This window comes from Streptomyces sp. NPDC001717 (genome assembly GCF_042892775.1).
In the GTDB taxonomy this organism is placed as follows: Bacteria; Actinomycetota; Actinomycetes; order Streptomycetales; family Streptomycetaceae; genus Streptomyces.
Window position 1 is genome coordinate 166,040 of record NZ_JBIAUK010000009.1, and the last position, 57,671, is coordinate 223,710.

46 protein-coding genes, 2 tRNA genes and 1 pseudogene (1 of these 49 cut by a window edge) are annotated in these 57,671 nt (G+C 71.8%); 6 read left to right on the plus strand and 43 right to left on the minus strand.

The genetic code is table 11. From position 1 onward, the window contains the following. From hemW to lepA, 3 genes are all read right to left on the minus strand, one after another. Positions 1-67, minus strand: partial view of a radical SAM family heme chaperone HemW gene (gene hemW / locus ACFYZL_RS18045; RefSeq protein ID WP_384755375.1) — the start only. Its footprint begins 1,166 nt before the window's first position; 67 of the gene's 1,233 nt are visible here — the first part of the coding sequence; it begins with the start codon at positions 65-67; its stop codon lies beyond the left edge, outside the window. Between the two features lie 539 nt (positions 68-606). Next, entirely contained in the window at positions 607-2,496 is a 1,890-nt protein-coding gene (locus ACFYZL_RS18050) for an AMP-dependent synthetase/ligase (RefSeq protein ID WP_388679927.1), read from the minus strand. 202 nt (positions 2,497-2,698) lie between these two features. After that, positions 2,699-4,564, minus strand: a complete 1,866-nt coding sequence (lepA, locus tag ACFYZL_RS18055; RefSeq protein ID WP_384758779.1) for a translation elongation factor 4 — start codon at positions 4,562-4,564, stop codon at positions 2,699-2,701. A gap of 198 nt (positions 4,565-4,762) precedes the next feature. Here lepA and rpsT point away from each other — a divergent pair, with 198 nt between their 5' ends. Continuing rightward, positions 4,763-5,029 carry a 30S ribosomal protein S20 gene (rpsT, locus tag ACFYZL_RS18060; protein WP_266788134.1) on the plus strand — a complete coding sequence of 89 codons (267 nt, stop codon included), beginning with the start codon at positions 4,763-4,765 and terminating at the stop codon, positions 5,027-5,029. A gap of 218 nt (positions 5,030-5,247) precedes the next feature. On the opposite strand, the gene ACFYZL_RS18065 is transcribed toward rpsT, so the two are convergent. Then, positions 5,248-5,808 (minus strand): TetR family transcriptional regulator, encoded by a 561-nt coding sequence (locus ACFYZL_RS18065; protein ID WP_388679932.1) that lies wholly within the window; start codon positions 5,806-5,808, stop codon positions 5,248-5,250. Positions 5,809-5,900: 92 nt separating this feature from the next. Here ACFYZL_RS18065 and ACFYZL_RS18070 point away from each other — a divergent pair, with 92 nt between their 5' ends. After that, positions 5,901-7,298: an MFS transporter gene (locus ACFYZL_RS18070; protein WP_388679935.1), complete on the plus strand. Its 1,398-nt coding sequence runs from the start codon at positions 5,901-5,903 to the stop codon at positions 7,296-7,298. A 36-nt stretch (positions 7,299-7,334) separates the two neighbouring features. Here the strand turns inward: ACFYZL_RS18070 and holA are convergent, their stop codons facing one another. Then, entirely contained in the window at positions 7,335-8,330 is a 996-nt protein-coding gene (gene holA / locus ACFYZL_RS18075) for a DNA polymerase III subunit delta (protein ID WP_384756017.1), read from the minus strand. Positions 8,331-8,406: 76 nt separating this feature from the next. Here holA and ACFYZL_RS18080 point away from each other — a divergent pair, with 76 nt between their 5' ends. After that, positions 8,407-8,649, plus strand: coding sequence for a hypothetical protein (locus ACFYZL_RS18080; RefSeq protein ID WP_384756014.1), 243 nt, complete (start codon positions 8,407-8,409; stop codon positions 8,647-8,649). A 23-nt stretch (positions 8,650-8,672) separates the two neighbouring features. Here the strand turns inward: ACFYZL_RS18080 and ACFYZL_RS18085 are convergent, their stop codons facing one another. The 14 genes and pseudogenes from ACFYZL_RS18085 to ACFYZL_RS18150 form a co-directional block, all read right to left on the minus strand. Then, positions 8,673-9,554 carry a YceI family protein gene (locus ACFYZL_RS18085; RefSeq protein WP_384756013.1) on the minus strand — a complete coding sequence of 294 codons (882 nt, stop codon included), beginning with the start codon at positions 9,552-9,554 and terminating at the stop codon, positions 8,673-8,675. 136 nt (positions 9,555-9,690) lie between these two features. Then, positions 9,691-12,069, minus strand: a pseudogene (locus tag ACFYZL_RS18090) (ComEC/Rec2 family competence protein); the annotation flags it as partial. An 80-nt stretch (positions 12,070-12,149) separates the two neighbouring features. Continuing rightward, positions 12,150-13,094 (minus strand): helix-hairpin-helix domain-containing protein, encoded by a 945-nt coding sequence (locus ACFYZL_RS18095; RefSeq protein ID WP_388679940.1) that lies wholly within the window; start codon positions 13,092-13,094, stop codon positions 12,150-12,152. A gap of 98 nt (positions 13,095-13,192) precedes the next feature. Beyond that, positions 13,193-14,038 carry a DegV family protein gene (locus ACFYZL_RS18100; RefSeq protein WP_388679943.1) on the minus strand — a complete coding sequence of 282 codons (846 nt, stop codon included), beginning with the start codon at positions 14,036-14,038 and terminating at the stop codon, positions 13,193-13,195. 417 nt (positions 14,039-14,455) lie between these two features. After that, positions 14,456-15,175 (minus strand): hypothetical protein, encoded by a 720-nt coding sequence (locus ACFYZL_RS18105; RefSeq protein ID WP_388679946.1) that lies wholly within the window; start codon positions 15,173-15,175, stop codon positions 14,456-14,458. 129 nt (positions 15,176-15,304) lie between these two features. Next, positions 15,305-18,169, minus strand: coding sequence for a leucine--tRNA ligase (leuS, locus tag ACFYZL_RS18110; RefSeq protein ID WP_388679949.1), 2,865 nt, complete (start codon positions 18,167-18,169; stop codon positions 15,305-15,307). Positions 18,170-18,432: 263 nt separating this feature from the next. After that, a tRNA-Ala gene (locus ACFYZL_RS18115) sits at positions 18,433-18,505 on the minus strand. Between the two features lie 131 nt (positions 18,506-18,636). Next, positions 18,637-18,870, minus strand: coding sequence for a hypothetical protein (locus ACFYZL_RS18120; protein WP_384588474.1), 234 nt, complete (start codon positions 18,868-18,870; stop codon positions 18,637-18,639). A 143-nt stretch (positions 18,871-19,013) separates the two neighbouring features. After that, positions 19,014-19,086, minus strand: a tRNA-Ala gene (locus ACFYZL_RS18125). Between the two features lie 126 nt (positions 19,087-19,212). Further along, complete coding sequence (locus ACFYZL_RS18130) at positions 19,213-19,869, minus strand: histidine phosphatase family protein (protein ID WP_384757638.1); 657 nt, start codon at positions 19,867-19,869, stop codon at positions 19,213-19,215. Next, complete coding sequence (gene rsfS / locus ACFYZL_RS18135) at positions 19,866-20,312, minus strand: ribosome silencing factor (RefSeq protein WP_327413983.1); 447 nt, start codon at positions 20,310-20,312, stop codon at positions 19,866-19,868. Before rsfS ends, ACFYZL_RS18130 begins: the two co-directional genes overlap by 4 nt. Positions 20,313-20,421: 109 nt before the next feature. Beyond that, positions 20,422-22,128, minus strand: a complete 1,707-nt coding sequence (locus ACFYZL_RS18140; protein WP_388679954.1) for a LytR C-terminal domain-containing protein — start codon at positions 22,126-22,128, stop codon at positions 20,422-20,424. 24 nt (positions 22,129-22,152) lie between these two features. Beyond that, a complete protein-coding gene (gene nadD, locus ACFYZL_RS18145; protein WP_384757632.1) occupies positions 22,153-22,770 on the minus strand; it encodes a nicotinate-nucleotide adenylyltransferase in 618 nt (205 codons plus the stop codon). 41 nt (positions 22,771-22,811) lie between these two features. Continuing rightward, complete coding sequence (locus tag ACFYZL_RS18150) at positions 22,812-22,979, minus strand: hypothetical protein (protein ID WP_384757629.1); 168 nt, start codon at positions 22,977-22,979, stop codon at positions 22,812-22,814. A 140-nt stretch (positions 22,980-23,119) separates the two neighbouring features. On the opposite strand from ACFYZL_RS18150, the gene ACFYZL_RS18155 reads away from it, so the two are divergent. Continuing rightward, positions 23,120-24,253: a M48 family metallopeptidase gene (locus tag ACFYZL_RS18155; RefSeq protein ID WP_388679959.1), complete on the plus strand. Its 1,134-nt coding sequence runs from the start codon at positions 23,120-23,122 to the stop codon at positions 24,251-24,253. Here the strand turns inward: ACFYZL_RS18155 and ACFYZL_RS18160 are convergent. From ACFYZL_RS18160 to ACFYZL_RS18190, 7 genes are all read right to left on the minus strand, one after another. After that, the gene (locus tag ACFYZL_RS18160) at positions 24,237-25,382 is read right to left on the minus strand and encodes a hypothetical protein (protein ID WP_388679962.1); all 1,146 of its coding nucleotides are present in this window, start codon (positions 25,380-25,382) and stop codon (positions 24,237-24,239) included. The two genes, ACFYZL_RS18155 and ACFYZL_RS18160, sit on opposite strands and share 17 nt — an antisense overlap. 67 nt (positions 25,383-25,449) lie before the next feature. Next, positions 25,450-26,004 (minus strand): hypothetical protein, encoded by a 555-nt coding sequence (locus ACFYZL_RS18165; protein WP_384757620.1) that lies wholly within the window; start codon positions 26,002-26,004, stop codon positions 25,450-25,452. A 77-nt stretch (positions 26,005-26,081) separates the two neighbouring features. Continuing rightward, positions 26,082-27,365 (minus strand): glutamate-5-semialdehyde dehydrogenase, encoded by a 1,284-nt coding sequence (locus tag ACFYZL_RS18170; RefSeq protein WP_384757617.1) that lies wholly within the window; start codon positions 27,363-27,365, stop codon positions 26,082-26,084. A 121-nt stretch (positions 27,366-27,486) separates the two neighbouring features. Continuing rightward, positions 27,487-27,939: a hypothetical protein gene (locus ACFYZL_RS18175; protein WP_384754996.1), complete on the minus strand. Its 453-nt coding sequence runs from the start codon at positions 27,937-27,939 to the stop codon at positions 27,487-27,489. 96 nt (positions 27,940-28,035) lie between these two features. After that, positions 28,036-29,163, minus strand: a complete 1,128-nt coding sequence (gene proB / locus ACFYZL_RS18180; RefSeq protein WP_384588496.1) for a glutamate 5-kinase — start codon at positions 29,161-29,163, stop codon at positions 28,036-28,038. A 77-nt stretch (positions 29,164-29,240) separates the two neighbouring features. Next, positions 29,241-29,669 carry a GtrA family protein gene (locus ACFYZL_RS18185; RefSeq protein WP_384754992.1) on the minus strand — a complete coding sequence of 143 codons (429 nt, stop codon included), beginning with the start codon at positions 29,667-29,669 and terminating at the stop codon, positions 29,241-29,243. Next, positions 29,666-30,670 (minus strand): glycosyltransferase family 2 protein, encoded by a 1,005-nt coding sequence (locus ACFYZL_RS18190; protein ID WP_388679968.1) that lies wholly within the window; start codon positions 30,668-30,670, stop codon positions 29,666-29,668. The genes ACFYZL_RS18185 and ACFYZL_RS18190 overlap by 4 nt, the downstream gene beginning before the upstream one ends. A 200-nt stretch (positions 30,671-30,870) precedes the next feature. On the opposite strand from ACFYZL_RS18190, the gene ACFYZL_RS18195 reads away from it, so the two are divergent. Together ACFYZL_RS18195 and ACFYZL_RS18200 are read left to right on the plus strand one after the other, a co-directional pair. Next, positions 30,871-33,750 (plus strand): CDP-glycerol glycerophosphotransferase family protein, encoded by a 2,880-nt coding sequence (locus ACFYZL_RS18195; RefSeq protein ID WP_384754986.1) that lies wholly within the window; start codon positions 30,871-30,873, stop codon positions 33,748-33,750. Further along, the gene (locus ACFYZL_RS18200; RefSeq protein ID WP_384754983.1) at positions 33,747-34,895 is read left to right on the plus strand and encodes a glycosyltransferase; all 1,149 of its coding nucleotides are present in this window, start codon (positions 33,747-33,749) and stop codon (positions 34,893-34,895) included. The genes ACFYZL_RS18195 and ACFYZL_RS18200 overlap by 4 nt, the downstream gene beginning before the upstream one ends. Before the next feature lie 81 nt (positions 34,896-34,976). Here ACFYZL_RS18200 and galE read toward each other — a convergent pair whose 3' ends face one another. From galE to ndk, 17 genes are all read right to left on the minus strand, one after another. Then, positions 34,977-36,002, minus strand: coding sequence for a UDP-glucose 4-epimerase GalE (galE, locus tag ACFYZL_RS18205; protein WP_384754980.1), 1,026 nt, complete (start codon positions 36,000-36,002; stop codon positions 34,977-34,979). Positions 36,003-36,039: 37 nt separating this feature from the next. After that, positions 36,040-37,656 carry a glycosyltransferase family 2 protein gene (locus ACFYZL_RS18210; RefSeq protein ID WP_388679972.1) on the minus strand — a complete coding sequence of 539 codons (1,617 nt, stop codon included), beginning with the start codon at positions 37,654-37,656 and terminating at the stop codon, positions 36,040-36,042. Positions 37,657-37,734: 78 nt separating this feature from the next. Beyond that, positions 37,735-39,180: a GTPase ObgE gene (gene obgE / locus ACFYZL_RS18215; RefSeq protein WP_384754974.1), complete on the minus strand. Its 1,446-nt coding sequence runs from the start codon at positions 39,178-39,180 to the stop codon at positions 37,735-37,737. 196 nt (positions 39,181-39,376) lie between these two features. Further along, on the minus strand, positions 39,377-39,631 hold the full coding sequence (gene rpmA / locus ACFYZL_RS18220) for a 50S ribosomal protein L27 (protein WP_030840805.1): 255 nt from the start codon (positions 39,629-39,631) through the stop codon (positions 39,377-39,379). 13 nt (positions 39,632-39,644) lie between these two features. Continuing rightward, complete coding sequence (rplU, locus tag ACFYZL_RS18225; protein WP_015033583.1) at positions 39,645-39,965, minus strand: 50S ribosomal protein L21; 321 nt, start codon at positions 39,963-39,965, stop codon at positions 39,645-39,647. Positions 39,966-40,147: 182 nt separating this feature from the next. Then, positions 40,148-40,312 carry a hypothetical protein gene (locus ACFYZL_RS18230; RefSeq protein WP_388679976.1) on the minus strand — a complete coding sequence of 55 codons (165 nt, stop codon included), beginning with the start codon at positions 40,310-40,312 and terminating at the stop codon, positions 40,148-40,150. Between the two features lie 113 nt (positions 40,313-40,425). After that, positions 40,426-44,451, minus strand: a complete 4,026-nt coding sequence (locus ACFYZL_RS18235) for a ribonuclease E/G (RefSeq protein WP_388679979.1) — start codon at positions 44,449-44,451, stop codon at positions 40,426-40,428. Between the two features lie 234 nt (positions 44,452-44,685). Beyond that, entirely contained in the window at positions 44,686-45,465 is a 780-nt protein-coding gene (locus tag ACFYZL_RS18240) for a TIGR03936 family radical SAM-associated protein (RefSeq protein ID WP_384595368.1), read from the minus strand. Between the two features lie 110 nt (positions 45,466-45,575). Further along, on the minus strand, positions 45,576-46,727 hold the full coding sequence (locus tag ACFYZL_RS18245) for a hypothetical protein (RefSeq protein WP_388679981.1): 1,152 nt from the start codon (positions 46,725-46,727) through the stop codon (positions 45,576-45,578). A gap of 63 nt (positions 46,728-46,790) precedes the next feature. Then, entirely contained in the window at positions 46,791-48,716 is a 1,926-nt protein-coding gene (locus tag ACFYZL_RS18250; protein ID WP_384745500.1) for a TIGR03960 family B12-binding radical SAM protein, read from the minus strand. A gap of 72 nt (positions 48,717-48,788) precedes the next feature. After that, positions 48,789-50,315: a CHAD domain-containing protein gene (locus ACFYZL_RS18255; protein ID WP_384745502.1), complete on the minus strand. Its 1,527-nt coding sequence runs from the start codon at positions 50,313-50,315 to the stop codon at positions 48,789-48,791. 131 nt (positions 50,316-50,446) lie between these two features. Next, positions 50,447-51,646, minus strand: a complete 1,200-nt coding sequence (gene rodA / locus ACFYZL_RS18260; RefSeq protein WP_384745503.1) for a rod shape-determining protein RodA — start codon at positions 51,644-51,646, stop codon at positions 50,447-50,449. 12 nt (positions 51,647-51,658) lie between these two features. Continuing rightward, complete coding sequence (gene mrdA, locus ACFYZL_RS18265; protein WP_384745505.1) at positions 51,659-53,839, minus strand: penicillin-binding protein 2; 2,181 nt, start codon at positions 53,837-53,839, stop codon at positions 51,659-51,661. Between the two features lie 12 nt (positions 53,840-53,851). Next, positions 53,852-54,559 (minus strand): rod shape-determining protein MreD, encoded by a 708-nt coding sequence (mreD, locus tag ACFYZL_RS18270; RefSeq protein WP_384745507.1) that lies wholly within the window; start codon positions 54,557-54,559, stop codon positions 53,852-53,854. A gap of 11 nt (positions 54,560-54,570) precedes the next feature. Then, on the minus strand, positions 54,571-55,512 hold the full coding sequence (mreC, locus tag ACFYZL_RS18275) for a rod shape-determining protein MreC (RefSeq protein ID WP_384745509.1): 942 nt from the start codon (positions 55,510-55,512) through the stop codon (positions 54,571-54,573). 146 nt (positions 55,513-55,658) lie between these two features. Continuing rightward, on the minus strand, positions 55,659-56,678 hold the full coding sequence (locus ACFYZL_RS18280) for a rod shape-determining protein (protein WP_008738981.1): 1,020 nt from the start codon (positions 56,676-56,678) through the stop codon (positions 55,659-55,661). A 296-nt stretch (positions 56,679-56,974) separates the two neighbouring features. Next, entirely contained in the window at positions 56,975-57,385 is a 411-nt protein-coding gene (ndk, locus tag ACFYZL_RS18285; protein ID WP_384588392.1) for a nucleoside-diphosphate kinase, read from the minus strand. Positions 57,386-57,671: the final 286 nt, after the last annotated feature.

Sequence of the window (57,671 nt, forward strand, 5' to 3'; positions counted from 1 at the left end):
CAAGGGCGTGCGACGGCAGCGAGCCGTCCTCGGGCATGGGTTCACCGTCGGGCAGTGCGGAAGGCATACCCCCATCATCCCGCACCCACCGAAGATCCATCCCCGCCGCCCTTCGGCTCCGCCGGCGTTCGAGCCGCGTGGTCCGGGGCGGAACCCCGACCTTCCAGCCCCGCCGGGCGCGTGGTCCGGAGCGGAACCCCGACCCTCCAGCCCCGCCGGGCGCGTGGTCCGGAGCGGAACCCCGACCCTCCAGCCCCGCCGGCGTTTGAGGCGCGGGGTCTGGGGCGGAGCCCCGAAGCCTTCAGCCCGTCCGGCGTTTGAGGACCGGGTCCGGGCAGAGCCCGGGGAACGGCGGAAGGGCGGGTAGGGGACCAGCCCCGCGCAGCGGCACCCCGGGGCGGCCCGCACGCGAAGGGCCGTCGGGGCCGGGCGCGCGCCGGGGCACCTCCTCGGGCGTCGAACGGGCAGGGGCAGCGGACACGTATGACGCGGTGCGTTCGACGCCCTGCGGGGGCGCGGGGACGCCCCGCAACACGCCGGCGCAGGAGGAGGCGAGCCGAGGCCCGGCCCCGGCGAGGCCGGCCGCCCGACCCCCGAGGCCAACCGCTACGCCTCGCGCGACCCCTCGTACATCTCCTCGATCAGGTGCTTGAACTCCCGCTCGACCACCGGCCGCTTCAGCTTCAGGCTCGGCGTGAGGTCCCCGTGCTCCACGTCCAGATCCCTCGGCAGGACCCGGAACTTCTTGATCGTCTGCCAGCGCTGCAGCCCCTCGTTCAGGGTCTGCACGTACGTCTCGATCAGCCGCGCGGTCTCCGGCGCGGCCAGCACCTGGCCGTACGTCTTGCCCTCCAGCCCGTTCTCGGCGGCCCAGCCCAGGATCGCCGGCTCGTCCAGCGCGATCAGCGCGGAGCAGAAGTTCCGGTCGGCGCCGTGCACGACGATGGTCGACACGTACGGGCAGATGGCCTTGAACTGGCCCTCGATCTCGGCCGGGGCGACGTACTTGCCGCCCGAGGTCTTGATCAGGTCCTTCTTGCGGTCGGTGATGCGCAGGTAGCCGTCGGCCGACAGTTCGCCGATGTCGCCCGTGTGCAGCCAGCCGTCGGACTCCAGGACCTCGGCGGTCTTCTCCGGCTGCCCGTGGTAGCCCTGCATGATGCCGGGGCCGCGCAGCAGGACCTCGCCGTCGTCGGCGATGCGGACCTCGGTGCCGGGGAGCGGCTTGCCGACGGTGCCGGTGCGGTAGGCCTCGCCCGGGTTGACGAAGGAGGCGGCGCTGGACTCGGTCAGGCCGTAGCCCTCCAGGATGTGGATGCCCGCGCCCGAGAAGAAGTAGCCGATCTCGGGTGCCAGGGCGGAGGCTCCGGAGACGGCGGCGCGCAGGTTGCCGCCGAAGGCCTCGCGGAGCTTGGAGTAGACGAGCACGTCGGCGATCTTGTGCTTGGCGGCGAGACCGAAGGGGGCGGTCTTGCTGCCGGTGCGCTTGAAGTTGTCCTGGGTGACCTTGGCGTATTCGCGGGCCACGCCGACCGACCACTGGAAGATCTTGTACTTGGCGCCGCCGCCGGCCCGGGCCTTGGCGGCCACGCCGTTGTAGACCTTCTCGAAGATGCGCGGGACGGCCGCCATGTACGTCGGCTGCACGATCGGCAGGTTCTCGATGATCTTGTCGATCCGGCCGTCGACGGCCGTCACGTGCCCGACCTCGATCTGGCCGGAGGTCAGCACCTTGCCGAAGACGTGGGCCAGCGGCAGCCACAGGTACTGGACGTCGTCCTTGCCGATCAGGCCGGTGGCGACCATGGCCTTGGCCATGTACGACCAGTTGTCGTGCGGGAGCCGTACGCCCTTGGGGCGGCCGGTGGTGCCCGAGGTGTAGATGAGGGTGGCGAGCTGGTCGGCGGTGATGGCCGCGATCCGCTCCTTGATCGCCCCGGGGTGCTTGGCGAGGTAGGCCGCGCCGCGCTTCTCCAGGTCGGCGAGGGAGAGCACCCAGCCCTCGGGGTCGCCGTCGACGGCGACCGCGTCGGCCGCTTCCAGGACCACCACGTGGGCGAGGTGCGGCAGGTCGGCGCGGCGCTCGCGGGCCTTCGCGAGCTGCTTGCCGTCCTCGGCGATGAGCACCCGGCTCTCGGAGTCCGAGAGGATGAACGCGGACTCGTCCGCGTTGGTGCTCGGGTAGATGGTGGTGACGGCGCCGCCCGCGCACATCACACCGAGGTCGGACAGGATCCACTCGACCCGGGTGTTGGAGGCGAGCGCGACCCGCTGCTCCGGCTGCACGCCGAGGTCGATCAGGCCCGCGGCGATGGAGAACACCCGCTCGGCCGCCTGGCCCCAGCTGAGCGACTTCCACTCGTCGGGGCCCTGGCCGCCGGCCGCGGGCACCGGGAACCGGTACGCCTCCGCATCGGGCGTCTTCGCGACGCGTTCCAGGAAGAGGGCCGCCACGGTGGGCGGACGGTTCTCGATCAAGGTCTGTGTGTCGCTCACGGATGTCCTCCGGACCACGCGGCAGGGCCTGTCATTCAGGGGCGGGACTCAGGGCTTGTAACTGGCGAGTAACCATCGAGCAGTGATCAGAGTAGGGGCCCTCCGGCCGGTGCGTAAGAGCCCCCGAGCGGCCGATTCATAACGAAACAGGCCCCCGGGCATCGCCTCGGGGGCCTGGCTCGTACTCAACGCTACTGCCCGACTACTTCTTCTTGCCGCCGGAGTCGTCGCTGGACAGCACCGCGATGAAGGCCTCCTGCGGGACCTCCACGGAGCCGACCATCTTCATCCGCTTCTTGCCTTCCTTCTGCTTCTCCAGCAGCTTCCGCTTGCGGGAGATGTCACCGCCGTAGCACTTGGCGAGGACGTCCTTGCGGATGGCGCGGATGGTCTCGCGGGCGATGACGCGGGAGCCGATCGCGGCCTGCACCGGAACCTCGAACGCCTGCCGCGGGATGAGCTCGCGCAGCTTGGCGACGAGGCGCACGCCGTAGGCGTAGGCGGCGTCCTTGTGGCAGACGGCGGAGAAGGCGTCGACCTTGTCACCGTGCAGCAGGATGTCGACCTTGACGAGGCTGCCGGACTGCTCGCCGGTGGGCTCGTAGTCGAGGGAGGCGTAACCACGCGTCTTGGACTTCAGCTGGTCGAAGAAGTCGAAGACGATCTCCGCGAGCGGGAGGGTGTAGCGGATCTCGACGCGGTCCTCGGAGAGGTAGTCCATGCCGAGGAGGGTGCCGCGACGGGTCTGGCAGAGCTCCATGATCGCGCCGATGAACTCGCTGGGCGCGAGGATCGTGGCCCGGACGACCGGCTCGAACACGTCCGAGATCTTGCCCTCGGGGAACTCGCTCGGGTTGGTGACGGTGACTTCCTTGCCGTCCTCCAGGACGACCCGGTAGACCACGTTGGGCGCGGTGGCGATCAGGTCGAGGCCGAACTCGCGCTCCAGGCGCTCGCGGACCACGTCGAGGTGGAGCAGACCGAGGAAGCCGACGCGGAAGCCGAAGCCGAGCGCCGCCGAGGTCTCCGGTTCGTAGACGAGCGCGGCGTCGTTGAGCTGGAGCTTGTCCAGGGCCTCGCGCAGGTCCGGGTAGTCCGAGCCGTCGAGCGGGTACAGACCCGAGAAGACCATCGGGCGCGGGTCCTTGTAGCCACCGAGGGCCTCGGTCGCGCCGTTGTGCAGGCTGGTGATGGTGTCACCGACCTTGGACTGACGGACGTCCTTCACGCCGGTGATGATGTAGCCCACCTCGCCGACGCCGATGCCGTCGGCCGGGGTCATCTCGGGCGAGGAGACGCCGATCTCCAGCAGCTCGTGGGTGGCGCCCGTCGACATCATCCGGATGCGCTCGCGCTTGTTGAGCTGGCCGTCGACCACACGGACGTAGGTGACGACACCGCGGTACGAGTCGTAGACCGAGTCGAAGATCATGGCGCGGGCCGGGGCGTCCTTGACGCCGACCGGGGCCGGGACGGTGGCGACGACCTTGTCGAGCAGCGCGTCGACGCCCATGCCGGTCTTGGCCGAGACGCGCAGCACGTCGTCGGGGTCGCAGCCGACCAGGTTCGCGAGCTCCTCGGCGAACTTCTCCGGCTGGGCGGCCGGCAGGTCGATCTTGTTGAGGACCGGGACGATCGCGAGGTCGTTCTCCATCGCCAGGTACAGGTTGGCGAGGGTCTGCGCCTCGATGCCCTGGGCGGCGTCCACGAGGAGGATGGTGCCCTCGCACGCGGCGAGGGAGCGCGAGACCTCGTAGGTGAAGTCGACGTGCCCGGGGGTGTCGATCATGTTGAGGATGTGGGTCTTGCCCTGTCCCTCGCCCACGGTGGGAGCCCAGGGCAGCCGGACCGCCTGGGACTTGATGGTGATGCCGCGCTCACGCTCGATGTCCATGCGGTCGAGGTACTGGGCGCGCATCTGCCGCTGGTCGACGACACCGGTGAGCTGGAGCATCCGGTCGGCAAGGGTCGACTTGCCGTGGTCGATGTGCGCGATGATGCAGAAATTGCGGATCAGCGCCGGGTCGGTACGGCTCGGCTCGGGCACGTGGCTGGGGATCGCGGGCACGCAGTGTCCTGATTCTCGGTCGCAGTCGGAACGCGGAACGAAGTCTGAAGTCCTCCCATGGTCCCATGGACGGGGCAGTGCGCTCGGTTTGGGCCGCCAGGAGCGTGCCTGGTAGCCTGGGCAGCTGTGTCTCGTATGCCCTCTCAGCTGTCGGGACACAATCCGAAGATCAAACTCTGAACCTGAAAAGGCTCTTTCGTGGCGAACATCAAGTCCCAGATCAAGCGGAACAAGACGAACGAGAAGGCGCGCCTGCGCAACAAGGCCGTCAAGTCCTCGCTCAAGACCGCGATCCGCAAGGCCCGCGAGGCCGTCCTCGCCGGTGACGTCGAGAAGGCCACCGTGGCTTCCCGCGCCGCCGCGCGTGCGCTCGACAAGGCTGTCTCGAAGGGTGTCATCCACAAGAACGCCGCCGCCAACAAGAAGTCGGCGCTGGCCTCCAAGGTCGCCACCCTCCAGGGCTGAGCTCTCGATGTGAATCGCCGGTAGGGACCCAGCGGGCCCTCTCTTCCGCTCCCTCACCGGCACACCGCGCCGCACGCGGCCTGCGTTCGCCACGCGGGTGCGGCGCAAGCATCTTCATGCAGTGACCGAAGGCCCCGGCCTCCACCCTTCCCCAGGGTGGTGGCCGGGGCCTTCGCGTTGCCCGGGCGGGCGGGTGACCGGGGCCGGCCCGGACCCGGTCAGGCGCGTACGGCGGCGAGGACGGTCGAGGTCAGCAGGTCAGGGGCTTCGGCGGCGTCCAGCCGGCCGGCCTGCACCTCGGCGGCGGCCGCGTGGACGAGGCTGTAGACGACGGTGACCAGCCAGTCCGCGGAGAGGTCGGAGCGCACCTCGCCGGCCTCCTGGCCGCGGACGATCAGGCCGCGCACCGGCGCCAGGATCCGGTCGTGGCGTTCGCGCAGCCGCTCGGGCGGGAACGCGGCGGAGACGGCGGCGAAGACGGCCGAGTGCCGGTCGAGGAGCCGCCACGAGGTGCGGACGAGCCAGGCGAGGTCGCCGCCGCCCGCGAGGGCGGCGGCGGCTTCGGCCGCGGCCCGGTCGAAAGCGGCGTCGAGGAGCGCCTCGCGCGTCGCGAAGTGGGAGTAGAGGGTGACCCGGCTGACTCCGGCGGCGCGGGCGATGGCGGCCATGCTCGCCTGCGGGTCGGCGAGGAAGCAGTCCAGGCCCGCGTCGACGATCGCGGCGGCGTTGCGCTCCGCGTCGGCGCGGCGGGGCCGGGGGGTGGGGGCGTTCGATGCCATGGAGCCAAACTTAACACTGCTGTTCATATTCCTTGGGCGGGCCTGCATACTCGATCCTTAACAGCACCGTTAACTTTAGGAGCGCCTTCGCCATGCCCTCGCACTCCCCTGCCCACGGCCACGCCGACGCCCACCCACATGCCCCCGCCCCCGCCCCCGCGCACGCCCCCGCCCATCCGCACCGACGGCTCCTGCTGGGCCTCCTCTGCCTGGCCCAGTTCATGCTCATCGCCGACGTCACGGTGGTGAACGTGGCCCTGCCCGTCATAGGCGCCGACCTCGCGCTGTCCGGCACCGGACCCACCCGGCTCGTCACCGCGTACACCCTCTTCTTCGGCGCCCTGCTCCTGGTCGGCGGACGGCTGGCCGACCGGTTCGGGGCGCGGCGGATGTTCCTGACCGGGCTGGCGCTGTTCACGGCGGCTTCCGGGGCCTGCGGCCTCGCGGGGACGCCCGGCACCCTGATCCTGGCCCGCTCCCTGCAGGGCGTCGGCGCGGCCCTGCTCTCGCCGGCGGCGTTGGCCCTGGTCATGGCCCTGTTCCAAGGCCCGGCGCGGCACCGCGCCCTCGGTGTCTGGGCGGGCATCGGCGGCGCCGGCGCGGCCGTCGGGGTGCTGCTCGGCGGAATCCTGGCGGACGGTCCCGGCTGGCGCTGGATCTTCTACGTGAACCTGCCCGCCGGGGCCCTGGCACTGATCGCCGTCCCGCTGCTGCTCGGGAACTCCCTGCGCGCCCCCGGCGGCGGGGCGGGGCACCGGGCGCCCCTGGGCGTGGTGGGCGCGCTCCTGCTGACGGTGACGTGCGCGTGCCTGGTCCAGGGCCTGGCCGAGCACTCCTGGCCCTGGCTGGTCGGGGCCGGCGCCGCGGGCCTCGCGCTGGTCACGGCCGGACGCCGGAGCCCGCACCCGCTGCTGCCGTCCGCCCTGCCGGGCCGCCGCGCGCTGCTGGGCGGGAGCGCGGTGATGCTGGGCGCGGCCGGAATGCTGGTGTCGGGGTTCTACCTGAGCTCCGTGCACATCCAGCAGGAGCTCGGGCGCAGCGCCCTTGTCACCGGTCTGGCCTTCCTCCCGGTGGCGGTGGCGGTCACCGCGGGGGCGCACCTGGGCGGCCGGGCCGTGGTCCGCTTCGGCTGGCGGCCGGTCGGCGCCGCGGCCTTCGCCCTCGCGGCGGGCGGAGCCGCCCTGGCCCCGCTCGGCGGACTCTGGACGGGCCTCGTCCCCGGATTCGCCCTGCTGGCCCTCGGACTGGGCGGGGCCTTCGTCTGCGCGACGACGGCCGCCCTGTCCGAAGTCGCCCCCGAACACTCGGGGCTCGCCTCCGGCCTGGTGGGCACCTCCCACGAACTCGGCGCCGCCGTCGGCCTCGCCGTGCTCGCCCCGACCGGTTTCGGCGCGCTCGCCCTCCCGGCACTGGGCCTCGCCCTGGCCGCAGGGGCCCTCCTGCCGAAGGGCCGCCCCTCCCCCTCGGCGGCCCGCGCCATGGCCCACTGAGGAGAGGGCCCGGGCGAAGGACGAGGATGGGGACGCCTACTGGCGGCGCTGGGGGCGGGCCGCGCGGGCGACCGCCACCACCGCCTTCTCCAAGGCGTACTCGGGGTCGTCGCCGCCACCCTTGACGCCCGCGTCGGCGACGGCCACGGCACGCAGGGCGTCCGCGACGCCGTCCGCCGACCAGCCGCGCATCTGCTGGCGGACCCGGTCGATCTTCCAGGGCGGCATCCCCAGGTCCCGGGCGAGATCGCCCGGGCGGGCTCCGCGCGGGGCGGAGGCCAGCTTGCCGATCGCGCGCACGGCCTGGGCCAGGGCGCTGGTGATCAGGACCGGCGCCACCCCGGTGGCCAGGGACCACCGCAGTGCTTCGAGGGCTTCCGCCGCCCGACCCTCGACCGCCCGGTCGGCAACCGTGAAGCTGGAGGCCTCGGCGCGGCCGGTGTAGTAACGGCCCACCACGGCTTCGTCGATCGTGCCCTCGACGTCCGCGCACAGCTGCGCCGCCGCGCTCGCCAGCTCCCGCAGGTCGCTGCCGATCGCATCGACCAGGTTCTGGCAGGCGTCCGGGGTCGCCGAGCGCCCCAGCGTGCGGAACTCTCCCCGTACGAACGCCAGGCGGTCGGCCGCCTTGGTCATCTTCGGGCAGGCCACCTCCCGGGCGCCCGCCTTGCGCGCCGCGTCGAGCAGGCCCTTCCCCTTGACCCCGCCGGCATGGACGAGGACGAGGACGATCTCCTCGTAGGGCGCGTCGAGGTAGGCCTTGACCTCCTTGACGGTGTCCGCTGACAGGTCCTGGGCGTTCCGCACGACCAGCACCTTGCGCTCGGAGAAGAGCGAGGGGCTCGTCAGCTCGGCGAGCGTGCCGGGCTGGAGCTGCTCGGAGGAGAGGTCGCGCACGTCCGTGTCGGCATCGGCGGCGCGGGCGGCCGCCACCACCTCCCGTACGGCACGGTCGAGGAGCAGGTCCTCCTGCCCCACCGCGAGGGTGATCGGGGCGAGCGGATCGTCGGTTGAGTTCTTCCTGGTGGCCATCGCCTCCAGCATCCCACGCCGCACTGACAGCCCACCGCCGCACGGGCCCTGTGACCCGATACTCGACAATGGTCGCGTGAACGTGCGACATGTACTCGTCCTGCCCGACCGCGACGCCGCCGAGGAGGTGGCGCAGGAGGTCGTCGACCGCTTCGGCCTGACGGAGGAGCCGCAGTTGGTCCGCGACGCCCTGGCCGGCGAGGACGACGCCGAGGACGCCCAGTGGCTGGTGGTCGTCGAGGACCCGCGGGAACGGCTCGACCCCACCGCGTTGGACGCGCTCGCCGACGAGTACGAGGGCTGGCTGGAGGCCCCTTAGGGCCTGTCGGTCCCGTCGGCCGGTCAGGCCTTGTGGACCGCCTGGACGTCCAGCGTCACCTCGACGCTCGATCCGATCGCCGCGATCCCGTGCGCCAGCACCGACTGCCAGTTCAGGGTGAAGTCCTCGCGCTGCAGTTCCGCACTGGCCCGGCAGGCGGCCCGCGGCTCGCCCTCCAGCCCCGTACCGAGACCCAGGTACTCGGTGTCCAGGGTGACGGAACGGCTCACCCCGTGCAGGGTGAGGGCGCCCGCGACGGCCCAGCGCCTTCCGCTGCGGTGGATGAACCGCTCGCTGTAGAACTCGACCGTCGGGTAGCGGGCCACGTCCAGGAAGTCCGCCGAGCGCAGGTGGTCGTCCCGCATCCGCAGTCCCGTGTCGATGCTCGCCGCGTCGATCCTCACGTGCATGGAGGAGTCCTCCATGCGCTCGGCGATCCGGACCGCGCCGGCGAACGTGTTGAACCGGCCGCGGATCCGCGCCATCCCGATGTGACGGGCCGTGAAGCCGATCGTCGAATGCGCCGGGTCGAGTTCCCAGTGGCCGGGCTGCGGCAGCAGCGGCGGTTCCACGACGTCCAGGACGATCTCCCCGGTGCCGGGCTGCGCGGGACCGCCCACCAGCGTCGCCCCGTGGAACGGCGCGTACCCCTCGGCGCTGACCGAGAGCCGGTACTCCCCCTCCGGCACGGTCGCCGTGAACGCGCCGTAGGGGTCGGTCTCGCCGCTCACGATCCGCCGCCCGATCGGGTCGGTGACCTCGAACTTCGCCTGTCGGATGGGCTGGTGGACGCTGTCGAGCACGCGGCAGCTGAGTAGCCGCGCCGTCGGCGGCAGCGTCAGTGTCGCGGATGTCTGCGGGCTGGAACCCCCAGCCGTCTCCATCCCCCGTCGGCGACCGAACATGGCTGATGCACCCCCGTGCTGTGTGGACTGTGACCGTGTTGGCGAAGACGCATTCGATCATGCTGTCGGGTTGTGGGCAAACAGAATGGTCGCGCCCATTATGGACCCGGCGGATCCGCCTCCGAATGGCCGGAAACGCTCGTAGCCGCGAACCCGATCCGGCGACCGCGACGGAGCCGTCGGTGTCGGTCCGCAGCACGGCCGCCCCCAACTCCCGCAGCCCGTCGAGCGTACGGGGCGCGGGGTGCCCGTAACGGTTGCCGGCGCCGACCGGGACGATCGCCAACCGTGGCCGGATCCGGGCCTGCAGCCCCGGGTCCTGATGCGCGGACCCGTGGTGGGCCACCTTGAGGACGTCCACCGGGCCCAGCTCCGGATGCTCCGTCAGGAGTGCCCGCTGCGCCGGTGGTTCGAGGTCGCCGAGCAGGAGCAGCGTCAGGCCCCCGCCTCGCACCAACAGGGCCACACTGGCGTCGTTGGGCCCGTCGGGCGGAGGTCCCGCCGGAGGCGGCCACAGCACCTGCCACTCCAGGGGACCCGCCCTGCGCCGCTCCCCCGCCACCGCCCGCACGACGGGCACCCCGGCGGCTGCCGCGGTCCTGCGCACGAACGCGGCCTGTCCGGGCGGCTCTTCGAACCCGGTGGTCTGGATCACCCCCACGGACCTTCCCCGCAGCACCCCCGCCAGGCCCGCCACGTGATCGGCGTGAAAGTGCGTCAGCAACAGCATCGGCACCCGCCGGACCCCCAGGGCGCGCAGGCACGCGTCCACCGGGCCGGGCTCCGGGCCGGCGTCCACCACCAGGGCCTCCCCCGGGCCCACGGCGAGCACGGCGGCGTCCCCCTGACCCACGGCGCACTGGACGTAACTCCAGTCGGGAGGCGGCCAGCCCGTGACGGTACGGGTCACCTGCGGCGGCCGCAGCACGGCCACGAGCAGCAGCACCACCAGGACCCAGGCCACCCGCCGCCGACGGCCGAACCGCACGGCGGCCGCCACGCCCGCGAACGTCAGGACGGCCAGCAGCACACCACCGCCGAGGCCGCCCGGCCAGGCCAGCTCCGCCCCGGGCATCCGCTCCCCGGCCCGGGCCACGGCGGCGATCCACCCGGCGGGCACCCCCGCGCAGCGGGCCAGCAGCTCCGCGGCGGGCATCCACAGCGGGGCCACCGCGAGGGCGGCGAAGCCGAGCACCGTCGCCGGAGCGGCAGCCGGCTCCGCCAGCAGGTTGCACGGCACGGCCACCAGACCGACCCGGGCCGAGAGCACGGCGACCACCGGCGCGCACACCGCCTGAGCGGCCGCTGCGGCCGCCAACGCCTCGGCGAGCCGCGCCGGCATCCCGCGCCGCCGCAGCGCCTCGCTCCACCGTGGTGCGAGGGTCAGCAGCGCCCCGGTGGCCAGGACGGAGAGCAGGAACCCGTAACCACGGGCCAGCCACGGGTCGTACAGCACCAGCAGCAGGACGGCGGCGGCCAGCGCCGGCAGCAGGGACCTGCGCCGCCCCGTGGCCAGGGCCAGCAGGGTCACGGCCCCGCAGGCCGCGGCCCGCAGCACGCTCGGCTCCGGCCTGCACACCACCACGAACCCGAGCGTCAGCACGGCGCCGCACACCGCGGTCCCCCGCAACGAGAGCCCGAACCGGGGCGCCAGCCCCCGCCGCTCGGCCCGCTGCGCGCGGGCCGGGGGGCCGATGAGCAGGAACAGCACCACCGTCAGGTTGGACCCCGAGACGGCGAGCAGATGGAGCAGATCAGTGGCCCGGAAGGCCTCCCTGAGATCGTCCGGCACCCGCGAGGTGTCCCCGACGACCAGGCCCGGCAGCAGGGCCCGCGCATCCGGAGGCAGCCCCTCGCTCGCCTCCCGCAGCCCCGCCCGCAACCGCCCCGCGATCCGCTGCGCGGCATCGGGGCCACCGGTCACCCCGGGCGGGGTGTCACCGGCCGGACGCAGCACCGCCACGGCCCGCTCACCGCCCCGCGCCGGGGCCAGCCGGGCGACGACCTCCACCTGCGTGGAGGGCAGCAGCCGAGCCCATCCCGGATGTCCGGCGAGAACCCGCACGGGGGTCTCGACCCGGGTCCGCGTACCGTCCGGCCCCGTCACCCGGGTCACCACCGCGTCCAGCACCACCATCGGCGGCCCATTGCCGCCCCGGGACACCTGCGGGTCCGAGCCGACCGTCAACTCCGCGAAGACTCGGGCGTGCTCCCGGGCCAGCCCTTCGACCGGCCCGGCCCGCGCCTCGGCCCGCTGGAGCCCGGCCACCCCGGCCCCCGCGGCCGCGCACAGCAGGGCGACCGCCACGGCCGGGGCGAGCCCCCAGCCCCGCCCCGCACTCCGGCACCAGGCGAGGACCAGCAGCCCCGCGCCCAGCACCCCCGACACCACCACCGCGACGGCGGTCCACACAGGCGGAGCGGCCGGCGCGAGCGCGGCCGCTCCCCACGCGGCCAGCGCCGGCACCACGAGCCGCAGATCCGCCGGTCGCTTTGCCGCGGGGTCCACCTCCACGCGCGGAACCTCAGCACCGGCAACCTCAGCACCGGCAACCTCCGCGCACTGATCCGCGGCGCCCCGCCCACCGGGGCGGTTCACGGCCGCACCAGGGCGCGCAGGTCGGCGAAACGGCGTTCGCCGATGCCGTTGACCTGGCGGAGGTCTTCCACGGAACGGAAGCCGCCGCGCGCGGTGCGGAAGTCCACGATGTGCTGCGCCAGCACCGGCCCCACTCCGGGCAGCCCGTCCAGTTGGTCGACGGTGGCCGAGCCGAGACTGAGCGGAACGGCGACCGAGCCCGTACCCGGACCGGAGCGCGATCCGGGCCCCGCCCCCGGGCCGGCGCCCGCGCCCTGGGGTGGCGCCGGAGCGCCCACCAGCACCTGCTCGCCGTCCACCAGCACCCGGGCCCGGTTCAGCCCGGTGGTGTCCGTGCCCGGCCTCACGCCCCCGGCGGCGGCCAGTGCGTCCTCCACCCGTGAACCGGCGGGCAGGCGCCGCACCCCGGGATCCCGGACCTTCCCGCTGACGTCCACCACGATCCGCGCGGCGCCCCCCGCCGGAGCCGTGGCCGCCGCCGGGGCCGCCGCCGGGGCGATCACCGCCGGAGCGGTCACCGGACGCGGCCGGGCGGACCAGTACTGCTGCGCGGCGAAGCCGACGGCCACCACCAGCACCACCGCGACGGCGCCCACCGTCCGCGGCGCCACCCCGCAGCGCGCCTGGAGCCACACGGGCAGCCGCTCCCGCACGGCCAGGCCGCGCATGGTCGGCCCGCGCGGCGCGGCCTCGTCGGGTGGTTCGGCGGCCGGTTCCGGTGGCACCGCCTCGGCCGGCGGCGGACCGCAGGCGCCCAGCAGGGCCTCCGCCCGGCGGCGCAGCACCTCCGGATCCACCTGCGGGGCTCGGGGCCGGCGATGGCGGTCGCCGCGCCGGCGTCGGCGGACACGACCGTCGGAGAAACGGGTGTCGGAGAGACGGGTACGGCCCGGGCCGCTGGTGGCGCCCGACCGGTGCGGGATGCGCGTTCGAAGAGTCATGCCCCGACCGTAGGGGCCCGTCCCGAATCCCGTTCGGAACCCTCAATTCCGGTGGACAGTCGACCCGTTGTGGATATCCGCGTCACCCGTACCGGTGATCAGCGGGGTGAGACGACCGCCGCCAGCAACCCCGGTCCGGTGTGCGCGCCGATCACCGCGCCGACCTCGCTGACGTGCAGTTCGACCAGGCCCGGGATCCGTTCGCGCAGCCGCTGGGCGAGTTTGTCCGCCCGCTCCGGAGCGGCCAGGTGGTGCACGGCCACATCGACGCTGCCCGACCCGGCGCGCTCGACGGCCAGCTCCTCCAGCCTGGCGATGGCCTTGGAGGCCGTGCGCACCTTCTCCAGCATCTCGATCCGCCCGCCGTCCAGGGTCAGCAGCGGCTTCACCGCGAGCGCCGACCCGAGGAGGGCCTGCGCGGCCCCGATCCGGCCGCCGCGCCGGAGGTAGTCGAGGGTGTCGACGTAGAAGTACGCGGCCATGTCCGCCGCACGCTTCTCCGCGGCGGCCACGGCCTCGTCCACGGAACCACCGGCCTCCGCCGCCTCGGCGGCGGCGAGCGCGCAGAAGCCGAGCGCCATCGCGACCATCCCGGTGTCGACGACGCGCACCGGCACGGGCGCGGACCGCGAGGCGACCACGGCCGCGTCGTAGGTGCCGGAGAACTCGGCGGACAGGTGCAGGCTGACGATCCCGGTCGCCCCGGCGTCGGCGGCCGCCCGGTAGGCCCGGACGAACTCCTCCGGACCGGGGCGCGAGGTGGTGACCGAGCGGCGCTTCTGCAGGGCGAGGGCCAGGCTGCGCGCCGAGATCTCGGTGCCTTCCACCAGCGCCTCGCCGCCCAGTACGACGGTGAGCGGGACGGAGGTGATTCCGTGCCGCGCCATGGCCGGTCGGGGCAGGTAGGCCGTGGAATCGGTGACGATGGCGACATGGCGGGACATGAGCCGGAGGTTACCGCCAGTGGGGGTGCGACGGCAGCCTGGACCCCACACCGGCCCCTCGGGGCCTACCGGCCGGGCCCGCCCGGCGGCCTTGTGTCGAGCCGGCCGGGGCCTCCCCGGGGCCCCGGCGGCGGGCGCGCCGGAAAACCCGGCGGCCCTTTCGGCGGCCCCGCCCGGAGGCCGGACGGCCCGGCTGCGGCCCTGTCAGGGGTTGCGGCGGCCCTGCGGGGCATTTCCCCCACCCCGCCCCTTCCCGAAACCGGGGGCTCCGCCCCCGGACCCCCGGTCCTCAAACGCCCGACGGGCTGAAGTTCACCCCGGCCACGGTCGGACCTGCCGGTCCCGAGTCGCCGACGCCCGACGGGCTGAAGTTCACCCCGGCCACGGTCGGACCTGCCGGTCCCGAGTCGCCGGGCCCTACGTCGTGCTTTCCGGGCGTCGCGTCTTCTGCCACGGGTACGAGGTCGCCGGTGCCGCCGGGTTCAAGGCCGCCGGGGTCGGAGTCGGGGCAGGGGCAGGGTCAGGGGTCGCGGGGCGGGTCTGTGCCGCGTCCCAGGCCGCCGCCGTTGCCGCCAGGTCGTCCACCGGAGGGCGGGACCAGTCCCGCAGCGCCCCGGACTCGACCTCGATCTGCTCCGAGAGCACGGAAAGATCGTCCTCCGCGAACCGCCGGGCCCGGTCCCGCGCCGCCCACCGCAGCGAGTCCGCGGCCTGGGTGATCTTGGCCGTACGTTCCCGCAGGTCGGGCATGAGCTCCGCGATCCGCTTGCGATCGGGCTCCTGCTCAAGCCGCTTCAGCTCGTCGTCCAGCTCGTGTCCGTGCGCGCTCAGCCGCTCGAACAGCCCGATCGACTCCTTGAGCGAGGCGTCCGTCCGGACCCCGTCGTGCAGCGCCTGCTGCGTCGACCTCATCGACGTCCGCAGGTCGATGCGCAACTGCGCCAGCGACGCCGTGACCCCGACCTGCCCCAGGCTCTTGGCCCGCAGGGTGGTGTCCTCGACCGTCCGCCGCGCCTGCGTGATCGTACGGTCCACACCGCGCTTGGCCGCCTGCACCGCCTTGACGGTGACGTACGTCCCCAGGCCCAGGAAGGTGAAAAGCACCATCAGCGCGAAGATGATCAACGCGGCCTCCATGAGTGTCCCTTCCCCGGTCCCCGCAGTTGTTTTCCGTCCCCTCCACCGTAAACGCCACGGGCAGGCCAGGGGTTCCATTCGAACCCCCAACCTGCCCGTACGGGATCACCCTCAGATGACGCGGATGACTCAGATGACGATGTTCACCAGCTTCGGGGCGCGCACGATCACCTTGCGGATCTCGGCGCCCGCCAGCGCCGCGACGACGCCCTCGTCCGTGACGGCCAGCTTCTCCAGGTCCGCGTCCGAGATCGTCGGCGGCACCTCCAGCCGCGCCTTGACCTTGCCCTTGACCTGCACCACGCACGTCACGGTCTCGTCCACCACGTACGCCGGGTCCGCGACCGGGAAGTCCTGGTGGACGACCGACTCGCCGTGGCCCAGGCGCTGCCACAGCTCCTCGGCGATGTGCGGGGCCAGCGGGGCGACCAGCAGCACCAGGGCCTCGGCGACCGAGCGCTCCAGCGGGCGGCCGGCCTTCGTCAGGAAGTTGTTCAGCTCGGTGATCTTGGCGATGGCGGTGTTGAAGCGCAGCCCCGCCATGTCCGAGCCGGCCCCGTCGATCGCCTTGTGCAGCGCACGCAGCGTGTCCTCGCCCGGTTCGGCGTCGACGACGGTGACGGCGCCCGTCGACTCGTCGACGATGTTGCGCCACAGGCGCTGCAGCAGTCGGTACTGGCCGACGACGGCGCGGGTGTCCCACGGACGCGACACGTCCAGCGGGCCCATCGCCATCTCGTACAGGCGCAGCGTGTCGGCGCCGTACTCCTCGCAGATCTCGTCGGGCGTGACGGCGTTCTTCAGGGACTTGCCCATCTTGCCGTGCTCGCGCTTGACCTGCTTGCCCTCGTAGAAGTAGCCGCCGTCGCGCTCCTCGACCTCGGCCGCCGGCACGTAGACGCCGCGCTCGTCGGTGTAGGCGTACGCCTGGATCATGCCCTGGTTGAACAGCTTGTGGAACGGCTCCGCCGAGGAGACGTGACCCAGGTCGAACAGCACCTTGGACCAGAAGCGCGCGTACAGCAGGTGCAGCACCGCGTGCTCGGCGCCGCCCACGTACAGGTCGACGCCGCCGTGCGGCGCGCCCTCGCGCGGGCCCATCCAGTACTGCTCGATCTCCGGGTCCACCAGCGCGGACGCGTTGTGCGGGTCCAGGTAGCGCAGCTCGTACCAGCAGGAACCGGCCCAGTTCGGCATGGTGTTGGTCTCGCGGCGGTACGACTTCACGCCGTCGCCCAGGTCCAGCTCGACGTTGACCCACGCCTCGTTGCGGGACAGCGGGGTCTCCGGCTTGGAGGCGGCGTCGTCCGGCTCGAAGGTGCGCGGCGAGTAGTCCTCGACCTCGGGCAGTTCCAGCGGCAGCATCGACTCGGGCAGCGGGTGCGCGACGCCGTCCTCGTCGTAGACGATCGGGAAGGGCTCGCCCCAGTAGCGCTGGCGGCTGAACAGCCAGTCGCGCAGACGGAAGTTGACCGTGCCCTCGCCGATGCCGCGCTCGGACAGCCAGTCGGTGATCGCGGCCTTCGCCTCGACGACGCCCAGGCCGTCCAGGGAGATGTCCTCGTTCGCGGAGTTGATCAGCTTCGCCTCGTAGGAGGCGAACGCGTCGTCCCACTCGGCCGGGTCGGTGCCTCGCCCGTCGGAGGGCTGTACGACGCACCGCATCGGCAGCTCGAAGGCGCGCGCGAACTCGAAGTCACGGCTGTCGTGCGCCGGGACGGCCATGATCGCGCCGGTGCCGTAGCCCATCAGCACGTAGTCGGCGATGAAGACGGGCACCTTCTCGCCGCTGACGGGGTTGATCGCGTACTCGCCGGTGAAGACGCCGGTCTTCTCCTTGGCGTCGGCCTGCCGCTCGACGTCCGACTTGGCGGCGGAGAAGGCGCGGTACGCGGCCACGGCCTCGGCCGGGGTGGCGTGCCCGCCGGTCCACACCTCGTGGGTGCCCTCGGGCCAGGCGGCCGGGACGAACTTCTCGACCAGCGGGTGCTCCGGCGCCAGCACCATGTAGGTCGCGCCGAACAGCGTGTCCTGACGGGTGGTGAAGACGGTGATCGCCTCGTCGCCCAGGGCGAAGTCGACGCGCGCGCCCTCGCTGCGGCCGATCCAGTTCCGCTGCTGCAGCTTGATGGCCTCGGGCCAGTCCAGCCCGTCCAGGTCGTCCAGCAGCCGGTCGGCGTACGCGGTGATCCGCATGTTCCACTGGCTCAGCCGGGACTTGAAGACGGGGAAGTTGCCGCGCTCGGAACGGCCGTCGGCGGTGACCTCCTCGTTGGCCAGTACGGTGCCCAGCCCGGGGCACCAGTTCACGGGCGCGTCCGAGGAGTAGGCCAGGCGGAACCGGTTCAGTACGTCGGCCCGCTCGCCGGCGGTCAGGTCGGCCCAGGCGCGACCGCCGGGGACCTCACGAGAGCCGTCCTCGAAGGCGGCGACCAGCTCGGCGATCGGCCGGGCCTTCTTCGCGTCGTCGTCGTAGAAGGAGTTGTAGATCTGCAGGAAGATCCACTGGGTCCACTTGTAGTAGTCCGGGTCGATCGTCGCGAAGGACCGGCGCTTGTCGTGGCCCAGGCCCAGGCGGCGCAGCTGGACCTTCATGTTCTCGATGTTCGCCTCGGTCGACACGCGCGGGTGCGTGCCGGTCTGTACGGCGTACTGCTCGGCCGGCAGGCCGAAGGCGTCGAAGCCCAGGGTGTGCAGGACGTTGTGGCCGGTCATCCGCTGGTGGCGGGCGAAGACGTCGGTGGCGATGTACCCGAGCGGGTGACCGACGTGCAGGCCCGCACCGGACGGGTACGGGAACATGTCCATGATGAACTTCTTGGGCCGCGCGACCACCGCGGGGTCGCCGGCCAGGTCACCGGTCGGGTTCGGGGCCTCGTACGTGCCCTGCGCGTCCCATACGTCCTGCCAGCGTGCCTCGATGTCGGCGGCCATGGCAGCCGTGTAACGGTGCGCCTCGGCCGCCTCGGGGGCCGGGGTGTTCGTCTCGCTCATGATTCCTGAAGCTCCATCGATCGTCTCTGCCGTCTCTGCCTGCCCAAACGAAAAAGCCCCTCGCACAGGAGGGGACGCCGCGCCGATGCCGACCGTCTCGTGGGTCGGCGCTGATCAGCGCGGCTCGGTAAGCAGAAGGCGTACGGCACGCATGGCGTCAGGGTACCGCAGGGGCCACCGCCGATGCCCGGCCGTTCCACACGTCGACACGCGGGCACGACGAGAAGCGGGCCACCCGATCCGGGTGGCCCGCTTCTTCACTGTGGAGCTAAGGAGAATTGAACTCCTGACCTCCTGCATGCCATGCAGGCGCTCTACCAACTGAGCTATAGCCCCTTGTCTTGCCTGCCGCTTCGGTTTCCCTTGCCGGTTCCCCTTGGCGACATCCCAAACACTACACGGTCATGGCCCTGGTCCAAAAATCGGTTTCCATCGACCAAGCGCCATGCCCGATTTGACCCTTCTTGTCACGCTGTCGCGAACTGATAGAACCGCTTGAGCGTGCAGTGCTCGTCGAGCAGGCGGCCGTAGATCGGCTCGCCCTCCAGCTCGCGGTACGTCTCGATCGGGTCGCCCTTTATGATCAGCGCCCGCGCGCATTCCTCGCACCAGTACTGGTAGTCGGCGTTGACCGGCTCCATGTCCCGCACGATCGGCGTGCCGTTGTTGCACCAGTCGCACCGCCGCCGGTGTGATCCCATCCGTCAGCGACTCCCTCCCGCGTCGGGCCGTCGACTCCCCCTCCGGCGGTCCGATTCTGCCACGCCGGCGCGCGCCTGGTCAGTAAGCGCAAAGGGTACAAAAACAAGGATCCCGCCCCCTGTTGGGGACGGGATCCTGATTGTGGAGCTAAGGAGAATTGAACTCCTGACCTCCTGCATGCCATGCAGGCGCTCTACCAACTGAGCTATAGCCCCGCTCTCCGCTGCGCTTCCCCCCGTTTCCGGTGTTCTTCGCTGCGAACAAGAAGAACTCTAGCCTGTGACCAGCCGGAAAGTGAAATCCGGGTCGGAGCCCGGTCGGGAAGCGGCAGGGAGCCGCTCTCAGTCGTCGTCGCCGAGCACGGGTTCCGGCAGGGTGCCGGCGTTGTGCTCCAGCAGACGCCAGCCGCGTGCGCCCTCGCCGAGGACGGACCAGCAGCAGTTGGAGAGCCCGCCCAGGCTCTCCCAGTGGTAGGAGTCCAGACCCAGCAGGCGGCCGATGGTCGTGCGGATGGTGCCGCCGTGACTGACCACCACGAGCGTGCCGCCCCGCGGCAGCGCGTCGGCGTGCTCCAGCACCACCGGCGCGGCGCGGTCGGCGACCTCGGTCTCCAGCTCCCCGCCCCCGCGGCGGACCGGCTCGCCGCGCTTCCACGCCGCGTACTGCTCGCCGTACTTCTCGAGGATCTCGTCGTGCGTGAGGCCCTGCCACTCACCGGCGTACGTCTCGCGCAGCGCCTCGGTGCGCGTCACGGGCAGGCCCGTGACGGCGGACAGCTCGGCGGCCGTGTCGGAGGCCCGCATCAGGTCGGAGGCGACGATCGCGTCCGGCCTCAGCGAGGCCAGCAGCCGGGCCGCGCGGCGCGCCTGCGCCACACCCGTCTCGGTCAGCTCGATGTCCGTGGAGCCCTGGAAGCGGCGCTCCAGGTTCCACGAGGTCTGGCCGTGCCGCCACAGGACGATCTTCCGGCCGGACTTGCCCGATTCGGTCGTGCTCAGAACAGATCACCGTCCAGATCGTCGTCGCCGGCCGCCTCGCGCAGCTTGGCGTGCTCCTCGGCCTTGCCGATGGTCAGCTTGGCGTCCTCGGGCAGCTCGATCTCGGGGCAGTCCTTCCACAGGCGCTCCAGCGCGTAGAAGACCCGCTCCTCGCTGTGCTGCACGTGGACGACGATGTCGACGTAGTCGAGCAGGATCCAGCGGGCGTCGCGGTCGCCCTCGCGGCGCACCGGCTTGGCGCCGAGCTCCTTGAGGAGGCGCTCCTCGATCTCGTCCACGATCGACTTGACCTGGCGGTCGTTGGGGGCCGAGGCGAGCAGGAAGGCGTCGGTGATCGACAGCACGTCGCTGACGTCGTAGGCGATGATGTCGTGCGCGAGCCGGTCGGCCGCGGCCTGGGCGGCGGCGGTGATGAGCTCGATGGAGCGGTCCGTGGCGGTCACTGGCCATGCTTTCGGGTTGGCGGGCAGATCCATACAAGGGTCTCACGTACCGCCGCCACCGCCCGCGCGGAATATGCCGCGCGGGCGCGACCGCCCCCGGGGGCCCGGGTCAGGAGGGCTTGTAGTCCTTGCCCAGGATCACCACGACGTCGGCGTTCACCGCGTTCTCGGCCTTCTTCACGACCGTCTCCGGCAGACCCAGCGTCTTGGCGACGTCGATCGCCCGGTCCTTCGCCGCGTCGTCCTGGTACGTGATCTGCGAGGTGGGGGCCGGCTTGTCGGCCTTTCCGCCGTCCACGAAGGTGTAGCCGCCGTTCAGCAGCGCCGCCTTCGCCGCGACCTGCGTCTTCTCGTCGCCGGTGGCGTCCTTGAGGCCGACGCGCGGGGCCGCTCCGGGCTGTGCCGCGGAGACCGTGCCGCCGAGGACCTCCTTGACCACCTTCTTGTTGGCGTCGTCGGTGAGGGTGCCGTCCGCCTTCAACCCGAGGAGGTCGGTGCGGTACGCGCCCACCTTGGCGTGCGCGCCGAGCCGCGACAGCAGGGCGCCGAGCGTCTGCGCGTTCAGGCCCGGGTCGAGGATCTGGCCCATGCTCTCGACGGTCACGGCCGCCGCCTTCGGGTCGCTCGGGATCTTGCGCAGGACCGCTTGGAGCACCTTGCCCATGCGTTCCAGCGGCTTGGTCTCCGGCTCCCCCTGGGCGCGGTACGTGGCGTAGGCGACGGCCATGGGGCCGCTCAGGCTCTGCTTCTGGCCCTGGGCCACGGCCGGGGTCTTGGCCGCGTCGTCCGCGGGGACCGCGGCGTCGGTGTCGACCTCGATGCCCCCGACCAGCTCGACGAGGTTCTCCAGGAAGGGGGTGTCCAGCCGCCACGTGCCGCCGATGCGGGTGCCGAGCACCGAGTCGAGGGCCTCGCGGGTGCCGAGGCCGCCCTCGTCGACCGCCTTGCCGAGCGGAACGGTCGTGCCGTCCTGGCCGGGGACGCCGAGGGTGTTGGGCAGCAGGACGGTGGCGCCCTGCTTGGTGGTGACGTTGTCGACGAGCAGGGCGGAGGCGGTGCCGCCCTTCTTGGTGTTGTGCAGGTGGACGACGATCATGTCGCGCTTCTGCGCCCCGGCGTCGGCGGTCGCGGCGTTCTTCTTGTCCCCCGGGCCGTCGAGGAAGGGCAGCTTGCCCGTGTACCAGAGGTAGCCGAGACCGGCGACGACGAAGAGGGCGAGGACCACGATCAGCGCCACCACGCGGTTGCGGCCGCGGCGCCGGGCCTCCTCACGGCGCTCGGTCCGGCTCTCGGTGAACTTCAGCCAGTCGATGACGTCCTCGGACTCCTCGTCCGGCTGGTCGATGAAGGCGAACATCTCGGTGCGGTAGTCCCGACCCGCCTCGGACCCGGACTCGGAGTGGGGGCGGCGCGGCTCGGGGACCTGGGCGGCAGGGCGCTCGTCGGGGGCCGGCGGGGCCTGGGGCGCGGGGGCCGCGGGGGGCTCCGGGGCGGTCTGCTGCGGGATCCACTGCTGGGTCGCCCGGGTGTCGTAGCCGTAGCCGGGCGCCTGCTGCCGGTACTCCTGCCCGCCGTGGTCCTGGGCGGGCTGCTGCTGCTGCGGGTAGTACTGCTGCTGCTCCGCGTAGCCCTGGTAGCCGTAGCCCTGCTGCTCGTACGTGTCGTACTGGGTGCCGTACTGCTCGTACTGGGGGGCCTGCGGTGCGGACTGCGCGGGCGCCTGGCCGTACACCGGCCGCCCGTACGCGTCGTAGCCGATGAGCTGCTGCTCCTGGGCGACACCGTACGGGTCGTACGGATCCTGTCGGTCGTTCACCGCGGGGCCCCTCTCTCCGGAAGCTCAGGCTCCCCGGTACAGCTCACGCTTGTCGATGTAGCGCACCACACCGTCGGGCACCAGATACCAGACGGGATCCCCCTGGGACACTCTCGCACGGCAGTCCGTGGAGGAAATGGCCAGCGCGGGCACCTCGACGAGCGAGACGCCCCCCTCGGGCAGTCCGTCGTCGGTGAGCACGTGGCCCGGCCGGGTGACTCCGATGAAGTGGGCGAGCGAGAACAGCTCGTCGGCGTTGCGCCAGGTCAGGATCTGGGCGAGCGCGTCGGCGCCGGTGATGAAGAAGAGGTCGGCGTCGTCGTTCAGCGCCTTCAGATCGCGCAGGGTGTCGATCGTGTACGTCGGCCCGCCGCGGTCGATGTCGATGCGGCTCACCGAGAACTGGGGGTTCGACGCGGTGGCGATGACCGTCATCAGGTAGCGGTCCTCGGCGGGCGAGACCGCCCGCTGGGACTTCTGCCACGGCTCGCCCGTCGGCACGAACACCACCTCGTCGAGGTGGAAAAGGGCGGCCACCTCGCTGGCGGCCACCAGGTGTCCGTGGTGGATCGGGTCGAACGTCCCGCCCATCACGCCGAGGCGGCGCTTGACCGGGCCCGTAGGCACTTCCTGCTCTCCCATGAGCGCAGAGCCTACTGGCCCGGCGGACGCGCCGGAGCGGCCTAGCGGTCGCGGTTCAGGCGGGTGGTCACCCAGAGCATGAGCAGCAGGATGCCGAGCGCGGCGCCGCCCGTCAGGTACGGGCTGAGGCTGTCGTGGTTGCCACCGTGCTGCTCGACCTCCTCCGAGGCGAGGAGGACCAGGTTGTGGGCGGTGGAGGCGAGGCTCATCAGGCAGGTACCTATCGAGTCGGGGAGCGGGCGGAGACTTCGCTCACATCGTATGCGGGGGCCTGGGGCACGCTCACGCCGACTCAGGCGTTGGAGAGGATAGACGCAACGCCAGTCAGGTCGACCCAGGGGAGGGCGCAATGACGGAGACAGGGCTCGGAAAGCCTCCGGCGAGGAACCGCAGGAGGTTCCCCGGCATCTCGTCGAGGGCGTACGAGCACCCGGCGGACCGCTCGGCGCTGGTGGCGCTGCGCAAGCTGAGCGGCTTCGACACGGCCTTCAAGGCCCTGAGCGCGCTGCTGCCGGAGCGGAGCCTGCGGCTGCTGTTCCTGTCGGATTCGGTGCGGGTGGGCGAGACGCAGTTCCCGCATCTGCACGCGATGCTCCGCGACGCCTGTTACATCCTGGACCTGGAGAAGGTCCCGCAGATGTACGTCCAGCAGGACCCGAGGCCCAACGCGATGTGCATCGGGCTCGACGAGCCGATCATCGTGGTGACCACGGGTCTGGTGGAGCTGCTCGACGAGGAGGAGATGCGGGCGGTGGTGGGCCACGAGGTGGGCCACGCGCTGTCCGGGCACTCCGTGTACCGCACGATCCTCCTCTTCCTGACGAACCTCGCGCTGAAGGTGGCGTGGATCCCGCTGGGCAACGTGGCGATCACGGCGCTGGTGACGGGCCTGCGGGAGTGGTTCCGCAAGTCCGAGCTGTCGGCGGACCGGGCCGGGCTGCTGGTGGGACAGGACGTGCAGGCCTCGATGCGGGGGCTGATGAAGATCGCCGGCGGCAACCACCTCCACGAGATGAACGTGGACGCCTTCCTCGCCCAGGCCGAGGAGTACGAGGCGGGCGGCGACCTGCGCGATTCCGTGCTGAAGATCCTCAACATGCTGCCCCGCACGCACCCCTTCACCACGGTCCGGGCCGCCGAGCTGAAGAAGTGGTCCGAGAACCGCGACTTCCAGCGGATCATGGACGGCCACTACCCGCGGCGGGAGGAGGACAAGGACACCTCGGTGACCGACTCCTTCCGCCAGTCCGCCTCGCACTACGCCGATTCGGTGCGCACCAGCAAGGATCCGCTGATGAAGCTGGTCGGCGACCTCGCGGGCGGTGCGGGCGACCTGGGCGGCAAGCTCCGCGACAAGTTCGCCGCGGCCGCCGGGGGCGGATCGTCCGCGGGTGCGGGCGGCGGCAGGCCGGCCGAGGGCAAGGACGCGGGCGGCAAGGACGCCGGGGACAAGGACGAGCCGGGGTCTACGGGCCGGGGCTGACCTGGGTGGCCGCCGGGGGCGAGGGCTGCGCCAGTACGCCGCACAGCCCGGCGGAGAGCCTCGGACGGCCGCTGGCGTACGGGTCGCTGGCGGCCGGCCCGACCGTGGTGGGGCCGGCTCCGGCGAGGACCGGGCGGAAGGCCGCCGCCGGGTCCTGGGAGCAGTCCTGCGGCCCGGCCATCACGTAGGCCGTGAGCAGCTCCGCCCGGCGGGCCGTGAGGTCCTCCCGGTCGAAGCGCAGCCGCAGCTCGCGCCGGACGGTGAAGAGCGAGGCGCCGTCGGCGGCGGCCGGGGCTCCGGTGGCGGGTCGTACGGCGTAGACGAAGGTGTGGTCGGTGATGACCTCCAGCGCGTCGGGGGTCACCTCCGCGAAGTCGAGGGTTCCGTTGACCCGGACGCGGGAGTCGGCCATGACCGCGGTGCCCGGGTCGAAGCGGACCAGCCATCCGGTGGCCGCGTGGCGGCCGTCGCCGGAGGGCGAACTCATGCTGCGGTCGAACTGGGCCAACTGGTCGGGGTCGAGCAGCACGCGCACCGGCCGGGAGGCGGAGCCGGACAGGATGTCCGGGTCCAGCGAGGACTGCACCAGGTAGTCCTTGGCGATGGACAGCGCGGCGACGACCTCGCCCTCGGTGAAGTGGTCGGTGCGGCGCGCGGCCGGGAGGGTGATGCCGGCCGCCCCGACGCGGTATTCGGCCGCGGGGCTGCTCGCGTACAGGTCCGCGGGGCGGCCGCCGGGCACGGCGGTCGCGGGCGCGAGCGGGACGACGGTGCTGCCGAGGGCGGCCGCGGTCCCGCCGGGCGGTGGGACGTAGGGATTGCGCAGCCCCATGTAGACGGCGGCCGCGAAGGCGCAGGCGATGAGCAGCACGAGCAGCATGCCCTGTCGGGCGCCCCTGCCGGGCGTGCCGGTGCCGGAGGCGGAACCGCCTCCCGACCAGATGGAGCGGCTTCGCACGGCCCGGGCGTGCTCGCCCATGCGTTCCTGGGCGGAGTACTCCTGGATCCGTGCTGCCCGCACGAAGTCCTCGTCGAACACCACGGAGCGGTATTCGTCCGCGCGCAACTCGTCGTCGCCCCCGCCCATGCCGTCGGGGGTGCCGTTGGGTGGATCTCCTGGAACGGCCATCGCTTCTCCCGCTGTCCCCGCTTCAGAGAAGCCCCCAGCTCCGGCAGATGCGAGTGGGGTCGTACCTTCAGGGTTGGCGGCCGGAGGGGTACGTAAACGCGCCGACGCCGGTGACTTCCTTGAGCGGGGTGCTGGCGGGCGCGGGAGCGGGGTCCGCCTCGCCGGACGCGCTGCGGTACACGGCGCTGAAGGCGAGCGCGATCATGCCGAGGCCCATCACGAAGGCGAGCACCCAGGCGACCGGGCGCAACCAGGGCGAGCGACCGCGGTACGGGCGCAGGCTTCCGCCGTAGGCCCCGTACGGGCCGTCGTGGTGGAGGTGGTCCCGCTCGTGGTCCCAGCCGTGTTCGTCGGGGTCGTACCCGTCGGGGCGGCCGTAGCCGTAACCGTCGTAGTCGTCGTCGCCCGTCCAGCCGCCGGCGACGGCTCGGGCCGCTTCGGCCTCCGCGCGCGCCCGGTCGGCCGCCCGCTGGCGCTCGGCGGCACTCGGTTCATGGATCTCGGCGTTCCGGACGAAGGCCTCGTCGAACACCACGGAGGCGAAGTCCTGATCCGCGCCTCCGCGGTCGTCGTCGGGCTCCCCGTCGTCCGGGAACGGCTTGCCCCCCACGTCGTCCGGCACAGGAACAGCCTAGACCTGGGGGGCACCTTTGGGCAGGGTGTGCGCCGAAATCCGGCCACACCGTGTTGGCGGCCCGGTTACCGGATGTGACCGTCGCCGGTGACGATGTACTTGGTGGAGGTGAGCTCGGGAAGGCCCATGGGGCCCCGGGCGTGCAGCTTCTGCGTGGAGATCCCGATTTCGGCGCCGAAGCCGAACTGACCACCGTCGGTGAACCGGGTGGAGGCATTCACGGCAACCGTGGTCGAGTCGACCAGCTGGGTGAAGCGCCGCGCCGCGGCCTGCGAGGTGGTGACGATCGCCTCGGTGTGGCCGGAGGTCCAGCGGCGGATGTGGGCGACGGCGTCGTCGAGGGAGTCCACGACGGCGGCGGCGATGTCGTAGGACAGGTACTCGGCGGCCCAGTCCTCGTCGGTCGCGGGGAGGGTCTTGGCCTTGGAGTTCTCGGCGGCGGCGAGGACGCGGTCGTCGGCGTGGACGGTCACGCCCGCGTCGGCGAGGGCGTCCAGGGCGCGCGGCAGGAAGGCGTCGGCGATGTCGCGGTGCACGAGGAGGGTCTCGGCGGCGTTGCAGACGGAGGGCCGCTGGGCCTTGGAGTTGACGAGGATGTCCACGGCCATGTCCAGGTCGGCCTGGGCGTCCACGTAGACGTGGCAGTTGCCGGTACCGGTCTCGATGACCGGGACGGTGGACTCCTCGACGACGGTCTTGATGAGCGAGGCGCCGCCGCGCGGGATGAGCACGTCGACGAGGCCGCGGGCCCGCATCAGCTCTCGGACGGAGTCGCGGGACTCGCCGGGGACGAGCTGGACCGCGTCGGCGGGCAGGCCGGCGCTCTCGACGGCGTCGCGGAGGATCCCGACGAGGGCGGTGTTGGAGGCGTAGGCGGAGGAGCTGCCGCGCAGGAGGACCGCGTTGCCGGACTTGAGGCAGAGCGCGGCGGCGTCGACGGTGACGTTGGGACGGGCCTCGTAGATGATGCCGACGACGCCGAGGGGGACGCGGATCTGGCGGAGGTCGATGCCGTTGGGGAGGGTGCTGCCGCGGACGACCTCGCCGACGGGGTCGGGCAGGGCCGCGACGTCGCGCACGTCGGAGGCGATGGCCGCGACGCGCTCCGGGGTGAGGGTGAGGCGGTCGATGACCGTCTCGCTGGTGCCGGCGGCGCGGGCCTTGTCGGTGTCGACGGCGTTGGCGGCGATGATCTCGGCCGTACGGGCCTCCAGCGCGTCCGCGATCGCCAGCAGGGCCGTGTCCTTGGCGGACCGCGGGAGTGGGGCGATGGCGGCGGCGGCCGTGCGGGCCGCTTGCGCGGTGGCGAGGACGGGGGAGGCTGCGGTGGCGGCGTCGAGCGAGGTCATGCCGCCCAGGGTAGTCCCCGGGCCGCCCTTGGCCGACGGCCTTTCCACCCCGCGAGACAGCCCCCGGGGCCGGCACGCCGGGGTGCCGCTGCGCGGGGCCGGTCCCCTCCCCGCGCAGCGGCTAGTACGGGTGCACGCCCACCGGGTGGGCCGGGGGTGGGCCGTAGCCCTCCGCCACGCGTTGGTGGTAGGTGGCGCGGTCGATGACCTCCAGGCCGACGATCTCCCACGGCGGGAGCTGCGCCGAGGAGCGGTGTTCGCCCCACAGGCGCAGGGCGACGGCCGCCGCGTCGTGGAGGTCGCGGGCCTCCTCCCAGTAGCGGATCTCCGCGTGGTCGTCGGCGTAGCGGCTGGTCAGGAGGAAGGGGTGGTCGTGGGCCAGTTGTTCCAGCCCGCGCCGGACCTCGGACAGCGGCGCCGGCTTGCCGGAGACGCTCAGGGTGACGTGCCAGAGGCGGGAGGGTTCGACCTTCGAGTCGGTCTTCGAGTCGGCCTTGGAGTCGTTCTTCGCGTCGTTGTTCCCGGCTCCGCCGTCACCGTCCCCCGTGCCGACGCTGGTCAGCGCTCGTCTCACCAGTCGCCTCCTGTCTCCGCCACGCGTGTCCGCCCGTGCCCGGGCCCCTCACAGTTGACCAGTCCCCGCGCCGCCGCGCGGCGGTTTTGCCGAAGCTCAGCCCTGCAGCAGGACCAGATCGTCCCGGTGGACGACCTCCCGTTCGTACTCGGGTCCGAGTTCCGCCGCGAGCTCGCGGGTGGAGCGGCCGAGGAGCTGCGGGAGTTCCTTGGCGTCGAAGTTGACCAGGCCCCGGGCGATCGGCCGGCCGTCGGCGGAGCGCAGTTCGACCGGGTCGCCGGCAGCGAAGTCGCCCTCGACGGCGGCGATGCCGGCGGGCAGCAGCGAGCTGCCGCGTTCGGTGACCGCGCGGACCGCGCCTTCGTCGAGGACGAGGTGGCCCTGGGGGGTCGAGGCGTGCTGGAGCCACAGCAGCCGGTCCGCGGAGCGCCGTCCGGTGGCGTGGAAGTGGGTGCCGGTCGCCCGCCCGGCCAGGGCGTCGGCGGCCTGGCTGGCGGAGGTGAGGACGACGGGGATGCCCGCCGCGGCGGCGATCCGTGCGGCCTCGACCTTGGTGACCATGCCGCCGGTGCCGACGCCCGCCTTTCCGGCGCTGCCGATGGAGACGTGCGCGATGTCCTCGGGCCCGCGGACCTCGTCGATGCGGGTGGTGCCGGGCAGGGACGGGTCTCCGTCGTAGAGGCCGTCGACGTCCGAGAGCAGGACGAGGAGGTCCGCGCGGACGAGGTGGGCGACGAGGGCGGCCAGCCGGTCGTTGTCGCCGAAGCGGATCTCGTCCGTGGCCACGGTGTCGTTCTCGTTGACGACGGGCAGGGCGCCCATCGCGAGGAGCTGGTCGAGGGTGCGGTAGGCGTTGCGGTAGTGGGCGCGGCGGCTGGTGTCGTCGGTGGTGAGCAGCACCTGGCCGACGCGGACGCCGTAGCGGGCGAAGGAGGCGGTGTAGCGGGCGACGAGCAGGCCCTGGCCGACGCTGGCGGCGGCCTGCTGGCGGGCCAGGTCCTTGGGGCGGCGGGCCAGGCCGAGCGGGGAGAGTCCGGCGGCGATGGCGCCGGACGAGACCAGGACGATCTCCTTCTCGCCGCCGCTGCGGGACTTGGCCAGGACGTCGACCAGCGCGTCCACCCGGTCGGCGTCGAGTCCGCCGGCCGCCGTGGTCAGGGAGGAGGAGCCGACCTTGACCACGATCCTGCGGGCGTCCACGACACCTTGCCTAGCCGCTGACACGTCTTGTCCCCTTGCCCCTTGCCGGAATGCCTGCCGTCTCAATCTACGGGGTCGCACCGGGCCGCCGCTCAGCGGTTTCAGACCGTGGACGAGCTCCCGACCGGCTCCCGTTCGTCGGCCCGTCCGGCGGCCCCCGGGATGAGGATCTTGCGGGAGATGACGAAGGTGAACGGGATGGCCACGACCGCCGCGACCAGCGGGGCGATGCGGGTGTCCATCCCGGCCCAGGCCACCAGGGCGTAGAGGCCGACCGACTGGATCACGTAGTTCGTGACGTTCGTCAGCGGGAAGAGGAGGAACTTCTTCCACGTCGGCCGGGTCCGGTACGTGAAGTACGTGTTCATGAAGAAGGAGCCGACCATCGCCAGTACGAAGGCGAGGGAGTAGGCGGCGAAGTACGGCATCCACGGGTGCAGCAGCAGGTAGAGCCCGAAGAAGGTGCCGGTGTTGACCCCGCCGACCAGCGCGAAGCGAAAGACCTGGCCCAGCTTTTCTCGTCTGCTCATCGGGAGCTGCGCTCCACGATCGTCGGCTCGACGGCCGTCGGCCGCGCCACGGCGGTGGCGGGGCGGCCGAGCGCGTCCACCCCGTGGGACTCCTTCACGAGGAAGTGCGGCCGCCGCTTGGTCTCGTAGTAGATGCGTCCGATGTACTCGCCGATCAGACCCAGCATGATCATCTGTACGCCGCCCAGGCCCGTGATTATGGCGACGAGGGTGACGTAGCCCGGCGACTCGACCCCGTTGGTGATCGCCATGACCGTGATCCACAACGCGTACAGGCAGGTCAGCGCGACGAGCGAGACGCCGAGCCAGATCCCGACGCGCAGCGGCCGGTTGTTGAAGGAGATCAGGCCGTCCATGGCGTAGTTCAGCAGGGCGCCGAACTTCCACTTGGTCTCGCCGGCCTCGCGCTGGGCGTTGCGGTAGTCGAAGTGGACGGTGTCGAAGCCGATCCAGGAGAAGAGGCCCTTGGAGAAGCGGTTGTACTCCGGCAGCGACAGCAGGGCGTCCACGGCCGGGCGCGACAGCATGCGGAAATCGCCGACGCCGTCGGTGAGCTCGACGTCGACCCAGCGGTTCACGCCCCGGTAGTAGAGGCGGCTCAGCGCGCTGCGGACCTTCTTGTCGCCCTCGCGGGTGCGGCGGGCGATGATCTGGTCGTGGCCCTGCCGGTGGTATTCGAGCATGGTCGCGATGAGCTCCGGCGGGTGCTGGAGGTCCGCGTCCATGATCACGACTGCGTCGCCGGTGGTCTCGCGGAGGCCCGCGAGCATGCCGGCCTCCTTGCCGAAGTTGCGGCTGAAGGAGACGTACCGGGTCCGCTCGCCGTGTTCGGCGGCGATCTTCCGGAGCTTGTCGAGGGTGCCGTCGCGGCTGCCGTCGTCGACGTAGCAGACCTCGTACTCGACGGGGAGGGAGTCCAGGACCCTGCGGATCTCCGCGTCGAAACTGTCGATCACGGCTTCTTCGTTGTAGCAGGGGACAACTACGGACAGCTTCGTCATGGACACTTCCTGCTGGCTCCGAACGGGTGATTGTGGGCGACCGGACCCGCCACTCACCTCTTCCTTAGAAGTATGCACGGCGACGGTCGACCGGCGGCCGGCCGTCGGGTCGGCCTGCGGGAGTGGAGGGCGGCACACGGTAGCTTTGACGAGATAAGCGGAATGAGCTGAACGAAACGAAACGAAACGAAGGGATCGAGGTGCACGTGCCCGACGTCTCCGTGGTCGTCATCGTCTACAACGACGCAGAGCGTCTGTCGACAGCAGTCCAGTCGGTATTGGACCAGACCCTGCACGGGGTCGAAGTCGTGATCGTCGACGACTGCAGCAAGGACCGCTCGTACGCGGTCGCCCAGGAACTGGAAGCGGCGCATCCGGGGAGAGTGCGCGCCTTCCGGCTGCCGGAGAACAGCGGCGGCTGCGGTGCGCCCCGAAACCACGGGATCCAGCAGACCACCGGCAAGTACGTCATGTTCCTGGACAGCGACGACGTGCTCGAGCGCAACGCCTGCCGGAACATGCTGGACGCGGCCGAGCGCACCGGCTCCGACCTGGTCTCGGGCATGTGCGTCCGCGTGCACCTCGACAACCGGTGGGGCAAGACCACCGAGTGGTACCCCTGGATCTACTCGCGCACGCGCACCCTGGAGTCGATCACCGACTTCCCGGACCTGCTGGTCTACGACACCCTCTCCACGAACAAGTGCTACCGGCGCGAGTTCCTCCTGGAGCAGGGCCTGGAGTTCCCGGTCGGGATCCACTACGAGGACCTGCTGTTCTCGGCGCAGGCCTACGTGGCCGCCCGCCGCATCACGCTCATCCCGAACCACGTCTACTTCTGGAACGTGATCGAGAAGGCCGCGGCGAAGTCGATCAGCAACCGGCGCCACGAGATCGCGAACTTCATCCACCGGATGGAGATCCACCGCCGCGTCGACGAGCTGCTCGCCTCGAAGGGCCACACGGACATCAAGTCCGCGAAGGACGCCAAGTTCCTCAAGCACGACCTGGTGCTGCACCTGCGCGACCTGCCCCTGCTCAGCGACGAGTACCGGCAGGAGTTCGCCCGCCTCGCCAACGGCTACCTGGCGGGCATCGACCCGGAGGCGTACGAGCACGTCACCTACCTCCAGGCGATCTGCGCGTACCTGCTGGGCAAGGAGGACTGGGACAACCTGCTCCCGGCCGCCGACGCCATGACCAACAAGGGCCGGCTCTCCTCCCCCCTGGCGGAGCGCGACGGCCGCGTCTACTGGTGCGCCGATCACCTGGACGGTGCCGACGCCGCGGAGGCCCGGCGGATACTGGACGTCACCGAGCAGGGCTTCCACACCACCCCGCTCACCTCCCTCCAGCTGGGCAACCGCCTCACCTCGTACGAGGACGACGGGCGCGGCACCGTCACGCTGTCCGGCGCCGTCGTGAACCCGCTGCGGCGGATCCCGGAGGACGCGGAGCTGAAGGCCTCCCTCGAGTTCCGGGCCCGCCGGCAGATCGGGGTGCGTTCCTTCGGCTTCCCGGTGGCAACCGTGCGCCACGCCGGTGACACGATCGAGTGGAGCGGCAGCGCCGACATCGCCTCGACGGTCCGTCCCCTCGGCATCATCGACGCCGTCTGGGACGTCCGCCTCAAGCTGACCGCCGGCGGCCACAAGATCACCACCCGGGTCTCGGTCGGCGGGGTCGACCTGGAGAAGGCGGCCCGGCTGCGCGTGCGGCCGCGACTGACGCGGCTGGTCTCCGACCGCTTCGAGCCCGAGGTGACCAAGAAGGGCAACCTGTCCTACGTCCTCACCGCCGAGAGCGCCGCCGCGGTCCGCACCCGGTCGCTGATCGACAACGCCATACAGGGCAAGACGGCCAACGTGGTCAAGCGGGGCCTGCGCAAGGCCCTGCGGGTGCGCCGGAACATCGGCTCCGGCGAGCAGAAGGTGAAGGTCTACCACGAGGTCTTCTCGAAGCTGCCCGTCAAGAAGGGCACGGTCGTCTTCGAGAGCCACATGGGCAAGCAGTACAGCGACAGCCCCAAGGCGATCTACGAGGAGATGGTGCGCCAGGGCGTGCCCTTCGAGGCGATCTGGTCGTACGCGGGCGGCAAGCCCACCGGCTTCCCCAAGGAGGCCACCCTGGTGCGCCGCTGGAGCTGGGCGTACCTGCGGGCGCTGGCCCAGGCCGAGTACTGGGTGGACAACCAGGGCTTCCCGCTGGCGCTGACCAAGCGCGCGGGGACCACGTACATCCAGACCTGGCACGGTTCCGCGCTCAAGCGGATGGGCTTCCACGAGCCGCGCACCAAGGCGCAGGGCAAGGCCGGCCAGGCCAAGTTCCAGGCGGCCGTCGACCGCTTCGACCACTTCCTGATCCGGTCCGAGCACGACGCCCGCACCCTCGCCAAGGGCTTCCGGCTGCGCGACGAGGTCCTGCTGCGCACCGGCTACCCGCGCAACGACGCCCTCGTCGAGGCGCAGCTGAGCGAGGCGCAGAGCGGCGAGCGGGTGCGCGGGCCGCTGGCGGCCGAGCTCGGCATCGACCCGGACAAGAAGGTGCTGCTGTACGCGCCGACCTTCCGGGCGGCGGCCGACGGCACGGTCGAGGGCTTCGTGTTCCCCTTCGACGTGGAGGAGTTCGCGGAGCGTCTCGGTGACCGCTTCACGCTGCTGGTGCGCACGCACTACCTCAACAGCGTCTCGCTGCCGCCGTCGGTCGAGGGCCGCGTCATCGACGTGTCCCGGCACCACGACATCACTCCGCTGCTGGCCCTCGCGGACGGGCTGATCACCGACTACTCGTCCGTGATGTTCGACTACGCCGTGCTGGACCGGCCGATGGTGTTCTTCGCGTACGACTACGAGAAGTACGCCAACGACATCCGCGGGACCTACTTCGACCTGAAGGAGAAGGCGCCGGGCCCGGTGGTGGCCACGGCGGACGAGCTCCTGCAGGCGCTGTCGGCCTTCGAGGAGGCGGACGCGAAGTTCGCGGAGGCCCGGCAGCGTTTCCTGACCGAGTTCGGCGAGTACGACCGTGGGGACGCCGCACGCCAGATCGTCGAGAAGTTCTTCACCGGGAGCGGCAAGTGAGCCGGGACATCTTCATCGTCTCCAACAGCGTCGACGAGCTCGGCGGTGTGACCACCTGGTCGCACCAGATGGCCCGGCTGTTCACCGACCGCGGGCACCAGGTCCACATCGTCGGCATCGCCCCGGTCGCCGAGGAGATCCGCCAGAAGCTGCCGCAGGACCTGCCGTACGGGACGACCACCCTGTACGACGCCCACCCGCCGGCGGCGCGCAGGCTGCACGGGATCAAGGGTCGGCTGAACGCGCCCGAGCGGCGCCGGCAGGCGGCCCGGCGGGCGAAGATGCGGGTCAAGGCGGAGCGGCTGAGCGAGCTGTTCCGGGCGGCCCGCCCCGGCAGCGTGGTCATCGTGACCCAGGTCTGGGCGATGGAGTGGGTGGCCCTCGCCGACACCAAGGGGCTCACCGTCATCGGGATGAGCCACGAGTCCTTCGAGGCCAGCCAGAAGTCCACCCGCGGTGCGCGCGTGCGCCGGCACTACCCGGAGGTCGACCGGCTGCTGGTGCTGACCCCGGAGGACGCGGACCTCTGGATCCGGTCGGGCATGGAGAACGTGGGCAGCATGCCGAACCCGCTGCCCTTCATGCCGGACTCCCCCGCTCCGCGCACCGGGAAGGTCGTGGCCTGCGTCGGTCGCCTGGCCTTCGAGAAGGGCGTCGACCTGCTGCTCGACGCCTGGGCGGAGGCCGCTCCGCTGCACCCCGACTGGACCTTGCGGATCTACGGGGCGGGCGTGGAGGAGCCGGCGCTGCGCGCGCACTGCGCCTCGCTGGGGCTGGACGAGTCCGTGGAGTGGATGGGCAGCACCGACGACGTGCTGGGCGCACTGCGCGGGGCTTCGGTCTTCGCGCAGGCCTCGCGGGCCGAGGGCTTCCCGATCACCCTGCTGGAGGCGATGGCGGCGGGTCTGCCGGTCGCGGCGTTCGACTGCGCGCCGGGTGTGCGGGAGATCGTCCGGCACGGTGAGGACGGGCTGCTGGCGCGGCTGGGCAACACGATGGAGCTGGCCGGGCACCTGGACGCGCTGATGAGCGACGACCGGCTCCGCGACCGCCTCGGGGACACGGCGTTCCGTTCGGTGAAGCGCTACTCCAGCGCCGAGATCACCGACCGGTGGGAGGAGCTCTTCTCCTTCCTGGAGCGCTGACACCGCCCCGTACACATGAGGCCGCCCGCCCCGGAGGAATCCGGGGCGGGCGGCTTCGGTGTGAGGGGGTGTCGGGCCCGGTCAGAGCGCGTGGACGTCCTTGTGGCGGTCCTTGTGCCCGGCCTTCGCCGCCTCCTTGTTGGCCTGCCAGCCCGCCCAGGCGGAGGTGACCATCTCCTCGACGTCGCGCCGGGCCTTCCAGCCCAGCACGTCGGCGATCTTGTCGGCCGAGGCCACGACCTTCGCCGGGTCGCCGGGGCGGCGGGGGCTGATCACCGGGGCGTGGGTGTGTCCGGTGCCCTTGTTCAGGAGGTCGACCATCTCGGCGACGGAGACGCCCTCACCGCGGCCGATGTTGACGGTGAGGTCCTTGTACTCCCCGGCCGCGGCCCACTCGGCGAGCTTGCGGGCCGCCGCCACGTGGGCCTCCGCGAGGTCCTCGACGTGGATGTAGTCGCGGACGCAGGTGCCGTCCGGCGTCGGGTAGTCGTCGCCGAAGATGAGCGCGCCCTCGCCCTTGTCGAACCGCTCGAAGACCATCGGGACCAGGTTGAACACGCCCGTGTCGGCGAGCTCGGGGGTCGCGGCGCCCGCCACGTTGAAGTAGCGCAGGCAGGCGGTGGAGATGCCGTGCGCCCGGCCCGCGGAGCGCACCAGCCACTCGCCGGCCAGCTTCGTCTCGCCGTAGGGGCTCAGCGGCAGGCACGGGGTGTCCTCGGTGACCAGGTCCACGTCGGGCATGCCGTAGACGGAGGCGGAGGAGGAGAAGAGGAAGTTGCGGACGCCCGCGTCGGCCACGGACTGGAGCAGGACCGTGAGGCCCTGCAGGTTCTCGTGGTAGTAGTACAGCGGCTTCTCGACGGACTCGCCGACCTGCTTCTTGCCCGCGAGGTGCACCACGCCGGTGATCTTGTGCGCGCGGATGACCGCGTCCACGGCCAGGCGGTCCAGGACCGAGCCGACCACCAGCGGGACGCCCTCCGGCACACGGTCCTCGTTGCCCGTGGAGAGGTCGTCGAAGACGACGACCTTCTGCCCCGCGAGCACCATCGAGCGGACGACGTGCGATCCGATGTATCCGGCGCCACCGGTGATCAGAAAGGTCATGTGTTGCTCCTCGTCCTGTCGTTTCCGTGAGCGGTGCTCAGTGCGACGCGCACGCTGCCCTGGCGCGGTCTATCCGGTTCCGTACGAGGAACATCGCGCCCGCGGCGCCGGGCGCGAGGCGCAGGGCGAGCGAGCCCGAACCCGTGCGGTACGGCTGCGTCAGCAGAACACCGTACCGGCTGCTGGGCAGGGCGCGGCGGCGCAGCAGGCCGCCCCGGGGACGCAGGGAGGTCTTCAGGGAGCTCCCGTCCGCGCACTCCACGACCGCTTCGACGTGCCATGCCTGGAGTCGGCGCAGGCCCATCCTGCGGCCGGTGGCGGCCAGGTCGCCGAGGCGGAACGGAAGCACCACCGACCAGCCGCCGTCCTCGTCCGGGGTCAACTCCACGGCCTGGGCCAGTACGGGATCCCCTCCGGCGCGGGGCAGGAAGCGCAGCCGCACGGTCCGCGGGCCGGCCTCGGCCAGCCGCCCGTACAGGTCGTGCAGCCGCAGCCGCACGGCGCCGTTGCCCGCGGGTTCGGCGTCGACGGTCACCGGCAGCGCGGGCGTCGGCAGTTCGAGCAGGCCGTCCAGCTCGACCGGGAGCTCCTCGCTCCACACCGGGGCCCCGTCGGGGCCGGTCGCGTACGGGGGCAGCAGCCGCGGTGGCTCGGCGGCGAAGCGGGTCAACCGCTCGACGTCGGCGGGCGGGGTGGCGGTGGCGCGCAGCACGCGTACGATCCATCGCGCGTGCGGGGCGGCGGCCTCCACGGCGGCCTCGTCGAAGGTGTCGAGGTACTCGCGGGTCATGGTCCACCAGGCGGCCTGGTACTCGGGGTCCTTGCCAAGCTCGCGCAGGTACATGCGCAGGTCGTACTCGATGAACTTGACGTGGCAGGCGTGGCCCAGCGCCGGGGAGGCCTCGGCGAGCGTGCGGGCGGCGGTGCGGTGGGCCTCGATGCGGGCGCGCCAGTTGCCGACGTCCTTGCGGTCGAGGGAGATCGACACCTGTGCGGCGTCGCGGCGCACGTGCCACACGTAGACGAGGTCGTCGATCACCGCGACGCGGGGGGCGGCCGCCAGGACGCGCGCGGTGAAGGCGAAGTCCTCGTAGACGAAGCGACCGTCGGGAAAGCGGATCGAATGCTCATTCAGGAATGAGCGGTCGTACAGCTTGTTGACGCAGAGCGTGTCGCGGACCAGATCGGGCCGGTCCGCGGGCTGTTCGATCACATCGCCCGCGGTGTACAGCCCCGGCATCCACGGCACGTCGTGGTGAAGCGGAAGCTCGCGGCGCACGCACGCGCCGACCGTGACCGGGGCGCCGTGCTCCTCGGCGGCCCGCACCAGGGCGTCGGCCGCCCCCGCGGGCAGCACGTCGTCGCTGTCCAGGAACAGGACGTACGGGGAGGTCGCGGCGGCGATGCCGTCGTTGCGCGGGGTGCCGCACCCGCCGCTGTTCTCCGCGCGGTGCACGACCTTCAGACGGGGGTGCCGGGCGGCCAGCTCGTCCAGCACCCGTGCGGTGCCGTCGGACGAAGCGTCGTTCACGGCGATGACCTCGGCGACCACCGGGCCCTGGGCGAGAGCCGATTCGACGGCTTCGCCCACGAGCCCGGCGTCGTTGTACGCGATCACCACAACGGAAACGGAGGGGGGGTTCGTGCTGCTCACCCGGTGGATCCTAGGCGACCCGGGTAAACAGGACCTCAAGGCAGGCCAACGCCCGGGTAGCGCCCGCGACGATCAGACTCAGAACGGCCTGAACTCGTCGTATTCCTGCTGCGCCGCGTCCCCGCGCCTCGCTTCCTTCTCCTTGCGGCGCTGCGTGGCCGGGCGCGGAGCCTCCATGCGGTGGTCCTCGCCGCGGCGGCCCAGCATCTCGGCGCCGGCCATCATGGTCGGCTCCCAGTCGAAGACGACCGCGTTGTCGTCGGAGCCGATGGCCACGCCGTCGCCGGCGCGGGCGCCGGCCTTCCTCAGCGCGTCCTCGACACCGAGGCGGTTGAGGCGGTCGGCGAGGTAACCGACGGCCTCGTCGTTGTTGAAGTCGGTCTGGCGGACCCAGCGCTCCGGCTTCTCGCCGCGCACCACGTACACGTCCTCGACCTCGTCGTAGGTGACGGTGAAGCCGGCGTCGTCCACGGCCTTCGGGCGGATGACGATACGGGTCGCCTCCTGCTTGGGCTTGCGGGCGCGGGCCTTGGCGACGACCTCGGCGAGGAAGTAGGAGAGCTCCTTCAGGCCGGTGCGGGCGACCGCGGAGACCTCGAAGACCTTGTAGCCGCGGGCCTCCAGGTCCGGGCGGACCATCTCGGCGAGGTCCTGGCCGTCCGGGATGTCGACCTTGTTGAGGACCACCAGGCGGGGGCGCTTCTCCAGGCCGCCGCCGTAGATCTTGAGCTCTTCCTCGATGACGTCGAGGTCGGCAACCGGGTCGCGGTCGGACTCCAGGGTGGCGGTGTCCAGGACGTGCACCAGCACGGAGCAGCGCTCGACGTGGCGCAGGAACTCCAGGCCGAGGCCCTTGCCCTGGCTGGCGCCGGGGATCAGGCCGGGGACGTCGGCGATCGTGTAGACCGTCGAGCCGGCGGTGACGACGCCCAGGTTCGGGACCAGCGTCGTGAACGGGTAGTCCGCGATCTTCGGCTTGGCGGCGGAGAGCACCGAGATCAGCGAGGACTTGCCGGCGCTCGGGAAACCGACCAGCGCCACGTCGGCGACGGTCTTGAGCTCCAGGACGATGTCGCCGGTGGTGCCGGGGACGCCGAGGAGCGCGAAGCCGGGGGCCTTGCGGCGGGCGGAGGCGAGCGCGGCGTTGCCGAGACCGCCGCGGCCGCCTTCGGCGGCGACGTAGGTGGTGCCCTGGCCGACGAGGTCGGCGAGGACGTTGCCCTCCTTGTCGAGGACGACGGTGCCGTCCGGCACGGGCAGGATCAGGTCCTGGCCGTCCTTGCCGGAGCGGTTGCCGCCCTCGCCGGGCTTGCCGTTGGTGGCCTTGCGGTGCGGGCTGTGGTGGTAGTCCAGCAGGGTGGTGATCGCCTGCTCCACCACCAGGATCACGTCACCGCCACGGCCGCCGTTGCCGCCGTCGGGGCCGCCGAGCGGCTTGAACTTCTCCCGGTGAACGGAGGCGCAGCCGTGGCCTCCGTTACCCGCGGCGACGTGCAGCTCGACGCGGTCCACGAAGGTGGTCATGGTTGTTCCTCCAGATACAGCGGGGATGGTCCGGAATGTCCGGTGGCAGACCTTGCTGCCCATTAAACGTGCCCGGTGGGGCAGGGCGTGTCTCTGTGACAACGCGCCGAGGGCGGACCTCTCTTCCCGGCTGACGCCGGGAAGAGCTGAGATCCGCCCTCGGGAAGTTACGAACGCTTGATCAGCAGAAGCTGGATCAGGCGGCCGGAACGATGTTCACGACCTTGCGGCCACGGTGCGTGCCGAACTGGACCGAACCGGCCTGCAGCGCGAACAGCGTGTCGTCGCCACCACGACCGACACCCGAACCCGGGTGGAAGTGGGTGCCGCGCTGGCGGACGAGGATCTCGCCGGCGGAAACGACCTGACCGCCGAAGCGCTTCACGCCGAGCCGCTGGGCATTGGAGTCGCGCCCGTTCCGGGTGGACGATGCGCCCTTCTTGTGTGCCATGTCTCAGTCCCTCTTACTTCGCAGCCGCGGGGATACCGGTGACCTTGATCGCCGTGTACTGCTGGCGGTGACCCTGGCGACGGCGGTAGCCGGTCTTGTTCTTGTAGCGCAGGATGTCGATCTTGGCGCCCTTGTGGTGGTCCACGACCTCGGCCGTGACCTTGATGCCGGCCAGGACCCACGGGTCGCTGGTCACGGCGTCGCCGTCGACAACGAGCAGGGTCGAGAGCTCGACCGTGTCGCCAACCTTGGCAGTGGAAATCTTGTCAACCTCAACGATGTCGCCGACAGCAACCTTGTGCTGGCGACCACCGCTGCGCACGATGGCGTACACGCGGATCTCTCTCTCACTCGGGACGGATGCTCCTGAAGCCAGCCGCTCAGGCGGGCCGGGGCCCGAACTGATCCGGAATGGACGAGCGGCCTCTCCGGGCAGAGCCTGGAGGAAGGTGCTCAGGAGCGCGGCACGTCTAGGACACGCCGACGGTCAAGACTACGGGCCCTGCCTTGACGGGGTCAAACCGGGGCCTGGCCGCCGTCCGTGCCGGAGGCGCGGCCGCCGTCCTCGTGGTCTGACGGTGTCCAGGGCTCCGCCATCCGGCTCGTGCCCGAACCGGCCGTGTCCGCGCTGGACTTGACGTCGCCGATCCGGTCGTGGGAGTCGGTTCGCTCGGTGACCACGGTTGAAGGCGCCGCTGTGGACGTAGGTGCACCGCAACGCGTAGGTGCACCGAAACGGCCCCGCCCGGCACCTGTCGGTGCCGGGCGGGGCCGGATGGAGCGGTGACCGCAGATCAGCCTTCGGTCGGAGCCGAGACGGACGGCGGCGTCTGCTGCTCCGCCGCCGCGGTCTTCTTCGTCGCCCGCTTCGCCACGGTCTTCTTGGTCGTGGCCGCCTTCTTGGCCACGGTCTTCTTGGCCGCCGTCGCCTTCTTGGCGGTGGTGGCCTTCTTCGCCGCGGTCGCCTTCTTGGCCGGAGCCTTCTTGGCGGCCTTCTTCGCCGGGGCGGCCTCCTCGACGGGGGCCTCCGGCTCCGGCTGCGCCTCGGTCACCGGGGCCTCGGTCACCGGGGCCTCGACGACCACCACGGCGGCCTCGGACGTGCCCGCCGGGGAGCCGGCGGGTGCGGTGGCCTTGCGGGTGGCACGCCGGCGCGGACGGGCCGGCGCGGCCTCGGCCACGGGGGCCTCGACCACGGGCTCGGCTTCGACCACGGGCTCGACCACGGGCTCGACGACCGGCTCGGGCTCGACGGCGGCCTCGACGACCGGCTCCGGCTCGGGCTCGGGCTCCGGGGCCACCTCGGCCACGGGCGCCGGGGCACCCGCCGGGGCGGTGGCCTTACGGGTCGCACGGCGACGGGTCCGACCCTTGGGGGCCTCCTCCACCACCGGCTCCGCGACGACCTCGGCCGGGGCCTCGACCTGCGCGACGACCTCGGCGGCCGGCGCCGGCACCGTGTCGGCGGGCTCGATCACCGGCTCGGCCTCGACCACGGGGGCCGGGGGCTGGGCGGCCGCACCGCGCGGGGCACCCGCCGGAGCGGTCGCCTTGCGGGTGGCACGGCGCCGGTTGCGACGACCGCTCAGACCCGCGGCGGCCTCGGCCTCCGCCGGGCTGCCGTACAGTTCCTCGCCCGCGACGAACTCCGGCTCGGGCAGCGCCACCGGCGCCGCGATCTCCGCGGCCACCTCGGCCTCGGTCTCGAAGACCTCCGCCTCGACGGCCTCGTGCTCGTGCTCGTGGTGGTCGGACTCCGCCCGGCCGCCGCGACGCTTGGCGCGCTTGCCGCCGTTGCCACCGCCGCCGATCGAGGTCGGGCTCTCCATGTGCACGATCACACCGCGGCCGTTGCAGTGGACGCAGGTCTCGGAGAAGGACTCCAGCAGGCCCTGGCCCACCCGCTTGCGGGTCATCTGGACCAGGCCCAGCGAGGTCACCTCGGCGACCTGGTGCTTCGTACGGTCACGGCCCAGGCACTCCAGCATGCGCCGCAGGACCAGGTCGCGGTTGGACTCCAGGACCATGTCGATGAAGTCGATGACGACGATGCCGCCGAGGTCGCGCAGCCGCAGCTGACGCACGATCTCCTCGGCCGCCTCCAGGTTGTTCCTGGTGACCGTCTCTTCGAGGTTGCCGCCCTGACCGGTGAACTTGCCGGTGTTGACGTCGATGACGATCATCGCCTCGGTCTTGTCGATCACGAGGGAACCGCCCGAGGGCAGCCACACCTTGCGGTCGAGCGCCTTGGCGAGCTGCTCGTCGATCCGGTACGTCGCGAAGACGTCCACCTCGGAGGTCCAGCGCGACAGCCGGTCGGCCAGGTCCGGGGCCACGTGCGAGACGTAACCGTGGATGGTCTCCCAGGCGCCGTCACCACTGACGATGACCTTCGAGAAGTCCTCGTTGAAGATGTCGCGCACGACGCGGACGGTCATGTCCGGCTCGCCGTACAGGAGGCTCGGCGAAGAGGTCGAGATCTGCTTCGACTTCTTCTGGATGTCCTCCCACTGGGCCTGCAGACGCTCGACGTCGCGGCGCAGCTCGTCCTCGCTCGCACCCTCGGCGGCGGTGCGCACGATGACGCCCGCGTCCTCGGGGACGATCTTCTTGAGGATGGTCTTCAGGCGCGCGCGCTCGGTGTCGGGCAGCTTGCGGCTGATACCGGTCATCGAGCCCTCGGGCACGTAGACCAGGTAGCGACCGGGCAGCGAGACCTGCGAGGTCAGGCGGGCACCCTTGTGGCCGATCGGGTCCTTGGTGACCTGCACCAGGACCGACTGGCCGGACTTCAGGGCGGACTCGATGCGGCGCGGCCCGTTGGCCATGCCGAGCGCCTCGAAGTTGACCTCACCGGCGTACAGGACGGCGTTGCGGCCCTTGCCGATGTCGATGAAGGCGGCCTCCATGGACGGCAGCACGTTCTGGACCTTGCCCAGGTAGACGTTGCCGACGTACGAGGTGGCCTCTTCCTTGTTGACGTAGTGCTCGACGAGCACGTTGTCCTCGAGGACGCCGATCTGGGTGCGCTCGCCGGACTGGCGGACGACCATCACGCGCTCGACGGCCTCACGGCGGGCCAGGAACTCGGCCTCCGTGATGATCGGCACGCGGCGGCGGCCCTGCTCGCGGCCCTCGCGGCGGCGCTGCTTCTTCGCCTCCAGACGGGTCGAGCCCTTGATGGACTGGACCTCGTCGGACGGCTCGGCCTCCTTGCGGGCCGGGCGGGGCTCACGGACCTTGACGACCGTGCGCACGCCCTCCTCGTCGGCCGCCTCGCCGGCGACGTCGGCCGGCTCACCGCTGCGGCGGCGACGGCGACGACGGCGACGGCTGGAGCTGGAACCGAGAGCGCCCTCGTCGGCCTCGTCGAACTCGGCGGCCTCCTCCTCGGTCTCGGCTTCCTCGCCGGCCTCGGTCTCGGCCTCTTCCTCGGCGGTCTCGTCGAGCTCCGCGGCCTCACCGCGGCGGCGGCGACGGCCACCACGACGGCGACGGCGCGACGGGCGCTCGCCCGACTCGTCACCCTCGTCGAACTCGGCGGCCTCTTCCTCCAGCTCCGCCTCGGGCTCCTCCTCCGCGAGCACGTCGGCCACGGAGACCGGGCCGGTCTCGGCGACGGGCGCGGCCTCGGCGGCGCCACGGCCGCGGCGGCGGCGACGGCCGGCCGGCTGCGGGGCGGCGGGGGCCTCGGCGGCGACGGCCTCGGCCTCGAGCTCCTCCTCCTCGACCTCCTCGGCCGGGGCGGCGGCACGCGCGGCGGCCGCGGCCATGGCGGCGGTCTCCGGCGTCTGGAACATCGGCTCGGCGAAGACCGGGGCCTGGAAGGTGGCCACGGCGGGACGCGCGGCACGGCGGGACGCCCGGGCCGGGGCGGCCGGCTCGGCGCTCTCGGCGGGCTGGGCGGCGGGCTGCGCGGGGGCGGCCGCGGTGGTGGAGCGGGTGGCGCGACGACGGCCGCCGCGCTTCGGGGAATCCAGCGCGTCGGCGACGGTGAAGGTCCGGGCGGCGGCCTTCGGGGCCTCCTCCACGGCGGCGACCTCGGCGACGGGCGCGACCTCGGCGGCGGGCGCCGCCGGGGCCTCGGGCGCGGTGGCGGCGCGGGTGGCACGGCGGCGGGTGCGCGGGGCCGGAGCGGCGGGCTCCTCGGCGACGACGGCGGCCGGGGCCTCCTCGACGGCGGGCTCCTCGACCTCGGCGGCCGGCGCGACCTCGATGGCCGGGGCGGTCACGGCGCGGGTGGCACGGCGGCGGGTGCGCGGCGCGGCAGCGGCGGGCTCCTCGGCGACGACGGCGGCCGGCTCCTCCACGACGGCGGCGGTCTCCACGACCGGGGCGGCCTCGGCGGCCGGCGCGGTCACGGCGCGGGTGGCACGGCGGCGGGCGCGGGGGGCGGGAGCGGCCGGAGCCTCCTCCTCGACCACGGGCGCGGCCTCGGCGGCGGGCGCGGCCGGGGCCTCGGGCGCGGTGGCGGCGCGGGTGGCACGACGGCGGGTGCGCGGCGCGGCAGCGGCGGGCTCCTCGGCGACCTCAGCGGCGGGGGCGGTCGGAGCGGCGGCCGGAGCCTCCACCACGATCGGCGCGGCCTCGGTGACCGGCGCGGCAACGGCGCGGGTCGCGCGGCGGCGGGGACGGGCGGGGGCGGCGTCCGCGGCGGCCTCGGGGGCGGCGGCGGCCGGAGCGGCCTCGGTCACCGGGGTCGTCTCGGCGGCGGCGCCACCGGGCGGACCGGCGGGCCGGGACGCGGCGCGACGACGCCTGCGCGGGGGCAGGTTGTCGCTCGGGCTGTTGTTGGTGGTGTCGTTTTCGTTGTTGAGCATTGCGGGCGGTTCTCCCGTCACGCTCCCGGGCGCCGCGGCTGACATCCGGTCCGGCACGGCCCCGCGCGACGTGCGCGGAGCCGGCCTCCGGGGCGCGTTCGCCACACGGGAGCTCAGTTCATGGCCGCCGGTTCCGTACGTGTTCTCCGTACGGCCTGGCGGAAGTCTTCAGGTCAGTGCGCGGCCCGACCCAGGTGGCTCCCGAGTACCAGGGCTGCGCTACGACGACGATCCTTACGCGGCGGGACCTTCCGGCGCCTTCGCGTCGGCGGCTACGGCGGCCGTGGGTGGGGCGGCCGTGACAGCCTCGCGGTCGGGCGCGAGCGGGTCGGTCACCGTGCCGGACTCCTCGTCGAAGAGCCCCTGCGCCAGCCTGGTCACCGCAGAGGGGACCGGCGGCGCCAGGTCGGCCACAGCTCGGAGACCGGACAGGACGTCGTCGGGTCGCACGGCAGGTGTCAAATGCCGAACAACCAGCCGCAGTATCGCACAGGCATTGTCCAGGGGCCTATCACCAGCGGCAGGAAGTGCCTCGAGACTCACCACGGCACCACGGGTGTCGAAAGTGCGCATGCCGTTCTTGGTACGTCGCTGCACCTCCACCGTCTCGGCTGCGAGGAACACCTCCACGGCCCGCTCGGCGTCGGCGGGCTCCACGCCGTCCAGCCGCAGCTCCCACACGGAGGCGGTCAGCCGGTCGGCGAGGCCGGAGGTACGGGCCTCGACGGCTTCGATGATGTCGAGGCCGACGGGCATCGACTCGTCGAGCAGCTCACGGAGCTTCTCGGGGTCGCGGGGAGCGGCGAGGCCGATCTCCAGGTACTCGGCCTCGCTGCCGGTACCGGTGGGCGCGGCGTTCGCGTACGAGACACGGGGGTGCGGGGTGAAGCCGGCCGAGTACGCCATCGGCACCTCGGCGCGGCGCAGGGCCCGCTCGAACGCGCGCTGGAAGTCACGGTGGCTGGTGAACCGGAGGCGGCCGCGCTTGGTGTAGCGCAGTCGGATGCGCTGCACCACCGGTGCGGGGGGCGGGCCTTCGGGCTGTCGCTTGCCCAGTGGTTCTTCTCCTTGTGCGGGGCTCCGCGGCTCGCGCGTCGCCCTGAGGTCTGTCGACCCGCTGCGGCTCACCCCTGGCGTTTGCTCAGGGAGATCTCGGCAGCGGGTGCCGCGTCGGCGGCTGTCGTACTACCCAGAGTACGCGCCCGTGACCTCGCCGGTTCCCGGGGAGGAGTACCGAAGAGCGCTTGGCGGACGGCGGCCCGCGCCTCGCGCACCGCCTCCCGCCCGGTCCGCCACACCTCGCGCGCGGTGTGGCCGACGGGGGTGAGCACGTGCCGGTACGCCCAGGACGCGGGCCACCCGACCAGCACCCAACCGGCCCACTTGAGCCCGCGCCACAGCGCACCGGCGATCGTCCCGGCGACGTGCCAGGCCCACGCGAGCACCTGCCCGAGCGGTGTGAGCACGTACCGGTACAGGACGTCGGCCACCCAGCCGACGGCGATCCCCACGGGCCGCAGCCCGTACCGCCACAGCGCCACCACGAGCCACGCGACCCCCAGCCCGACGGGCCGCAGCCCGTACCGGAACAACGCGACCACCAGCCACACGAGCCCCTGCCCGAGCGGCGTCAACACATACCGGTGGACCGCCCCCACCAGCCACACGAAACCCCGCCCGACCGGCGTCAACACATACCGGTAGACCGCCCCCACCAGCCACACCAGCCCCTGCCCGACCGGCATAAGCGTGCACCGGTACACCACCGCGGCCAGCCATCCGATGCCCTGCCCGACCGGCACGAGCACGTAGCGCCAGAGCGCGACCCACGGCCAGACGAACAGCGCCATGCCCAGGGCCCACCCGCACCACATGCCCCCCTTGGCGAGCGGTGCGAGCAGGTACGTCACCCCGGCCCGGCCCACCCAGGCCAGCGCCTCGCCGAGCGGTCGGAACACGTGGCCGCCCAGGAACCGCCCGACCGGTACGAGCACGTACCGCCACAGCCCGACCCACGGCCAGACGAAGACCAGCTTGAGCACGGTGCCCAGCAGCCAACCCACCGCCCGGAACACCGGCTCGACGACGTGCGCGTACAGCGGCCCGAGGACGTGCCGGTGCAGGGCCCGGCCCAGGGCGACGAGCAGTTCCCACACCACTCGAACGGGGAGCACGACGAGTACGGCGACGATCTTCACGGGGACCCTGATGACGCCCACCAGGCACCCGTCACCACCGTCAGCGCCGCCGGCGGGGTGCTGCTTGTCCGTGTCCATGCCACAAGGGACACGACGAAGGCCCCCACCCGTTGCGGGCGGGGGCCTGTCGTGACCCAAGGGTTACTTCACGACCGTCAGCGGCAGCAGCTTCTTGCCGGTGGGGCCGACCTGGATCTCGGTCTGCATAGCAGGACAGACGCCACAGTCGAAGCACGGGGTCCAGCGGCAGTCGTCGACCTCGGTCTCGTCGAGGGCGTCCTGCCAGTCCTCCCAGAGCCAGTCCTTGTCGAGACCGGAGTCCAGGTGGTCCCAGGGCAGGACCTCCTCGTACGTGCGCTCGCGCGTCGTGTACCAGGCGACGTCCACGCCGTACGCGGGCAGTGTCTTCTCCGCCGCCTCCATCCAGCGGTCGTACGAGAAGTGCTCGCGCCAGCCGTCGAAGCGGCCGCCCGACTCGTACACCGCGCGGATCACGTCGCCGATGCGGCGGTCGCCGCGGGAGAGGAGGCCCTCGACGATGCCCGGCTTGCCGTCGTGGTAGCGGAAGCCGATGGAGCGGCCGTACTTCTTGTCGCCGCGGATCTTGTCGCGGAGCTTGCCCAGGCGGGCGTCCGTCTCCTCGGCCGACAGCTGCGGGGCCCACTGGAAGGGGGTGTGCGGCTTGGGGACGAAACCGCCGATGGAGACGGTGCAGCGGATGTCGTTCTGGCCCGAGACCTCGCGGCCCTTGGCGATGACGTTGACCGCCATGTCGCCGATCTGGAGCACGTCCTCGTCGGTCTCGGTCGGCAGGCCGCACATGAAGTACAGCTTCACCTGGCGCCAGCCGTTGCCGTAGGCGGTGGCGACGGTGCGGATCAGGTCCTCTTCCGAGACCATCTTGTTGATGACCTTGCGCATGCGCTCGGAGCCGCCCTCGGGGGCGAAGGTGAGGCCCGACCGGCGGCCGTTGCGGGTCAGCTCGTTGGCCAGGTCCACGTTGAACGCGTCCACACGGGTCGACGGGAGGGACAGGCCCACCTTGTCGTCCGTGTAGCGGTCCGCGAGGCCCTTGGCGATGTCCGCGATCTCGGTGTGGTCCGCGGAGGAGAGGGAGAGCAGGCCGACTTCTTCGAAGCCGGTGGCCTTCAGGCCCTTCTCCACCATCTCGCCGATGCCGGTGATGCTTCGCTCCCGCACGGGGCGCGTGATCATGCCGGCCTGGCAGAAACGGCAGCCGCGGGTGCAGCCGCGGAAGATCTCGACGGACATCCGCTCGTGGACGGTCTCGGCGAGCGGGACGAGCGGCTGCTTGGGGTACGGCCACTCGTCGAGGTCCATGACCGTGTGCTTGGACACGCGGTAGGGGACGCCGGACTTGTTCGGGGCGACGCGCGCGATGCGGCCGTCCGGGAGGTAGTCGACGTCGTAGAAGCCCGGCACGTAGACCTGGCCGGTCTTCGCGAGCCGGAAGAGGACTTCCTCGCGCCCGCCCGGCCGCCCCTCGGCCTTCCAGGTGCGGATGATCTCGGTCATGTCGAGGACGGCCTGCTCGCCGTCGCCGATGACCGCGCAGTCGATGAACTCCGCGATCGGCTCGGGGTTGAAGGCCGCGTGGCCGCCCGCGAGGACGATCGGGTGGTCGACCGTGCGGTTCCTGGCCTCCAGCGGGATGCCCGCCAGGTCCAGGGCGGCGAGCATGTTCGTGTAGCCCAGCTCCGTGGAGAAGGACAGGCCGAACACGTCGAAGGCCGAGACGGGGCGGTGGCTGTCCACGGTGAACTGCGGCACGTCGTGCTTGCGCATCAGTTCTTCGAGGTCGGGCCAGACGCTGTAGGTGCGCTCGGCGAGCACGCCCTCGCGCTCGTTCAGCACTTCGTAGAGGATCATGACGCCCTGGTTGGGCAGCCCGACTTCGTACGCGTCCGGGTACATGAGAGCCCAGCGGACGTCGCAGGACTCCCACGGCTTCACGGTGGAGTTGAGCTCACCGCCGACGTACTGAATGGGCTTCTGCACATGCGGAAGCAGGGCCTCAAGCTGAGGGAAGACCGACTCGGCCATCACGCGACTTTCGTGAAGCGGGCAGGGGGCAGCTATCTAGCGTACCCCCAGCCCCGACCGCCCCCACTCACATGATCACTTCAGGGCGGCCCGCAGGCCGGGCTTCGAGGCCGCGGCCCACACGTCGGGCAGTTCCCGCTCCCGCCGCTCGGCCAGGGTCTCCTCGCGGGCGTACAGGACGCCCCAGGTGAAGGCCGACTCGCCGCCGCCCGCGGCCTGGGCGCCGATGCCGCGCAGGGCCTCGCGGGCCACCACGCTGTCCTGATGGTCCCCGAGCAGACTCTGGACCTTCTTGAGGGCCTTGGCCATGTGCTCGGCCGGTTTGCCGAGCGCGGGCACCGCCGCCTCCGCCGCGTAGCGGGCGCGCTTGGCGGCCTTGCGGGCCCCGTGCAGGGCCACGTCCCGCTCGTGTCCGGGGTCCAGGGCGAGGGCGGCGTCGATCCGGCCGGCGAGGCGTTCGTAGTCGTGGAGGATCGCCTTGGGGAGGACTTTGCGGGCGGGGCGGGCGGCGGCCTTCCTCAGGGGCGGTTCGGCCAGCAGGGCGTCCACCGCGTCGAGCAGGGCCAGGTAGCGCGGGGTGTCGAGGACGGCGACGGCGCGGCGGCGCGATGCCGAGCGGCGGGCGGTGTTCCAGACGCGCAGCCGGGCGCGGACGGGGCCGAGCTGCAGGGTGCGCGGGAGCTCGTCGAGGTGGGTGCGGATGCGCTCCAGCAGTACTTCCTGGTCGCGGTCGACGCCGAGTTCGCCGGCGAGCCAGCGCAGTTCGTCGCCGATGGGGTCGGTGGCGGCGCGGTCGAGGACCTTGCGGTGGGTCTTGAAGGCGCTGCGCATGCGGCGGGAGGCGACGCGCATCTGGTGGACGGAGTCCGGGAGGTTCCTGCGGACGGCCGGGTCCTGGGCGATCAGGGCGTCGCGCTGTTCGCGCAGGTACGCGAGCAGGTGCGCGCCCGCCGTGTCGTTGTCGGGGGTGTGCGCGTCGGGCTTGGCGGGAGGTGCGGTGCCGGTCTCGGTGAGGGCGCGGGCGAGCTTCGAGGGGGCGTCGGAGACCCTCAGGCCGCCCTTGCGGAAGGTCTCCTCGACGGCGTCGAGGAGTGCGGGGTCGATGCCGTCGGCGAGCTCCACCTCGACCTCGGTCCAGGCGACCTCGGTATCGCCGCGCTCGGCGCGGACCTGGTCGGTGCTCAGTTCGGCGAGCAGGGCCCCGTCGGCGTCGAGGAGGTGGCTGACCTTGCGCGAGGAGAGGAGTCTGACCTGCGGTTCCAGGGCCGCGGAGTCGCGTACGCGGGAGCGCAGCAGGGCCGCGAGGGGGCGCGGGACGGTGTCGCCGAGGGGGGCGGCGACCTCGTCGCGCACGCCCGGGGAGACGGGCAGTTTGAGGTGCCAGCCCTCGTCGGCGCCGCCGGTGCGGCGGCGCAGGGTGAGCCCGTCGGCGGCGAGCCGCTGGTCGGGGGTGTCGTAGTAGACGGCGTCGAGGTCGACGGTGCCCTGGTCGGTGACGGCCGCGATGGCGGCCGTTCCCCTCAGGTCCGGCACCCCGCGCCGGGCGCTCTTGGCCTTGGAAAACTCGAATTTCCGCTCGATCTCGCGCTTCGTGTCCGCCATGGATCGACCGTAGTCCTGAACGGATCACGTCGGCAGGGTGAACGGCGGATTCGGGCGACATCCGGTCCGGATCAGTCCGGATCGGGGCGGACCCGGCCTGATCCAACCGGATCGGGCCGGATCCAACCCGGTCACGCCGACAGGGGCCGTTGCACCTTGATCGATTGGAGCAGTCCGATGGCCACCCAGACCGCGAACATCGAGGACCCTCCGTAGGAGACGAACGGCAGCGGGAGCCCGGCCACGGGCATGATCCCGAGGGTCATGCCGATGTTCTCGAAGGACTGGAAGGCGAACCAGGCGATGATCCCGGCGCACACGATCGTCCCGTACAGCTCGGTGGTCTCGCGGGCGATCATGCAGGCCCGCCAGAGGATGATCCCGAGGAGCACGAGGATCAGCCCGGCCCCGACGAAGCCCAGCTCCTCCCCCGCGACGGTGAAGACGAAGTCGGTCTGCTGCTCGGGGACGAACTGGCCGGTGGTCTGCGAGCCCTTGAAGAGGCCCGATCCCATCAGCCCGCCGGAGCCGATCGCGATGCGCGCCTGGTTGGTGTTGTAGCCGACGCCGGCGGGGTCGAGCTCGGGGTTGGCGAAGGCCGCGAAGCGGTTGATCTGGTACTCGTCGAGGACGCCGAGCTGCCAGATGAGGATGGCCCCGGCCGCGCCGGCGCCGATCAGGCCGAGCACCCAGCGGTTGGAGGCGCCGGAGGCGAGCAGGACGCCGAGCACGATGACGACCATGACCATCACGGAGCCGAGGTCGGGCATCAGCATGACGATGCCCATCGGGGCGGCGGCCAGGCAGAGCGCCTTGACGACGGTGCGGTGGTCGGGATGGACGAGGTCGCCCGCGTCCACCCGGGCGGCGAGCAGTACCGCCATGACCAGGATGATCGTGATCTTCACGAACTCGGAGGGCTGGAGGGAGAATCCGCCGCCGATGACGATCCACGCGTGGGCGCCGTTGATGGTGGCGCCGAGCGGGGTGAGCACGGCGAGGATCAGCACGAGCGAGATCCCGTACAGGATCGGCACGGCGCCGCGCAGGGTGCGGTGGCCGAGCCAGATCGTGCCGATCATCAGCACGAGGCCGATGCCGGTGTTGAGGGCGTGCCGGGCCAGGAAGTAGTACGGGTCGCCCTGGTTCAGGGTGGTCCGGTTGCGGGTCGCCGACCACACCAGCAGGGCGCCGATGAAGGACAGGGCGACGGAGGACAGGAGTATCGGCCAGTCGAGCCGGCGCACGACGGAGTCGCGGGCGGTGAGCTTGGCCAGCGCCCCGCGCTCGGGCGCGTACCGCGAGACGGAGAACTTGTTGGCGGTCTGCATGTCTTTCGGTCCTCAGTCGAGCTTCGCGGGGCGCGGGGCAGGCGGCCCGGCGAGTGCGGGCGGTTCCGGTACCTCCGGGGACGGCGGCACGTACGGCCGGATCTCGGGGGCGTCGATGGAGCCGTCGGGGCGGATCTTGGGCAGTTTGGCCTCGGGCTGGAGCAGCAGGGCCTTCTTCACGTCCTGCTTGCCCTCCATGTCGAGGCCGTAGATGGCGTTGTAGAGGTTGCGGACGGCGGGGCCGGAGGCGCCGGAGCCGGTGCCGCCCTGGGAGATCGTCATGACGATGACGAAGTCCTTGGTGTAGGTCGCCAGCCAGGAGGTGGTCTGCTTGCCGTAGACCTGGGCGGTGCCGGTCTTGGCGTGCATCGGGATCTTGTCCATGGGCCAGCCGGTGAAGCGCCAGGCGGCGGTGCCGCCGGGCTCGACGACCATGCGCAGGCCCTTGTCGAGGTCGGCGATGGTCTTCGCGCCGATCGGCAGCCGGCCGTGGGCCTGGGGCTGGATCATCTCGACGTGCTTGCCGTTGGCGCTGATCACGGCCTTGCCGACGGTGGGGTTGTAGAGGGTGCCGCCGTTGCTGATGGCGGCGTAGGCGGTGGCCATCTGGATGGGGGTGACGAGCACGTCACCCTGGCCGATGGCGAAGTTGATGCTGTCGTAGGCCTTCAGCTGGTTGCCTTCGAGGCAGCTCTCGTAGGCGATCTGCTCGACGTACGTGCCGCCCTTCTTGCCCTGCTTGCACCAGGCGCCCTTGTTGGCCTTCCAGAAGTTCTGCTTCCACTGGCGGTCGGGGATGCGGCCGGTGACCTCGTTCGGCAGGTCGATGTGGGTCTCGGCGCCGAGTCCGAATTCGCGGGCGGTCCGGTAGAACCAGTCGTGGGCGTCCTTCTTGGGCGTGAGGCCGCCGTCCTTCTTCCATTCCTTGTGCCCGAGGGCGTAGAAGACGGTGTTGCAGGAGAACTTCAGGGCCTCGCCGAGGGTGATGGGGCCGTGGCCCTTGGACTCGAAGTTCGCGAAGCTGCGGCCGCCCATGTCGTAGGAGGCGCTGCAGTTGTACTTGCCGTCGAAGTCGTAGCCGGCGCGTACGGCGGCGCTCGCGGAGACCACCTTGAAGATGGAGCCGGCGGGGGCCTGGCCCTGGATGGCCCGGTTGAGGAGCGGGTAGTTGGAGCTCTTGCTGGTGAGGTTGGCGTAGTCCTTGGCGTTGATGCCGCCGACCCAGGCGTTGGGGTCGTAGTCGGGCTGGGAGGCCATGGCGACGACGCGTCCGGTCTTGGCCTCCATGACGACGACGGCGCCCGAGTCGGCCTCGTACGGGCGGTTGGTGATGTTGTCGACCTCGTGGCGGACGGTCTTCATCGCCGCTTGGAGCTCGTATTCGGCGACGGCCTGGACCCGGGCGTCGATGCTGGTGACGAGGGTGGAGCCGGGGACGCCGTTGTCGGACTGGGTCTGGTGCATGACCCGGCCGAGGTTGTCGACCTCGTAGGAGGTGACCATCGCCTTGCCGCGCAACTGCCGGTCGTAGGTGCGTTCGATGCCGGAGCGCCCGACCTGGTCGGAGCGCAGGTGGGGCGAGTCGGTGTCCTTGGCCTTCTGGATCTCGTCGTCGGTGACCGGCGAGAGGTAGCCGAGCACCTGGGAGGTGCGGGCCCCGCCGGGCGCGGGGTAGCGGCGCACGGCGGTGGGTTCGGCGGTGATGCCGGGGAAGTCCTCGGGGCGTTCGCGGATCGTCAGGGCCTGCTGGGTGGTGGCTTCGAGGGTGACGGGGATCGGCTGGTAGGGGGAACCGTTCCAGCAGGGCTTGGGGGTCTTGGAGTCGCAGAGCCGGACCTTGTCCATGACCGCCTTGGGGGTCATGTCGAGGACGTCGGCGAGGCGGGTCATGACGCCCTTGCCCTTGTCCTGCATCTTCATCAGGGCGGTGCGGCTGGCCGAGACGACCAGGCGGGTCTCGTTGTCGGCGAGCGCGACCCCGCGGGCGTCGAGGACCTGTCCGCGCACGGCGGGCCGGACGACCCGCTGCACGTGGTTGCTCTTCGCCTCGTGGTAGTACTCGTCGCCGTTGCGGATCTGGAGGTACCAGAGGCGTCCGCCGAGGGTGATGAACATGGAGAGGACGAGTACCTGGACCATGATGAGCCGGATCTGCACCCGGGAGGTGCGGCCGGTCTCGGGAACGTTCGTCACGCCTGCTCCTCCCTACAGCTTTTTGATGCTCTTCACGCCCTTGGCCGCCTTGACGCCCTTTATGCGGACGGCCTTGTCGGCGCGGAAGCGCGCGGACTTCAGGCGCAGGCCGCCGCGCTGGCTGCCGATGCGCAGGCCGGTGCCGCCGGCCAACCAGCCGGCGGAGACGTCGGCGGCCTTGTTGGCGGGGCCGCCGCCGGCCTCGACGGCCATCGGGTCGCTCTCGGCGCGCCGGGCCAGGGCCATGACGAACGGCACCGTGAAGGGCGCGAGGAGCAGGTCGTAGAGGGTCGCGGTGAACAGCAGCCCGACCAGGCCCACGTGGCGGGCGGCGGTGTCGCCGACGAGCGCGCCGACGCCCGCGTAGAGCAGGGTGGAGCCGATCGCGGCGGCCACGACGGTGAGCATGGGTCCCCAGGCCGAGCGGAACCGCCCGCTGTCGGGGCGGACCAGGCCCACCAGGTAGCCGATGACGCACAGGACGAGCGCGTAGCGCCCGGCGGCGTGGTCGGCGGGCGGGGCGAGGTCGGCGAGGAGGCCGGCGGTGAATCCGATGAGCGCGCCACTGACGTGCCCGTACACGAGTGCGAGGGAGACGACGGTGAGCAGCATCAGGTCGGGGACGGCGCCGGGCAGTTGGAGCCGGCCCAGGACGGAGACCTGGACGACGAGGGCCACCACGACGAGGGTGGCGGAGAGCAGGATCCGGTTGAAGGGCATGGGGGCTGCTCCTACTCGTCGGCCGGCTTGCCGGTGGCGTTCGCCGACGGGGTGACCGTGACGGTGACGGTCGGGGTGGGCTTGGGGGCTTCGGGCTTGGGCGGCAGGACGGCGTCACGCGGGTCCTCGCGCGGCGGCATCACGACGACGCCGACGATGTCCAGGCGCGAGAAGCCGACGAACGGACGCACCCAGACGGTGCGCGTCAGGTCGCCGCGTGCCTCGTCGACCTTGACGACCTCGCCGATCGGCACGCCGGGCACGAAGGGCTTGTTGCCGCGCGAGCCGAAGGTGACGAGCCGGTCGCCGGGGCCGATCTTGGCCTTGCCGTTGAGCATCTGGACGGACAGGGCGCGGTCGCCCTGGCCGGTGGCGAAGCCGAGTTCGCCGGTCTTCTCCAGCCGGGTGCCGACGGTGAAGTCGGGGTCGTTGGCGAGGACGACGGTGGCGGTGTCGGGGCCGACGGTGGTGACGCGGCCGACGAGGCCGTCCCCGTTGAGGACGGTCATGTCGCGCTCGATGCCGTCCTTGCTGCCGGCGTCGATGGTGACGGTCCAGGAGAAGCCCTGGGCCGCCCCTATGGCGATGACCTCGGCGCCCTTGATGCCGTACTGTCCGGCGCCGGCGCGCTTGAGCATCTCGTCGAGTTCGCGGATGCGGCTGCGGGTCTGGTCGTCGCTGCCGAGCTTGGCCTTCAGGGCCGCGTTCTCCCGCTCCAGCGTGGCGATGCGGTTGTGGCGGCTCCCGGAGTCCCTTACGGCCCCTATGGCGTTGGCGACCGGGTCGACGGCCGTCGCCACGCCCTTTTCGACGGGTCCGAAGACCGCCGCGGCGGCCTGTCGGGCACCGTCGACCGGTGACTCCTCGCCTGCCCTGATGTCCACCGTGATCAGTGCGAACGCGATGGCGATCAGAAGCACCAGGAGCAGCCGGCTCTCTCGTGTGTCCCTCACGTGCGGCGGCCGTGCCTTCCTCGTCGGAATTCTCTTTGCCTGTATATCAACGATCCGCCGCACGGGCCCGGTAGCACCCGTACGGCGGATCACTGTGTGTTCCGCATGGTCCCTCCGGCAGGGGAGGGATGTGTTTCCGCGACGGGTCAGCGACGGGGCTGGGCGTCCAGGACCTGCTGGAGGGCCTCGAACTCCTCGACGCACTTGCCGGAGCCGAGCGCCACGGAGTCGAGCGGGTCCTCGGCGATGTGGATCGGCATGCCCGTCTCGCGGCGCAGCCGCTCGTCGAGGCCGCGCAGCAGGGCGCCTCCGCCGGTCAGGACGATGCCCCGGTCCATGATGTCGCCGGAGAGCTCCGGCGGGCACTTGTCCAGGGTCGTCTTGACGGCGTCGACGATGGCGTTGACGGGCTCCTCGATGGCCTTGCGGACCTCGGCGGCCGAGATGACCACGGTCTTGGGCAGGCCGGAGACCAGGTCGCGGCCGCGGATCTCGGTGTGCTCGTCCTTGTCGAGGTCGTACGCCGACCCGATGGTGATCTTGATCTGCTCCGCGGTCCGCTCACCGAGGAGGAGCGAGTACTCCTTCTTGATGTGCTGGATGATCGCGTTGTCGAGCTCGTCGCCGGCCACCCGGATGGACTGTGCCGTGACGATTCCGCCGAGGGAGATGACGGCCACCTCGGTGGTGCCGCCGCCGATGTCCACGACCATGTTGCCGGTGGCCTCGTGGACGGGCAGGCCCGAGCCGATGGCGGCGGCCATGGGCTCTTCGATGATGTGCACCTGGCGGGCGCCGGCCTGCGTGGACGCCTCGATGACGGCGCGCCGCTCGACTCCGGTGATGCCGGAGGGTACGCAGACCACGACGCGCGGACGGGCCAGGTAGCGGCGCTTGTGGATCTTGAGGATGAAGTAGCGGAGCATCCGCTCCGTGATTTCGAAGTCGGCGATCACGCCGTCCTTGAGGGGCCGTACGGCGACGATGTTGCCGGGCGTGCGCCCGATCATCTTCTTCGCCTCGGAGCCGACCGCCAGGATGCCGCCGGTGTTCGTGTTGATGGCGACCACGGACGGCTCGTTCAGGACGATCCCCCGGCCCCTCACGTACACCAGCGTGTTGGCGGTCCCGAGGTCGATCGCCATGTCACGGCCGATGAACGACATGTTGTTCCCCTTGTTCCCCATGAGGAGCGTCTGGCCTTCCAGTTGATAGCGGCTGCTGTCAGGTCGGCGAGGTGGGTGTGTGGGTGGAGGCCCCATCGTAGTGCCGCAAGTACGGAGACCGCGCGACGGGACCCCGGCAATCCCGCCGGGTCGGAAACCCGCCCCCTTAGGTGTGACGACGGGTCTTGCCCAGGCGTTCCCGCTTCCGCCCCGAAATACCGAAGGGCGACCGAAATTACTTCGGTCGCCCCAGGTCGAGAGCGCTATTCGGCTGATGTCTCGTCAGGAGAGGGGACTCAGAGAGCGGGGAAGAACAGCTTCAGCTCGCGCTCGGCGGACTCCTCGGAGTCCGAGGCGTGGATGAGGTTCTCGCGCACGATGCTGCCGAAGTCCCCCCGGATGGATCCGGGCGCCGCGGCGATCGGGTCAGTGGGTCCGGCCAACTGGCGGACACCCTCGATCGCGCGTTCCCCTTCCACCACCAGGACGACGACGGGGCCGCTCGCCATGAAGCCCATCAGGGGCTCGTAGAACGGCTTGCCCTTGTGCTCGCCGTAGTGGGCCTCGAGGGTGTCCTGGTCCAGCGTGCGCAGCTCCAGTGCGGGAATGGTCCAGCCGGCCTTCCGCTCGATGCGGCCGATGATCTCGCCGATCAGGCCGCGACGGACGGCGTCGGGCTTGAGGATGACGAGGGTGCGCTGGGTCATGTTGGGGCTCCTTGCGGCATACGGGTGCGGTGGGACGAATCTACAGGGCCATTCGGCCCCACCCGGCCGAAGCCCGCCCTACCGGCGGCGGCCGGCCGCGGCATGACATCCGGGGCCCACCCGTACGGCGCGGCCCGGACCGCTGCCACCGGCCTCCCGGCCCGGTCCCCCCGAGCCCCGGCGGCGAGGCCGCCCGGACGACGCACCGGACGCGGCCAACCGGCCGAACGGCCCGGCGGGGCGCCACGGCGAACCGGCCGAACGTGCGGAGCGAGCCCGCGCCGCT

Coding starts and splice junctions, on each gene's coding strand:
- ACFYZL_RS18065 (WP_388679932.1), bottom strand. CDS start 5,808: ATGGCATCGAACGCCCCCACCCCCCGGCCCCGCCGCGCCGACGCGGAG.
- ACFYZL_RS18070 (WP_388679935.1), top strand. CDS start 5,901: ATGCCCTCGCACTCCCCTGCCCACGGCCACGCCGACGCCCACCCACAT.
- holA (WP_384756017.1), bottom strand. CDS start 8,330: ATGGCCACCAGGAAGAACTCAACCGACGATCCGCTCGCCCCGATCACC.
- ACFYZL_RS18085 (WP_384756013.1), bottom strand. CDS start 9,554: ATGTTCGGTCGCCGACGGGGGATGGAGACGGCTGGGGGTTCCAGCCCG.
- ACFYZL_RS18095 (WP_388679940.1), bottom strand. CDS start 13,094: ATGACTCTTCGAACGCGCATCCCGCACCGGTCGGGCGCCACCAGCGGC.
- ACFYZL_RS18100 (WP_388679943.1), bottom strand. CDS start 14,038: ATGTCCCGCCATGTCGCCATCGTCACCGATTCCACGGCCTACCTGCCC.
- ACFYZL_RS18105 (WP_388679946.1), bottom strand. CDS start 15,175: ATGGAGGCCGCGTTGATCATCTTCGCGCTGATGGTGCTTTTCACCTTC.
- leuS (WP_388679949.1), bottom strand. CDS start 18,169: ATGAGCGAGACGAACACCCCGGCCCCCGAGGCGGCCGAGGCGCACCGT.
- ACFYZL_RS18120 (WP_384588474.1), bottom strand. CDS start 18,870: ATGGGATCACACCGGCGGCGGTGCGACTGGTGCAACAACGGCACGCCG.
- nadD (WP_384757632.1), bottom strand. CDS start 22,770: ATGGGAGAGCAGGAAGTGCCTACGGGCCCGGTCAAGCGCCGCCTCGGC.
- ACFYZL_RS18150 (WP_384757629.1), bottom strand. CDS start 22,979: ATGAGCCTCGCCTCCACCGCCCACAACCTGGTCCTCCTCGCCTCGGAG.
- ACFYZL_RS18155 (WP_388679959.1), top strand. CDS start 23,120: ATGACGGAGACAGGGCTCGGAAAGCCTCCGGCGAGGAACCGCAGGAGG.
- ACFYZL_RS18160 (WP_388679962.1), bottom strand. CDS start 25,382: ATGGCCGTTCCAGGAGATCCACCCAACGGCACCCCCGACGGCATGGGC.
- ACFYZL_RS18170 (WP_384757617.1), bottom strand. CDS start 27,365: ATGACCTCGCTCGACGCCGCCACCGCAGCCTCCCCCGTCCTCGCCACC.
- ACFYZL_RS18185 (WP_384754992.1), bottom strand. CDS start 29,669: ATGAGCAGACGAGAAAAGCTGGGCCAGGTCTTTCGCTTCGCGCTGGTC.
- ACFYZL_RS18190 (WP_388679968.1), bottom strand. CDS start 30,670: ATGACGAAGCTGTCCGTAGTTGTCCCCTGCTACAACGAAGAAGCCGTG.
- galE (WP_384754980.1), bottom strand. CDS start 36,002: ATGACCTTTCTGATCACCGGTGGCGCCGGATACATCGGATCGCACGTC.
- obgE (WP_384754974.1), bottom strand. CDS start 39,180: ATGACCACCTTCGTGGACCGCGTCGAGCTGCACGTCGCCGCGGGTAAC.
- rpmA (WP_030840805.1), bottom strand. CDS start 39,631: ATGGCACACAAGAAGGGCGCATCGTCCACCCGGAACGGGCGCGACTCC.
- ACFYZL_RS18235 (WP_388679979.1), bottom strand. CDS start 44,451: ATGCTCAACAACGAAAACGACACCACCAACAACAGCCCGAGCGACAAC.
- ACFYZL_RS18245 (WP_388679981.1), bottom strand. CDS start 46,727: ATGGACACGGACAAGCAGCACCCCGCCGGCGGCGCTGACGGTGGTGAC.
- ACFYZL_RS18255 (WP_384745502.1), bottom strand. CDS start 50,315: ATGGCGGACACGAAGCGCGAGATCGAGCGGAAATTCGAGTTTTCCAAG.
- rodA (WP_384745503.1), bottom strand. CDS start 51,646: ATGCAGACCGCCAACAAGTTCTCCGTCTCGCGGTACGCGCCCGAGCGC.
- mreD (WP_384745507.1), bottom strand. CDS start 54,559: ATGCCCTTCAACCGGATCCTGCTCTCCGCCACCCTCGTCGTGGTGGCC.
- ACFYZL_RS18280 (WP_008738981.1), bottom strand. CDS start 56,678: ATGTCGTTCATCGGCCGTGACATGGCGATCGACCTCGGGACCGCCAAC.
- ndk (WP_384588392.1), bottom strand. CDS start 57,385: ATGACCCAGCGCACCCTCGTCATCCTCAAGCCCGACGCCGTCCGTCGC.